General features: G+C 43.3%; 41 protein-coding genes and 1 pseudogene. 23 read left to right on the top strand and 19 right to left on the bottom strand.

Going from position 1 to position 49,680, the window contains the following annotated elements; all coding sequences use genetic code 11:
• A partial coding sequence (locus tag WC615_RS04760; RefSeq protein ID WP_372976989.1) for a uracil-DNA glycosylase family protein occupies positions 1-560 on the top strand: 560 nt, incomplete at its 5' end.
• 10 nt (positions 561-570) lie between these two features.
• On the opposite strand, the gene WC615_RS04755 is transcribed toward WC615_RS04760, so the two are convergent.
• A complete protein-coding gene (locus WC615_RS04755; RefSeq protein ID WP_372976988.1) occupies positions 571-1,236 on the bottom strand; it encodes a hypothetical protein in 666 nt (221 codons plus the stop codon).
• A gap of 207 nt (positions 1,237-1,443) precedes the next feature.
• Between WC615_RS04755 and WC615_RS04750 the strand changes: the two genes are divergently transcribed.
• Both WC615_RS04750 and WC615_RS04745 read left to right on the top strand, forming a co-directional pair.
• Positions 1,444-2,016 carry an RNA polymerase sigma factor gene (locus WC615_RS04750; protein ID WP_372976987.1) on the top strand — a complete coding sequence of 191 codons (573 nt, stop codon included), beginning with the start codon at positions 1,444-1,446 and terminating at the stop codon, positions 2,014-2,016.
• A complete protein-coding gene (locus WC615_RS04745; RefSeq protein WP_372976986.1) occupies positions 2,006-3,310 on the top strand; it encodes a TonB family protein in 1,305 nt (434 codons plus the stop codon). Before WC615_RS04750 ends, WC615_RS04745 begins: the two co-directional genes overlap by 11 nt.
• A gap of 180 nt (positions 3,311-3,490) precedes the next feature.
• Here WC615_RS04745 and WC615_RS04740 read toward each other — a convergent pair whose 3' ends face one another.
• The 10 genes from WC615_RS04740 to WC615_RS04695 form a co-directional block, all read right to left on the bottom strand.
• The gene (locus WC615_RS04740; protein ID WP_372976985.1) at positions 3,491-4,213 is read right to left on the bottom strand and encodes a DUF4197 domain-containing protein; all 723 of its coding nucleotides are present in this window, start codon (positions 4,211-4,213) and stop codon (positions 3,491-3,493) included.
• Positions 4,214-4,252: 39 nt separating this feature from the next.
• A complete protein-coding gene (locus WC615_RS04735) occupies positions 4,253-5,260 on the bottom strand; it encodes an anion permease (RefSeq protein ID WP_372976984.1) in 1,008 nt (335 codons plus the stop codon).
• A gap of 20 nt (positions 5,261-5,280) precedes the next feature.
• Positions 5,281-5,931, bottom strand: a complete 651-nt coding sequence (locus WC615_RS04730) for a DUF47 domain-containing protein (RefSeq protein WP_067059170.1) — start codon at positions 5,929-5,931, stop codon at positions 5,281-5,283.
• A gap of 48 nt (positions 5,932-5,979) precedes the next feature.
• Positions 5,980-7,044: a cell wall metabolism sensor histidine kinase WalK gene (locus WC615_RS04725; protein ID WP_191176827.1), complete on the bottom strand. Its 1,065-nt coding sequence runs from the start codon at positions 7,042-7,044 to the stop codon at positions 5,980-5,982.
• A 97-nt stretch (positions 7,045-7,141) separates the two neighbouring features.
• On the bottom strand, positions 7,142-7,651 hold the full coding sequence (locus tag WC615_RS04720; protein WP_372976983.1) for a YceI family protein: 510 nt from the start codon (positions 7,649-7,651) through the stop codon (positions 7,142-7,144).
• 66 nt (positions 7,652-7,717) lie between these two features.
• Positions 7,718-9,028 carry a carbohydrate porin gene (locus tag WC615_RS04715; RefSeq protein ID WP_372976982.1) on the bottom strand — a complete coding sequence of 437 codons (1,311 nt, stop codon included), beginning with the start codon at positions 9,026-9,028 and terminating at the stop codon, positions 7,718-7,720.
• Positions 9,029-9,057: 29 nt separating this feature from the next.
• The gene (locus WC615_RS04710) at positions 9,058-9,702 is read right to left on the bottom strand and encodes an HD domain-containing protein (protein ID WP_372976981.1); all 645 of its coding nucleotides are present in this window, start codon (positions 9,700-9,702) and stop codon (positions 9,058-9,060) included.
• Positions 9,703-9,766: 64 nt separating this feature from the next.
• Positions 9,767-10,006, bottom strand: a complete 240-nt coding sequence (locus tag WC615_RS04705) for a helix-turn-helix domain-containing protein (protein ID WP_372976980.1) — start codon at positions 10,004-10,006, stop codon at positions 9,767-9,769.
• Between the two features lie 133 nt (positions 10,007-10,139).
• On the bottom strand, positions 10,140-10,631 hold the full coding sequence (locus tag WC615_RS04700; RefSeq protein WP_372976979.1) for a hypothetical protein: 492 nt from the start codon (positions 10,629-10,631) through the stop codon (positions 10,140-10,142).
• On the bottom strand, positions 10,628-11,803 hold the full coding sequence (locus WC615_RS04695) for a class I SAM-dependent RNA methyltransferase (RefSeq protein WP_372976978.1): 1,176 nt from the start codon (positions 11,801-11,803) through the stop codon (positions 10,628-10,630). Before WC615_RS04695 ends, WC615_RS04700 begins: the two co-directional genes overlap by 4 nt.
• An 84-nt stretch (positions 11,804-11,887) precedes the next feature.
• On the opposite strand from WC615_RS04695, the gene WC615_RS04690 reads away from it, so the two are divergent.
• Positions 11,888-12,250 carry a DUF3127 domain-containing protein gene (locus WC615_RS04690; RefSeq protein ID WP_067059154.1) on the top strand — a complete coding sequence of 121 codons (363 nt, stop codon included), beginning with the start codon at positions 11,888-11,890 and terminating at the stop codon, positions 12,248-12,250.
• A gap of 103 nt (positions 12,251-12,353) precedes the next feature.
• On the opposite strand, the gene WC615_RS04685 is transcribed toward WC615_RS04690, so the two are convergent.
• Positions 12,354-12,890: a hypothetical protein gene (locus WC615_RS04685; RefSeq protein ID WP_372976977.1), complete on the bottom strand. Its 537-nt coding sequence runs from the start codon at positions 12,888-12,890 to the stop codon at positions 12,354-12,356.
• A gap of 135 nt (positions 12,891-13,025) precedes the next feature.
• On the opposite strand from WC615_RS04685, the gene WC615_RS04680 reads away from it, so the two are divergent.
• Positions 13,026-14,852, top strand: a complete 1,827-nt coding sequence (locus WC615_RS04680) for a sensor histidine kinase (protein WP_372976976.1) — start codon at positions 13,026-13,028, stop codon at positions 14,850-14,852.
• A gap of 100 nt (positions 14,853-14,952) precedes the next feature.
• Positions 14,953-15,645 carry a response regulator transcription factor gene (locus WC615_RS04675; protein WP_372976975.1) on the top strand — a complete coding sequence of 231 codons (693 nt, stop codon included), beginning with the start codon at positions 14,953-14,955 and terminating at the stop codon, positions 15,643-15,645.
• Here the strand turns inward: WC615_RS04675 and WC615_RS04670 are convergent.
• From WC615_RS04670 to WC615_RS04660, 3 genes are read right to left on the bottom strand one after another with little or no spacing between them, the layout of a single operon-like run.
• A complete protein-coding gene (locus WC615_RS04670) occupies positions 15,642-16,001 on the bottom strand; it encodes a bleomycin resistance protein (RefSeq protein ID WP_372976974.1) in 360 nt (119 codons plus the stop codon). The genes WC615_RS04675 and WC615_RS04670 overlap by 4 nt on opposite strands.
• Positions 16,002-16,003: 2 nt before the next feature.
• Positions 16,004-16,459 carry a hypothetical protein gene (locus WC615_RS04665; protein ID WP_372976973.1) on the bottom strand — a complete coding sequence of 152 codons (456 nt, stop codon included), beginning with the start codon at positions 16,457-16,459 and terminating at the stop codon, positions 16,004-16,006.
• Complete coding sequence (locus WC615_RS04660; RefSeq protein WP_372976972.1) at positions 16,452-16,664, bottom strand: hypothetical protein; 213 nt, start codon at positions 16,662-16,664, stop codon at positions 16,452-16,454. The genes WC615_RS04665 and WC615_RS04660 overlap by 8 nt, the downstream gene beginning before the upstream one ends.
• Before the next feature lie 111 nt (positions 16,665-16,775).
• On the opposite strand from WC615_RS04660, the gene WC615_RS04655 reads away from it, so the two are divergent.
• Positions 16,776-18,347 carry a M20/M25/M40 family metallo-hydrolase gene (locus WC615_RS04655; RefSeq protein ID WP_372976971.1) on the top strand — a complete coding sequence of 524 codons (1,572 nt, stop codon included), beginning with the start codon at positions 16,776-16,778 and terminating at the stop codon, positions 18,345-18,347.
• Positions 18,348-18,446: 99 nt separating this feature from the next.
• Here the strand turns inward: WC615_RS04655 and dxs are convergent, their stop codons facing one another.
• A complete protein-coding gene (gene dxs, locus WC615_RS04650; RefSeq protein WP_372976970.1) occupies positions 18,447-20,378 on the bottom strand; it encodes a 1-deoxy-D-xylulose-5-phosphate synthase in 1,932 nt (643 codons plus the stop codon).
• A 136-nt stretch (positions 20,379-20,514) separates the two neighbouring features.
• On the opposite strand from dxs, the gene WC615_RS04645 reads away from it, so the two are divergent.
• From WC615_RS04645 to WC615_RS04635, 3 genes are all read left to right on the top strand, one after another.
• Positions 20,515-21,264 (top strand): ScpA family protein, encoded by a 750-nt coding sequence (locus WC615_RS04645; protein ID WP_372976969.1) that lies wholly within the window; start codon positions 20,515-20,517, stop codon positions 21,262-21,264.
• A 203-nt stretch (positions 21,265-21,467) separates the two neighbouring features.
• On the top strand, positions 21,468-22,748 hold the full coding sequence (glyA, locus tag WC615_RS04640; protein ID WP_372976968.1) for a serine hydroxymethyltransferase: 1,281 nt from the start codon (positions 21,468-21,470) through the stop codon (positions 22,746-22,748).
• Between the two features lie 8 nt (positions 22,749-22,756).
• Positions 22,757-25,885 (top strand): PAS domain S-box protein, encoded by a 3,129-nt coding sequence (locus tag WC615_RS04635; RefSeq protein ID WP_372976967.1) that lies wholly within the window; start codon positions 22,757-22,759, stop codon positions 25,883-25,885.
• A 127-nt stretch (positions 25,886-26,012) separates the two neighbouring features.
• Here the strand turns inward: WC615_RS04635 and WC615_RS04630 are convergent, their stop codons facing one another.
• Positions 26,013-26,711, bottom strand: coding sequence for a ComF family protein (locus tag WC615_RS04630; RefSeq protein ID WP_372976966.1), 699 nt, complete (start codon positions 26,709-26,711; stop codon positions 26,013-26,015).
• A 178-nt stretch (positions 26,712-26,889) separates the two neighbouring features.
• Positions 26,890-27,966 (bottom strand): 23S rRNA (adenine(2503)-C(2))-methyltransferase RlmN, encoded by a 1,077-nt coding sequence (rlmN, locus tag WC615_RS04625; RefSeq protein WP_372976965.1) that lies wholly within the window; start codon positions 27,964-27,966, stop codon positions 26,890-26,892.
• Between the two features lie 143 nt (positions 27,967-28,109).
• Here rlmN and WC615_RS04620 point away from each other — a divergent pair, with 143 nt between their 5' ends.
• The 13 genes from WC615_RS04620 to sprA all read left to right on the top strand — a co-directional run bounded on the left by WC615_RS04620 (position 28,110) and on the right by sprA (position 48,864).
• A complete protein-coding gene (locus WC615_RS04620) occupies positions 28,110-29,279 on the top strand; it encodes an amidohydrolase family protein (RefSeq protein WP_372976964.1) in 1,170 nt (389 codons plus the stop codon).
• Positions 29,280-29,395: 116 nt separating this feature from the next.
• Positions 29,396-29,674, top strand: a complete 279-nt coding sequence (locus tag WC615_RS04615) for an acylphosphatase (protein ID WP_372976963.1) — start codon at positions 29,396-29,398, stop codon at positions 29,672-29,674.
• Between the two features lie 21 nt (positions 29,675-29,695).
• Positions 29,696-31,198, top strand: a complete 1,503-nt coding sequence (locus WC615_RS04610; protein ID WP_372976962.1) for an oligosaccharide flippase family protein — start codon at positions 29,696-29,698, stop codon at positions 31,196-31,198.
• A 16-nt stretch (positions 31,199-31,214) separates the two neighbouring features.
• A complete protein-coding gene (locus WC615_RS04605; protein ID WP_372976961.1) occupies positions 31,215-32,948 on the top strand; it encodes a tetratricopeptide repeat protein in 1,734 nt (577 codons plus the stop codon).
• Positions 32,926-33,726, top strand: coding sequence for a DUF4292 domain-containing protein (locus tag WC615_RS04600; RefSeq protein ID WP_372976960.1), 801 nt, complete (start codon positions 32,926-32,928; stop codon positions 33,724-33,726). Before WC615_RS04605 ends, WC615_RS04600 begins: the two co-directional genes overlap by 23 nt.
• 16 nt (positions 33,727-33,742) lie before the next feature.
• Positions 33,743-35,035 carry a murein hydrolase activator EnvC gene (locus tag WC615_RS04595; protein WP_372976959.1) on the top strand — a complete coding sequence of 431 codons (1,293 nt, stop codon included), beginning with the start codon at positions 33,743-33,745 and terminating at the stop codon, positions 35,033-35,035.
• Between the two features lie 53 nt (positions 35,036-35,088).
• Positions 35,089-35,571 (top strand): twin-arginine translocase TatA/TatE family subunit, encoded by a 483-nt coding sequence (locus WC615_RS04590; protein ID WP_372976958.1) that lies wholly within the window; start codon positions 35,089-35,091, stop codon positions 35,569-35,571.
• A gap of 38 nt (positions 35,572-35,609) precedes the next feature.
• Positions 35,610-35,795: a twin-arginine translocase TatA/TatE family subunit gene (locus WC615_RS04585; protein ID WP_191176852.1), complete on the top strand. Its 186-nt coding sequence runs from the start codon at positions 35,610-35,612 to the stop codon at positions 35,793-35,795.
• Between the two features lie 104 nt (positions 35,796-35,899).
• The gene (gene gatA / locus WC615_RS04580) at positions 35,900-37,324 is read left to right on the top strand and encodes an Asp-tRNA(Asn)/Glu-tRNA(Gln) amidotransferase subunit GatA (protein WP_372976957.1); all 1,425 of its coding nucleotides are present in this window, start codon (positions 35,900-35,902) and stop codon (positions 37,322-37,324) included.
• Positions 37,325-37,384: 60 nt separating this feature from the next.
• Positions 37,385-38,632 (top strand): transglycosylase SLT domain-containing protein, encoded by a 1,248-nt coding sequence (locus tag WC615_RS04575; protein ID WP_372976956.1) that lies wholly within the window; start codon positions 37,385-37,387, stop codon positions 38,630-38,632.
• Between the two features lie 107 nt (positions 38,633-38,739).
• Positions 38,740-41,040, top strand: a complete 2,301-nt coding sequence (locus WC615_RS04570) for an NADP-dependent malic enzyme (RefSeq protein ID WP_372976955.1) — start codon at positions 38,740-38,742, stop codon at positions 41,038-41,040.
• Between the two features lie 7 nt (positions 41,041-41,047).
• A complete protein-coding gene (gene ruvA / locus WC615_RS04565) occupies positions 41,048-41,632 on the top strand; it encodes a Holliday junction branch migration protein RuvA (protein WP_372976954.1) in 585 nt (194 codons plus the stop codon).
• A gap of 23 nt (positions 41,633-41,655) precedes the next feature.
• Positions 41,656-48,864 (top strand): cell surface protein SprA, encoded by a 7,209-nt coding sequence (gene sprA / locus WC615_RS04560; protein ID WP_372976953.1) that lies wholly within the window; start codon positions 41,656-41,658, stop codon positions 48,862-48,864.
• Between the two features lie 128 nt (positions 48,865-48,992).
• On the opposite strand, the pseudogene WC615_RS04555 reads toward sprA, so the two are convergent.
• Positions 48,993-49,680 (bottom strand): annotated as a pseudogene (locus WC615_RS04555) (hypothetical protein); the annotation flags it as partial.

Raw genomic sequence — 49,680 nt, 5'->3', positions numbered from 1 at the left:
ATAAAAAATATTACAATGACGATAATAAGCGCCACCTTATCATGGGTATTAACCCCGGCAGGTTTGGCAGCGGTTTAACGGGTGTGCCATTTACCGATCCTAAACGCCTGAAATCGGAGTGTAATATTAATTATGTGGGAAAAATCACCCACGAGCCATCATCGGTTTACGTTTACGAAATGATTAACGCCTACGGTGGGGTTGAGTCATTTTACAATAAGTTTTATATTAGTTCGGTTTGCCCGCTGGGCTTTACCACTATACACAATAATGGGAAAGAAAAGAACTATAACTACTACGATAGTAAGGAACTTTGTACAGCAGTAACCCCATTTAGCATCGATAACATCAAAAAGCAAATTGCCTTGGGCTGCTATACCGATACATGTTTCTGTTTTGGTACAGGGCAAAACGAAAAATTTTTGAAGAAGCTGAACAATGAGTATGGTTTTTTTAATAAGATAGTAGCGCTGGAGCACCCTCGCTTCATTATGCAGTATAAAGCCAAAACAAAGCAGGTTTATATCGATAAGTATTTGGAAGCGTTTAGCAGTATTTAAATTAGCGCGCTTAGTTATAAACCTCAGATTCTTTGTATTCGCTACGGATCATACTAAGTTTGCCATTTTTAAATAAAAGCCTTACGTAATATTGCCCGCTTATACCCGGTTTAGGATATTGGGTAATATAGAAGGCCCATTCGTTATAATTGGCCATATCCGGATCAAAAGGTTTACTTAATGATTTATAAGCTAAAATAATTTGATAGTTGGCATAGTCAGGTAGTTTATAAATAGCTAAAAGCTTATTGTAAATATCATCAACGGCATCATTTTCATGAAAGGCGGTTTCATCAGTTGCATCCCGGGGCCATTTGGTAATTAAAGCAGCTCCGGTAGCCGTAATAGAGGTTATTTTACTCCCATCATAAATTATACTTGTCCCCCCTAACTCTGCGGTATTTTTCTGCAGCATGATCATACTGTAAAATTTGAATTTTTGTTGTATCTCTTCCGGTTTATTAAAAACCTGCTTTTGGTTAATAATATCCACCTCAGTGAATTTATTTTGCTGCCCCGATTTTTGAACCTGCGCATAAACATCCGCGTACGAGCTTCCAATTTTAATATCCCATTTGCTTCCGGAAGTAGTAGTTTCAACTCTTGGTGAACCATTTTCTTTTTTACAAGCGAAGAGTAATAATACAGGGATAAAGAGTAGGAATATTTTTTTCATATAAGGCCCGGTTTAATCATACATAATACGCACATATCATTGAAAATGCTACAACTGCGTGAAATAAACCGCTCACTAATATTACAATAGGAATTAGTAAAGTAGTGTGAATGGCCAGCTGCTTTATTAAACGACAACGGCATGCCTAATGCAATGCAGATACAATTTCCATAAGCCATTAAAAAAAATTATTTTGCAGCCCTCTTGATGAAGTTTTTTACCAAACCAGTTAAACCAGAAGATACCGCAGACGATGCTTTACTGAACAGCTACCGGGAAAACCGCGACCTGAAAGTTTTAGGCCGGCTGTATGAGCGTTATATGCTGCTGGTTTATGGTGTTGGTTTAAAGTATTTAAAAGATGAAGAGCAGGCACAGGATGTTGTAATGGCCATATTTGAAGAGCTTGCACAGAAGGTTCACCAACACGATGTAAAACAGTTCAGGAGCTGGTTATACGTACTTAGCCGTAACTATTGCCTGATGCAGCTGCGTGCGGGTAAAAAATTAGAAACCGTAACTTTAGATGAGTTTGTGGAATTTACCCCGGTTTTGCATCCTGATACCGAGGGCCGGGAAGAAGCTATGCAGGCTTTGGAACGATGTATGGATAAGTTAATACCTGCGCAAAAGCAAAGTGTTAAATTATTTTACCTTGATGAGAAGTGTTATAAAGAAGTTGCCGACGAAACCGGCTTTACCATGAACGAGGTAAAGAGTTATATACAGAACGGTAAACGCAACCTTAAAATTTGTTTGGAGAAGAATAGTGGACAATAAAAGGGCCGACATACAGCAAATACAGAAGTACCTTAACGGGGAGCTTGATGCAAAAGCTATGCACCGCTTAGAGCGCGAGGCGCAGGGCGACCCGTTTTTGATGGACGCGCTGGAAGGGTATGGCCGTATAAAAAATCCTCAGCAGGATAATCTGGCAGCCTTGCAGGAGCGTTTACAAGCCCGCACAACCACTAAAACCCGCCGAATGATACCATGGGGGGTTATATCAGTTGCCGCCAGTGTAATAGGCTTTGCTATAGTAATTGGGTTGTTGTATAAGGAGAATCAACCTGTTAAGGTTGAAAAAGTGGCTATGAATCAGGTTAAAAGTGTAGTGCCAGATTCCACAGCTACTATAACAGATAATAAAGCAGGGCATTCAATTTTAGATACACCGCAGCAACTTATAGCAGATAATAAAGCCAGGCCTGTAAAAAAAGATGTGCCTGTTTTTGCGAACGTTGAGCGATATAAAGCACCGGTTACAGTTGCCGAAACAAATGCAGCGCCAATGGAGGCTTTGAAAAGTTTGCCCGATAGTTCTGCAATGGAAGATAAGATAATGGGCTATATGGCTGCCAAAAGGCAGGATACCGTATTGGGGGGCGATAAAGTAATAACAACTAATAATGCGGCCGCATTAACCATGCTAAACAGTAAGGCAAAAGGTGCTGATATGACAGTAAGACCAGGCAAACCTGGCGATAACAACGCTTATGCTTTGAGCCAGGCTGGCCTGCCTGCTAATTTATTAACAGGTGTGGTATTAGACCGCACGAATGGCGCACCGTTACCGGGAGCGTCTGTAAAAGTTGTTGGCAGATCGGCGGGTACGCAAACCGATGCGAACGGCAAATTTACCCTTCCAAATGTTAAAAAAGACGAATCTCTATCCATTGGGTATATTGGCTACAACAGTAAAACACTTGATGTCAAAAACAAGGATAGTTTGAAGGTTGAACTGGATGAAAACAGAAGTTCGCTGAATGAGGTAGTATTAGCCGGGCGTGCTAAAAAGGTTAAAAACGAACGGGCCCGCCCACATGCAGGCTGGGACGCGTTTAAAAAATATCTGAAAGAAAATGCCGTTACTGCTGATGGCAAAGAGGGCATGGTTGACCTGTCCTTTACTGTTAATGCTAACGGTTCTGTCTCCAACATAATTGTAACCAAAAGCCTAAGTGCAACTGCCGATGCCAAAGCCATCGACCTGATAAAGAATGGGCCAACCTGGAGCGGAAACACCAGCGGTAAAGCCGAAGATGTTAAGGTTAAGGTGGCGTTTCATCAGTAGGGGCTTTCATAAAGCGATTGGCTTATATTTTATGGTGAGCTTGTCGAACCATAGCCGACTACCCAATCTGTCAATCCTTCGACAAGCTTAGAATGACACCAATTTGCTCAGAATGATATGAACGCAAAAAGGCGACAGGTTCCAAAACCTATCGCCTTTTACATATCAAAGCTCTATGTATTATTTCTTGTTCCTATCGTAATAACCAAATACCTTTTGCAGTAGTGGTGTGGTACGCGCGCCAAGGTTTTGGCGAATGTTCAGTTCCTCCTGTGCTATTTCTACAAACAAACCGTCAATTGCTTTTTGGGTAACGTAGTCGCTAATATCCGGGTTTATTTTGCTTACAAATGGCACTTTGTTATAAGCCGACGCTGCATCGGTATAATATTTTGTAGCGCCTACTTTATTTAAACTGGTTTGTACCACAGGTTTAAATTTGGCCGATAGCTGCAGTGTGGTAGTGCGTTTAAAGTATTCTGTAGCGGCGTTCTGTTTGCCCAATAAAATATTGGTTACATCAGTTAAGGTCATTTGCTTAATGGCGCTTACAAAAATGGGTTTGGCCTGTACGGCGGCATCCTCGGCAGCGCGGTTAAGGGATAATATTACATTATCGGCCAGTTTGCCAAGGCCAATGCTGCGTAATGTTTTTTCGGCTTTCTGTGCTTCGGGCGGGAAAAGTATCTTAACGGCAGCATTGCCAAAAAAACCATTCACAGCCGATAGCTGGTCGGAACTTTTGCCGGTAGCCAGCTCCAGTGCTTGTTTTAAGCCGTTATTAATATCAAGTGTTGTTGGGTTACCGGTTTGCTGTACGGTGCTCTGTGCAACCTGGTTAAGGGTATCGCAACTGCAAAACAAAACCAAAAGGACCGGAATAAGTAAAAGTGTTTTTTTCATGTAATAAGGTAAGCAAATTTACTGCCAGTATCCACCTAATTACCAGTGCCTAACCAGCATAAAAACCAAACCTGCAATAAGGGCCGAAATAGGGATGGTGATTATCCATGCCCAAACCAGGTTAATGGTTACCCCCCAGCGCACAGCCGATACACGTTTTGTTAAACCAACACCGATGATAGAACCCGTAATAGTATGCGTAGTTGAAACAGGGATAGCAAAATGCTCGGTGATAAACAGGGTTACCGCGCCCGCAGTTTCTGCAGCTACACCCTCTAAAGGTGTTATCTTGGTGATCTTTGAACCCATGGTCTTCACGATCTTCCAACCGCCGGACATAGTGCCTAATGCGATGGCCGAATAACAGGCCAACGGGATCCATTCGGGCATTGGAGAGCCGCTGACGATAATTTTTGCAGCAACCAAACTTACATATAAAATACCCATAACCTTTTGGGCATCGTTAGTACCATGCGCAAAGCTTAATGCAGCTGCTGATATCAATTGAAGGCGTTTAAACCAACGTTCGGCAACGGCAGGCTTAGCCCGTTTACAAATATGGAGTATAAGAATGGTTATAAAGTAAGCAATGATTAAGCCGATAAATGGCGCCAGTACAATATAAGCGATAATTTTAATGATAGAAGCTGAATCGATTGCGTCAAACCCATGCTGCCCCATAAATAATGCATTGGTTATGCCTGCGCCTGCAAAGCCGCCAATAAGTGTATGTGATGAACTGGATGGGATACCAAACCACCAGGTGGTTAAATTCCAGGTAATGGCGGCAATAAGGCCGGCCAGCACTACATGCAAGGTGATAAACTGTTCGTGAACGGTTTTAGCTACCGTGTTAGCTACTTTATGGTCGGGTATAAAAAAGTAAGCGGCAAAGTTAAATACAGCGGCAAGCAATACTGCCTGGAAAGGCGTTAGTACCTTTGTTGAAACAATGGTAGCTATAGAGTTGGCGGCATCATGAAACCCATTGGTGTAATCAAAAATAAGCGCCAGGGCAACTACAGCAACTAGTAAAGTGGTAACCATTTAAATGATTTAAGTTATGCTTAGGCGTTTTTAATTAAAATTGATTCCATTACGTTTGCTGCATCCTCGCACATATCGGTAGCGGTTTCAAGCGCAGCTAATATCTCTTTGTATTTTATAAGGCGGATGGCATCTGTTTCGTATAGGAAAAGATCGGCAACGGCACGGTCAAAAACATAATCGGCCTGGTTTTCTACGCTGTTTATGCGGATACATGAATCGGCAATGGCGCGTACGTTTCTTAGATCTTTTAGTTCGCGCACGGCTTTTTCCAGATCGGTACCGGCCTGTAGTATCAGTTCAGATAACTTGCGGATGTGCTCGTTAAAATCGTCTATTCTGTAAAGCAGCATGCGGTTGGCAGCGCCGTGTATGTAATCGGCAATATCATCAATAGCAGTGGCTAAAGCGTGTATATCCTCACGGTCAAATGGTGTGATAAAGTTTTTGCCCAGTTCAAGATATATCTGGTGGGTAAGTTCATCGCCTTTGTTTTCAAGCTTATCAATCTGCCTGAAAAGTTCTTCGCGGGTGGCCGGGTTAACCGAGTTTACCGCTTCAACCAAAATGGTTGCCATACTTACAACGTTACTTGCAGCCTGCTCAAACAACGGGAAGAAGGTCTTCTTATCTTTAGGAACAAAATACTGAAATATACTGTTTAGTGACATCTGCTATTTAATTTGGCGTAAAGGTAAGCTTGCAATGTTAAGTTAATGTTAACTTTTTAATACAGGAATGTTTGGAAATGGTAAAGTTTGTTTGGCTATTTGTAAGGTGAAACCAAACGTCGACCCCATACCTTCGGTACTGCGTACGTTAATGGTTTGCTGGTGCGCTTCAATAATGTGTTTAACAATGGCCAACCCTAAACCCGAGCCGCCAATTTGCCTTGAACGGCTCGTATCTGTACGGTAAAAGCGCTCAAATAAGCGTGGAAGGAACTTTTCTTCAATACCTATACCATCGTCGGTAACCTCAATAAGCACCTGCTCGTGCAGCACAAAAATGCTTACAGCGGTGTTGCCGCCATCCTTGCCATATTTAAAGGAGTTGTCAATAAGGTTTACCAGCACCTGGCGTATTTTTTCCCGGTCGGCGTTAACAAATATGCCGTCGTCGTATTTTTGTTTAAACGTTAATTTAATATTGTGCTGCTTGCTTTTTAGCTCAAGCGATTCAAAAACCTCTTTGATCAGGTCATTGATCTTAAACTTGGTGTAATTGATAGGGATCTCGCCCGATTCCAGCTTAGAGATCTCATCCAGATCATGGATCAGGTAGCTTAGGCGGTCAACATTCTTTGATGCTTTTTCCAGAAATTGTACGGCTAGCTCCTTGTCCTCCAGTCCATCATCCTGCAGGGCTTCTATGTAACCCTGTATGGCAAAAAGAGGTGTTTTAAACTCGTGCGAGATGTTCGATAAAAAATCCCTGCGGAATTTTTCCTGTTTTTTCAACTCGTCTATCTCGCTCTTTTTTTGTTTTGCCCATTCCTGTACCTCGTGTTCCACATCGTTTATAGGGTCGGCGCTTACGTGTTCGCCAAGGGCATCGCGCAGGTCGCGGCCAAGTTTAAGGTTATGGATAAGCTTGTAAATAAGCTTAATTTTTGAGTAGATGTATTTTTCTATCAGGTAATAAAAAACAATATAGCTGGTGATGAAGGTAACCAGGAAGGTTATCATCATATCGTACCATTTATGCTGAAAGTAGTAGTTTACTGCCGATAAGGTGATGGCAACCGCGGCAGCGTTTATCAATATCAATACGCGCAATTTCATAGCATAAAGTTACTATTTGTAAACGGTTATAATTAACACAGAAGCAAGCCCCTGTGTTAATTAATTGTTATCATTTAATTGCGGTGTATTATTGGGCTTATTTTGCTTCGAAGTTGATGGTTACTTCGTCGCCCATGGTCATGCTGTTACCGCCAATGGAAAAATCCCTGCGGTTAATTTTAAAGCTGCCTTTAAAAGAGTTATCGGCATAAGTAAATGGTACTTCAACCATTTTGGTTTTTCCTTTTAGGGTAAGGTTAAACTGGCCTGTAAAGTTGTTACCATTTGCTTTTTTAAATGAAACAGACGACAGGCCGATCTTTGGATATTTTTGCACGTCGAAATAATCGTCCTTTTTCAGGTGCTCATCGCGCATATCATTATCCGTGTTAATTGTATTAACATCGGCAGTAGCTTCAATTTTGCTTGTTGCCAAAGCAGCGGGGTCAAAGGCGATGGTACCCTGTACCCCACCAATGGTGCCACCGGTTTTAATACCCAGGTTTTTTATCTCGAAGGATACCTTAGCGTTGCTGATGCTTTTTGTTTGAGCGAAAGCCGTGGTGCTTACAATAAGTAATGTTATAGCTGCGAGAATATTTTTCATGTTGCGAATATGACGGGTTTTACCCAGCCAGGTTTAATTTGAGATACAATTTACTTTAGGCCAGTGTTAAAACTCCACATGTGCCCTTAACGAGAATACGTTTACGGGACCCCTATCCTTGTTATAAGCCGGGTTATCAATAAACTGGTAATCGGGCGATAGCCATAACTTGTGCTGGTAGGCATTCAATTTATAATACACCTCAGCTACCAGTTCGGGCGAGTAGTTTAACCGCCCATCTCCAATAATAAAACCGTAACCGCCAGCAGCCAGGTAATCTTTATGATCCTTCGAAATGCCGTTACCTACAAATGCCAGGCCCAGCTCGTCATCCTTACGTTTCCATGAGCTGCCTTTTAAAACAGCGCCTAAACTTAATGATCGGTCAATTTCGGTAAATGCCCAGGTTTCGGTTTTACCGTCGTTATAACTTGCTTTTGCAAAAACACCAAAGTCATTGGTTAGGTACTGGTCGGCACTTATGCCGAAGCCATATTTGTGCCTCCCGTATGCCTGGGTTGCATCCACATCGGGCGCGTTTGGGCTTTGGTTAATGGCATCGCGATATACGCCCATTTTGCCGTTGTTACGGAAAGCCAGTAACCTTAATGTGCCTTTTTGCCCGCCAAGGGCATAGCGTTTCTCATATTCTAAGGTCTGTGTATTGGCGCGGCTTACCCTTTCATCCCAAATAGCACCATTTGCCGTGGTAGTAGTCATGGTGAATCCAAAACGTAGTGCCCAGGTTGGCTGGCCCAGTTCTGCAATGCCCCCTAAAACGTAACCACGGGTATTGGCAGGGTAGTCCCAGGCTGCGTTATCCATCAGGCTCCAGTTCATGAACTGCGAGCGGGCATCGTGGCTAAACTCGTTGCCGTCAAAAAAATCGGCCATGCCAAATTTACCAACGGTAACTTTAAGGTAGCGCTTGCTTTTCAAGCCGGCCAGTTGGTTTACATCATCATTAATGTATTCTTTATCATTACCCCATTCAAAGTTTTGGGTAAAATACAGGCGGGCTATATAAATTTTAGGTTCGGCACTACCAACACGGAAGGTTTCGCCATTTGGGAAACCGGCAATGCCCAGAGTTTTGCTCAGGCCGGCTCCGCCACTCATTTCGGGGTTAAAGTATGCCTCCATGCCTTTCCATAAACGCGCGCCACCAAAAAGGGTTGTGGTTAATGATGTTTGTGTTTCCTCGCCGGTAAGCAAACTGTTGTTGCCGGTATAGGGCGCACTAAAGCCGGGTTTGTATTGTGTAATAATGGTTTGCTGGAAGTGTAAATTAAAGCGTTGGTTTTTTAGCGTATCCTGCGCGGTAGCAAATTGGGTTAGGTTAAATAGTATAATTAATGATAGTAAAAGGTTTTTCATGCTGATGAAACGAATGTTAGGGGTTTAGTTTATTGTACTTCGCTGTAAAATTGCTGCAGGTAGCTTTCCATAAAATTATGGCGTTGCTGTGCAAGTTGTTTACCTGTAGGGGTGTTCATCTTGTCTTTAAGCAGCAGCAGTTTTTCGTAAAAGTGGTTTATGGTAGGGGCGGTTGTATTTTTATACTCCTCCTTGCTCATGTTTAGGTTAGGCTTAATATTAGGGTTGTATATCTCCCTCGCCTTAAAGCCACCATAAGTAAATGCACGGGCAATACCTATTGCGCCAATTGCATCCAGGCGGTCGGCATCCTGCACAATAGCTAACTCGTTAGAGTAAAATGTGGCTTTATCAAAGCTTGCCTTAAAGCTCATGTGCCGGATGATCTGCTGCACATGGTTTACGGTACCGGCATCAGCCTGAAGGCTGTTTAGGAATTTACCTGCTGTGGCAGGGCCTATTTCCTCATCACCGTTGTGGAATTTGCTGTCGGCAATATCATGCAGCAGGGCGGCAAGTTCAACTGTAAGTAAGTCGCAATCTTCTGTTTGGGCTATCAGTTTGGCGTTGGTCCAAACGCGGTGTATGTGCCACCAATCATGGCCCCCTTCAGCGTTCTTTAGCGTGTCTTGTACAAAACTTACAGTTTTTTCAACAATATCAGGGGTATTCATTATTTGCAGTATTTGGGTGCAAATATAATAGGTACAGGCACTACTTTCCTGATTTTTTAGTTAGTTATGCCGCCTCGGCGTTTTCCGTTTTTATAAGCTCTGTAAGTTCTGTTTCCAAAATATCAGCTATCTGAAAAAGGCGTTCAACGGTTATTTTGGTGTACCCTAATTCAATTTTGCTGTAAGCGTTTTGAGAGATGCTGAGCTTGGCAGCAAGATATTCTTGTGTGTAATTTAATGATTCGCGTTTGTTGCGGATGTTGCTTGCAACTGCTTTAACCTTGTAAGTGAGCATATCTGTCATTCTTTGCAATTGAATATTTATATATAAACGAGATTGCTGCGAACGCGGATTTAAGAAGTGTGTTTTTTGGTTAATTTTTTTTCGTGACCGGGGTAGTAAAACAATAAAGCCGGCATTTGCCGGCTTTATTGTTTTACTGTATATCGTATTTCACTACTACGGTTGGCAGCAAAGTAGCTGCATTTAGCGGGATCTGATCGTGCGCTACAATAGGCCGGCGTTTTTTGTAAAAATCGTACGCTGCTTTTTGTACATCGGCTACACTGGTAGTTGGGTCGTTAAAGTTGATGGAAAACGGGATAATAAAATCGTGAAATTTCTCTTTGTTAGGGATGATCCATTTTTTAGTCGATTTTTTTAGTGCCTCAATGGCCGGAATAGTAAGCAGGTAATCGTCGGCGTAATAAATAACCAGTTTTGACAAATTTCCATTAACGTCTGCTGTAAACTTAATTACAGCTACGCCGGCTGCTTTTTTTGCTATTATTTCCGGGCTTACTACCAGGTTATCTCTAAAAAAAGTATTCATAACCGGGGCGCCTCCCTGAAATGGGAACGCCAGGTCCTCCTGCGCGTTTGCGCAAAACGATGATAATAATAAGGCAAATATGATCAGTTTCTTCATTCTGTTTCTTTTGGTTCGCGTTTGCTGCCTTCATACAGCTCATATTCAAATAAGCGGCAATCAAGCTTGCCGTTGTAAAATTCAATTTTTCGGGCAGCCCTTAACCCTATCTTTTTGGCCAGGTCGGGGTTGCCGGTAAATACATAACCACGGTAGCCCAGGCATTTCTTTTTCAGGTAATCGCCAATGCGTTTGTAGGTTATCTCCAGTTTGGTGTGTACGCCTAAGCGCTCGCCATACTCGGGGTTAAACATTACAATGCCTGCATCCTCCGGCACTTCAGTATCTTCAAAATCACAAACGTAAAATTCTATCAAATGTTCTACACCCGCAGTATTTGCGTTTTTGCGGGCAATATCTACTGCATCCTCTGATATATCCGTGGCGATGATCTTAAAGTCGACGGTCTTTTTAGCCTTATCCTTTAATTTACGGCGTTCTACAAAAAACTCCTGCTCGTCGTACCCCATAATGTGCATAAAGCCATAGTTCATACGGAACAGGCCGGGATGTTTATCGGTAGCCAGCAGCGCGGCCTCAATAGCCAGCGTGCCCGAACCACACATGGGGTTAATGAACGTACTGTTCCTGTCCCAGTTGGTGGCCATAATGGTTGATGTGGCCAAAGCCTCAAGCATAGGGGCTTTGCCCGGTATTTTACGGTAGCTATGTTTGGCCAGGGTTTCGCCTGATGTATCTATAAATATATCGGCTTTATCGTCCTGCCAGTAAAGGTGTATAACCGTTTTGTTGGCATCGGCACCCGAGTTTGGGCGGATGCCTTTTTTATCTTTTATCCTGTCAACAATAGCATCTTTTACCTTAACGTTGGCAAACAGCGGCGTAAGTATGTGCTCGTTGTTAACGTTTGATGTTACCGAAAAGTAGCCCGAAAAATCGATATACTCTTCCCATTCAATCTGTACCAGTTCGTCGTACAGCGCTTTCGGGTCGGCAGCATCAAAGCTTTTTAGCAGATATAACACCTGGCTTGCACAGCGCAGGTTTAGGTTAAGCGCTATGGTATCGGTAACGGTACCCAGCAACTCAACACCGGTTTGAAAAACGCGTGTGGGTTTAAAGCCTAATGCTTCAACCTCTTGCTGCAAATATGGCGATAGCCTTTTGTTGCAGGTGATAATGATCTTACTCTCAGTGTGGAAAACTTGCATAATTATTTTGCGAATTTATGAATTAAATACGCCGCTATTTAATTTCATACTATTAACTTTACATTTTAAACATTTTCTGAAATTATGGAAGTTAAAGGTAAGGTATATGAAGTATCGGCAACCCAACAGGTTACCGAGTCGTTAAAGAAGAGAGAATTGATACTTGAGTACATCGAGAACCCACAATATCCCGAGTATTTAAAGTTTGAAGCTATACAGGATCGTTGCAATTTATTGGATAACGTTAAGGTAGGCGATGATATAGAAGTGTTTTTTAACCTGCGCGGCCGCCCATGGACGGACAAAACAGGTAAAAAAACTTACTTTAACTCTTTACAATTATGGAAAGTTAACGCTTTAGGTGGCGCAGGCAGCAGCTCTGCCCCAGAATACGCGGCACCTGCGGATATCAGCTCAGCCCCTGAAGACGACGATCTGCCGTTTTAAGACCTTGTATACAGTTGCGAAACTGAGTGCATTTATTTAGACATAAAATGAAAGGCCCTTCTAAATTTTTAGAAAGGCCTTTTTTGTTTAGTTGGTTACCTGGCTATTTAGTTGCCGGTTGTATTATTTCGCGAATGGTTGCCCAGCCTGTTGGGCTTTCTTTATAACGGATATAAATGATCATTGCGCGGCCTTCAAATACAAAAGGCTCACCACCGCTTTTGGGCGTGCCTTTTATTGTAAATAGTGTTTGCTCTACAGCAGTATCCCCGTTTATTAAAAGGCTTTCGACCTTGTTTTTTGAAAATTCCAGGTTGTATATGTTGAGTGTTTTGAGCAGATCGGCCTTTACTGCTTCGCGCCCGTTCGAATAAGATGTGTAGTTAAGTGCTTTAACTACATCAGGGTGATGGTAACTCATTATAGCTGTAATATCGCCGTGGGCAAAACCAGCTCTGATGGCTTCGCTGGTTTGTTTTAACATATCCTGATCTTTTTTTAGATCGACAGGGGGTATTATAGCAGATCTTGAATCAATATTTTTATATGCCTTTGCCATTACCAAAGGTGGCAGGCCTAATATGGCTATCAAAGCAACCGAGAATATAAACTCGAAGTTGGGCTTTATAATTTTTTTCATTTTATATGCTGATTTAAGGTGGTGACGCAAATTTAAAAACTCTTGCTAATCAGTAGCTTAATCTAACGAAGGTAAATTGTTAAAAATTGTTAAAAGCCATTATTCTCGTATAATTTAAAATATTTTTGTTGTTGCATGAAAAAAAGAAGCATAGGGCTTATTATTGGTTTAATGGGTTTTGCCCTTTTGGGGGTGGTTGTTATGCAATTATATTTTTTGCGGCAATCATACCAAATGCAATCCGAGCTTTTTAACCGGTCGGTTAACGAGGCATTAAACAATGTGGCGTCAAAAATCATGAAGCAGGATGCCCTTAACTTTTTGAATGCGAAGTCGCAGGAGTCGCATATCTATAAGTTAAGATCAACTGACCTTGATGATAAGAAAACCGAAATAAGCATCAACGGAAATAAAAGTATTATTGACGGCCCTGCCGTTGTTAAGAAAAAGCAAACCCGCCGCGAGCGCAAGCTGGCCATGCTGCGTGATAGCCTGAAGCGCATGATCATGCATAAAAAAATGGATGATGAGCTGGCCTCTTTAGTGCAGCAAGGCTCGGTTAACCTGCGCATACGTATTGAAGAATACACCGATGAATTTGGCGAAGTACATGGCCGCTTTATCCCCGAGATAGTAAAGTCGGCACCGCGGCCGTTTAAGCAAAAGCTGCATAAATATGATACCCTGCGTTACACGTATATGGATCCGCAGTTTGGCAGGCAGATCATATCTGTAGCAAACCTAAACCCGTTATGGGTACAGGAGCAGGAGCGTTTGCAAAAAGAAAGGCAATTTAAACAGGTTAAAAAAATGCTGGAGGCCGATTCGTTGGAGAATGCACCGCAGAATGCTAAAAAACCAAATGTAATTGAGAACCTTGCCGAAGAGTACCGAAAATCTGACGAGCCGCTGGTGAAACGTTTAAATGGATTTTGGATTGATTCGTTATTGCGTTTTGAATTGCACAACCGTGGCATATTCCTGCCGGTTAGCTATGAGGTGAGCACTGCCAACAGCGATTCGCTGATCTTCTCGAGCGCGCTGGATACCAAGGGTACCAAGCCCGAATTTATACCGGCAAACACATACCAGAAGGTTATTTTTAGTAATGAATTGATAAACGACCCCGGTAAGATAAAAATAACCTTTCCGCAAAAAAGCTCATTCATATTGGGCAACATGACGGCTACCATTGGTACTACAGGCGGCTTGTTGTTTGTACTGATATTTTGTTTCGGTTATACCATCTTCTCTATACTAAGGCAAAAGAAGATCTCTGAAATGAAAATAGACTTCATTAACAACATGACACATGAGTTTAAAACCCCGGTATCAACCATTATGATAGCCAGCGAGGCGTTAAAGGATGATGAGATAGCCCAGGATAAAACGCGCGTTGCACGCCTGGCCAGTGTTATTTATGAAGAGAACGTACGCCTGGGCAGCCATATAGAACGCGTACTGAATATTGCCCGTATAGAAAAGAACGACTTTAAGCTGGATAAAAAGCCGCTTGATGTAAATGAAATGATTACCATTGTGCTGGATAGCATGGCACTTAAAATGCAAAAATGCCAGGCTGTTGTTACGCTGAATTTAGATGCCGAAAATGCAGTTATCATGGCAGACGAGTTACATTTTAGCAATGTAATGTTCAATTTGATAGATAATGCTATAAAATACAGCACCAATACACCAGAGATTGCTATTAGCACGTTAAATAAAAACGGGCATATCGTAATACGCGTGGCAGATAAAGGAATAGGTATGGGCCGCGACCAGCAAACAAAAATATTTGAACAGTTTTACCGCATACCAACAGGTAACCTGCACGATGTGAAAGGCTTTGGCCTTGGCTTAAGCTATGTAAACACCATAGTAAAGAGGCTGGAAGGTGCTATAGGTGTAAGATCTGAAAAGGATAAGGGCTCAGAGTTTGAGCTGAAATTCCCTGTCGCATAATATAAGTCCGGAGGTCCGAAGGTCGGGAAAGTCCGGAAGTGAATACAAAGTATAAAATAACCGTACGGACTATCGGCGTTCCCGACATCCGGTCACAATTATGAAAAAAATATTACTTGTTGAGGACGATCCAAACCTTGGCCTGCTATTGCAGGATTACCTACAGCTAAAAGGGAAATTTGATGTTACGCTGTGTAAAGATGGCGATGAAGGGTTGCGCGCTTATACCAAACAACAATATGACCTGCTGATACTTGATGTAATGATGCCCAAAAAGGATGGCTTTACGTTAGGGAAAGAGATCAGGAAGATAAATGCTACAGTGCCCATTATTTTTGCAACTGCAAAAGCCATGATAGAAGACAAGACCATGGCCTTTAACCTTGGCGGCGATGATTACATTACCAAACCTTTTCGCATTGAAGAGCTTTTGCTCAGGATAAATGCCCTGTTAAAAAGATCAGACACCACCGAGAAAAAAGGGGATGATAAACCATCGCAATTTAAACTGGGTATTTACAATTTTGATTATACCTCGCAACTGATAACCCACGGCGATACTATCCAAAAGCTATCAACCAAAGAAGCCGAACTGTTGCGCTTGCTTTGCATCAAAAAAAATGAGGTGCTAACCCGCGAGGAAGCCCTACTCAATATATGGCACGATGATAACTACTTTAACGGCCGTAGTATGGATGTTTTCCTGAGCAAGATCCGTAAGTATTTAAAGGACGACCCATCGGTAGAGATCATTAATGTACATGGCAGGGGGTATAAGCTGCTGATTAATTAATCTTCCCCGCCAGATGTATCTTCCCCAAAATGGATGATGTTGCCATCGTTATCCAATATACTGAACTGGCGCATTTCCCAGGGCATATCCCGTAGTTCGCCGTTTGGATGTATCACGCCCTGTGCTTTAAATTCGGCGAATAGCTTATCTACTTCCGTTACATTTACATAGCAGCCCGTGGCCTTAGGTATCTCCGGGTTTTTACAAGGCCACATGTGGATATTTACCCCATCGCGGCTAAATATCAGGTATCCATCCCAACTGTTGTGAAATGTAAATCCCAGTTTTTCGGTATAAAATTTTATGCTTGCTTCCTCGTTTAACGAAGCTAAAATGGGTATGGCATATTGAAACATCGTTATGGGTTTAAATGCTCTAGATCATCTAAATCTTTGTGTCGCCCGGAGGCCTTTTTTGCGCTAATAAGATCGTTAATATGAATTGTTCTTATTTGTAATTCATCTTGTTCAAAGTAAACAGATTTTTCAAAACATTCATTGAAATCCAGCCCTAATACGTTTAACATAATATCTATTGCAACAGGCGGCCTGCCAAAAGTAAATACATCGGTGTTTGAATCATTCAGAAACTTTTCTTCAGTCATATCAAAAACAGACATGCCAAAGTGCAAAAAAGCAAGATAGATTCTTTTGTAGTTTTCCCGGGTTCGATCTACCCAAATATCCATGTCCCCTGTAGTTCGGTTTCTGCCATGTAGTATTACAGAATATCCACCAACAAGTATGTAGCGAACATTGTTAATGTTAAAGGCATTAATAAAATCTCTGAAATCCTGATTGAAAATATTACCCATTATTAATATGGCTTCTCATACTGAAAGCAGTACGATCCATTCTTGGCGGTTCGTTTACAGGATAATTATAGGCTACGCTATTTAAATAATTAACTACACTCAGTCTTTCTTTTAAAGATAGCTTATCGTAATACACATCATGGTCGGCGGCTTCTTTGGCTGTTTGAGCTTTAAAAGCATTTCTATCTAAACGGTAATCACTCATAATTCAAATATAACCCAAACTTAATTATTACTTGTAACAACTTTGTTAAAACATACTTAAGAAATTTACAATTCTAATTAGATAAGTTTGTGCTAAACTAACTGACTCATTATGAAATTAAAATTACTCTACACTTGTATGGCTCTCACAGGTTTAGCAGGTACTGCCTTTGCGCAGGAAACTGTAGACCAGGCTGCTGTTCAAAAAATCCGCGAAGAGGGCTTAAACCACTCGCAGGTAATGAAAACCGCTTTTTATTTAACCGATGTTTCCGGACCGCGTTTGGCAGGTTCGCCGGGTTTAAAACGTGCGCAGGATTGGGCTGTTAACCAGCTTAAAACCTGGGGAATGGTAAACTCTAAACTGGAGCCATGGGGCAAGTTTGGTAAAGGCTGGGAAGTTCAAAAAAACTATGCAGCTATTACCGTACCTTATTACCACGCTATCATCGCTATCCCTAAAGCATGGACACCCGGCACCAACGGCGCTATAAAAGGCGAAGTGATTTTGGTAAAAGCTGATAGCGTTGCTGAACTGGATAAATACAAAGGCAAACTTGCCGGTAAAATTGTAATTTTTGATACCCAAAATACTTTAAAACGTTCGGCTAAGCCCGATCTTGAGCGTTACACCGACGAGCAGTTAGCCGAAATGGCAGCTGCCAAGCCACAGCCAGCCGGCCAGCGCAGGGCGTTTGACCAAAATTCGCCGCAATTTGTTGCAATGCGTAAAGCAAGGGCAATGCGCACAGCTATCAGCCAGTTTTTAATTGATGAAAAAGTTGGCCTGATATTAAGCCAGGGCCGCGGTACCGATGGTACTACCTTTACAACTAATGGTGCATCATACGCCGATACAGCAAAAGCTGTAGCGCCTGAGTTGGAAACCAGCGGCGAAGACTTTTTACGCATCTTACGTTTAGTAAAAGCGGGGCAGAAAGTGGAGTTGGAAGCTGATATCAAAACCCAGTTCTTTACTTCAGATTTGCAAGGTTATAACGTTATTGCCGAAATACCGGGCACCGATAAAAAACTAAAAGAGCAGGTTATTATGATTGGCGGCCACCTTGACTCATGGCATGCTGCAACCGGTGCAACAGATAATGCTGCCGGCAGCGCGGTGATGATGGAGGCTATGCGTATTTTAAAAGCAATTGGGTATAAACCGAAACGTACTATCCGCATTGCATTATGGAGCAGCGAAGAGCAGGGCTTATTTGGCTCGCGCGGTTATGTGGCCGCTCACTTCGGCGATCCTAAAACCATGCAGTTAAAACCCGAGCAAAAAACATTGGATGCTTACTATAACCTTGATAACGGTACCGGTAAAATTCGTGGTATATACTTGCAGGGCGATAGCGCGGCAGGGCCAATATTCCAGGCCTGGTTAGCTCCGTTCAAAGACCTTGGCGCTACAACTGTTACCGTAAGCAATACAGGCGGTACCGATCACCAGTCGTTTGATGCAGTTGGCCTTCCGGGCTTCCAGTTCATACAGGATGCTATGGATTATGGTACACGTACCCACCACAGTAACCAGGATACTTATGACCGTTTAAGCGAAGATGATCTTAAACAAGCTGCCACCATTGTAGCATCGTTTGTTTACAACACTTCCGAAAGACAAGACATGATCCCGCGCAAGGCGTTGCCAACCCCTCCGCCAGCTGCACCTGGCAGGTAATATTAGATTTGGCAATTTTTTAAAGTTGCCAGATCCCTAAAAACAAAAGCGCCATCTGAAAATCAGGTGGCGCTTTTGTTTTATAAAAATATTGAAGATTTACGACGCTATAATATGCGTGTTATCTCTTTTTATCGCGTATTTTTTGATCTCGGCGGCAATGCCTGCAGCATCGTAACCACACTCGGCCCAAAGTTCGGGCTGGTCGCCGTGTTCAATAAATTTATCAGGGATGCCTAAACGTACAACATCCGCTTTATATTTATTATCGGCCATAAATTCTAATACCGCGCTGCCCATACCGCCTTCAAGGCAACCATCTTCAACCGTAATAATGTGGTTGAATTTTTTGAAAACCTCGTGCAGTAAAGCCTCATCAAGCGGTTTTACAAAACGCAGGTCATAGTGGGCGGGGTAATAGCCCTGTGCATTTAGCCGGGCAATAGCCGTTACAGCCTCGTTGCCGATAGTGCCGATAGAAAGAACAGCAACTTCCTCACCATCACATACTATGCGGCCTTTGCCAACCGGGATGGATTTTAGAGGGCGTTGCCAATCAACCATAACACCGTTGCCGCGTGGGTAACGGATCACAAACGGCCCCATATTATCCAGTTGTGCCGTATACATTAGGTTACGCAGTTCTTCCTCGTTCATGGGGGCAGATACCGTCATGTTAGGGATGCAGCGCATATAAGCCAAATCATAAGCGCCATGGTGTGTTGCGCCATCGGCACCGGCAAAACCGGCACGGTCAAGGCAAAAAACAACATTTAGCTTTTGTATGGCTACATCATGTATTACCTGATCGTACGCCCGTTGCATAAAGCTGGAGTATATATTACAAAAAGGTACTAAGCCCTGTGTAGCCAGCCCTGCGCTGAATGTTACGGCATGCTGCTCGGCAATACCCACATCAAAAGCACGGTTAGGCATAGCCTTCATCATCAGGTTTAATGAACAACCCGATGGCATAGCCGGGGTAACGCCCATTATTTTTGAATTTTGTTCGGCAAGTTCAATAATGGTATGGCCAAAAACATCCTGGTACTTAGGAGGCTGTGGCTTATCATGTTTTGTCTTCTTTATCTCGCCGGTTATTTTATCAAACAAGCCGGGGGCGTGCCATTTGGTCTGGTCTTTTTCGGCCAGGGCATAACCTTTACCTTTTACGGTAACGCAGTGTAATAATTTGGGTCCGGGGATATCACGCAGATCCTGTAGTAGCTTAACCAGGTGTTTAACATCGTGGCCGTCAACCGGGCCAAAATACCTGAATTTAAGCGCCTCAAAAAAGTTGCTGCGTTTAAGCAGGGTGCCTTTTATGCTTTTCTCTATCTTTTTAGCAAATTTAAAAGCATCAGGCCCCATTGATGATATTTTGGTAAGAACGGTCGCAATATCATCGCGGAAACGGTTGTATGGTTTTGAGGTGGTAATGTCTGTTAAATACTCTTTCAGCGCCCCTACATTTGGGTCTATCGACATATTGTTGTCGTTTAGGATCACCAAAATATTCGAGTTTTCTATTCCCGCGTGGTTCAATGCTTCAAAAGCAAGACCCGCTGTCATGGCGCCATCGCCAATAACGGCTACGTGCTGGCGGTCGGTTTCGCCTTTGTATTGCGATGCAACAGCCATACCCAAAGCTGCGGATATAGAGGTAGAAGAGTGCCCTACGCCAAAAGTATCAAAGATGCTCTCGCTGCGTTTCGGGAAACCGCTTAAACCTTTGTAAACACGGTTGGTGTGGAAATTTTCCCGGCGGCCCGTAAGTATTTTGTGGCCGTAAGCCTGGTGGCCAACGTCCCAAACCAATTGGTCGTAAGGGGTGTTTAATACGTATTGAAGGGCAACGGTAAGTTCTACAGTGCCCAGGCTGGCCGCAAAGTGCCCTCCGTTTACCGATACTACATCAATAATGTACTGGCGTAGCTCGTTGCAAATTTGCTCAAGATCGTCTTCTTTAAATTGCTTTAAATCAGAAGGATAGTTGATGCGTTTTAATAAATCACCGGCGGTTACCTGCATGTATGATATTCACTCTGTTATAACCTACAAAGTAAGCTATTTAATTACTAATAATTGGAATATATTAAAGGTAATTATTGTTTTGATTTTATTAGTTTATAATTTTTTAAATCGTAAATAGCTGTATTTTTGACACATGACCGAAGATGGGTTCTCCATAAAGTTATCGCAGTTTGAAGGCCCCTTTGACCTTTTGCTATTTTTTATCGAGCGGGATGAACTGGATATCCATGATATCCCCATTGCCAAAATAACCGACGATTTCCTGCATTATATTCACCAGATGACGGTGCTTAACATGGAACTGGCCAGCGAGTTTATTTTTGTTGCAGCCACACTAATGCGCATTAAGGCCAAAATGCTGCTGCCCCGCCACAATACCGGCGAAGAGGAGAATGAGATGGATACCAAAGAGGGCCTGATCCGTAAACTCATCGAGTACAAGAAATTTAAAGTGCTTTGCGACGAACTGCGGCCTTATGAGGACGAACGCTTTAAACAGGAGAAACGAGGCAACATTAAGGCCGACCTGGAGCAGGTGGAAAAAGTGACCGTGCCCGGCGAGGAGCTATCTGAACTGAACCTGTATAAGCTAATGATGGTGTATAACCGCATGATGCGCCAGTACATGACCCGCACTGAAGAGGTGCACCATACCGTTGTGCAATACCCATACACCATCGAAAAGCAGAAGGAAGCCATAAACAACCTGCTGCGTATCAATAAAAAAATGGATTTTAAGAACATTGCCGGCAACAGCGAGAACAAGGTGCACTTTGTATACAATTTTTTAGCCGTTCTGGAGATGCTTCAACAGGAAATGATAGATATAACTATAGGATTGGGATATAATAACTTTTGGATAGCACCGAGGGGAGAGCTATAAGAATTTGCAAATTCGCGTTAGGGATAGGAGTGGATACCGGCCAGTGGCTAAGGCCTGTGCAGTATGAACGGATAGCCCGGCCGCAGGCAACGCCAAAACAATTATGTATGCATAATAACTAAGCACCGCTCATTAAATAAGTGGTTTTTTTAAGCCAATTTATTATATCTAATATCTAAATTAGCACCGTTTTACACACAACAATGAAAAGAGACAAATTAATATTCAAGCTGTTAGACGAAGAGCAGCAACGCCAGGAAGAAGGAATTGAGCTTATTGCATCAGAAAACTTTGTAAGCAAGCAGGTAATGGAAGCAGCAGGCTCTGTTGCAACCAATAAATACGCCGAAGGCTTACCAGGCAAGCGCTACTATGGTGGTTGCGAGGTTGTTGATGAAATTGAGACTATTGCTATTGAGCGTGCCAAACAACTGTTTAATGCCGAATGGGCAAACGTGCAGCCACACAGCGGTGCGCAGGCTAACGCGGCGGTTATGCTTGCCGTATTAACCCCCGGCGATAAAATATTAGGGTTTGATCTTTCGCATGGAGGCCACTTAACACATGGCTCGCCCGTTAACTTCTCTGGTAAACTTTACGAACCGCATTTTTACGGTGTTGTAAAAGAAACCGGTCTTATCGACTACAAACAGCTTGAAAAAGTTGCCCTGGCCGAAAAACCAAAACTGATTATCTGTGGTGCTTCGGCTTACTCGCGCGATTGGGATTACGCTTTTATCCGTAAGGTGGCCGATAAAGTTGGCGCTTTGGTATTGGCAGATATAAGCCACCCGGCAGGTTTAATTGCCCGTGGTTTATTAACCGACCCACTGCCGCATTGCCACATTGTTACCACTACTACACATAAAACATTACGCGGCCCGCGTGGCGGCCTTATCCTTTTAGGGAAAGATTTTGCAAACCCATGGGGTTTAAAAACACCAAAAGGCGAGGTTAAAATGATGTCAGCCTTGTTAGATATGGCCGTGTTCCCGGGTACACAGGGTGGCCCATTAGAGCATATCATCGCTGCTAAAGCAATTGCCTTTGGCGAAGCTTTAACCGATGGCTACATGAAATATATTGCCCAGGTAAAACTAAATGCTGCTGCCATGGCAAAAGCATTTGTTGCCAGGGGGTATGACATTATATCGGGCGGTACCGATAACCATTTGATGCTTATTGACCTGCGTAACAAAAATATAACCGGTAAAGCTGCCGAGAATGTGTTGGTTACTGCTGATATTACCGTAAACAAAAACATGGTGCCTTATGATGATAAATCGCCATTTGTAACATCGGGCATACGTGTTGGTACAGCGGCTATTACAACGCGCGGTTTAAAAGAGAAACATATGGAAACTATTGTTGATCTGATAGATGCTGTATTAATCGATCCGGAAAATGAAACTTCTATCAAGAAAATCCGTAAAAAGGTTCATAAATTGATGGAAGATTTCCCGTTGTATAGGGATAAAGACTAATATAGTAGATGGGGATAAGGCAGGAAAACTCTTTGGATGTTGAAAGTAGGCGCCTCCAGGCACTAAATTCATACGACGTACTTGACACGTTGCCCGAGAAAGAGTATGATGCCATAACCCGCCTGGCATCCTATATATGCCAGGCACCCATTGCTTTGATAACCTTAATTGATAATGATAAGCAATGGATTAAATCAAAAGTAGGGCTTGATATTACCGAAACGCCCCGTAACGAGGCGTTTTGTAATTATACCATACAAGGCGACCAGGTTTTTGAGGTGCCTGACGCTTTGTTGAACGAACAGTTAAAAAACAACCCTTTTGTTGATACAGCAGATGGCGTAAGGTTTTACGCCGGTGCGCCGTTGATAGACCCTGAAGGGTACCGCCTGGGATCGCTTTGCGTAATTGACCTGATGCCACGCAAGCTTACCAATGAGCAGCGCGACGCATTGCGTACACTGGCTGATGAGGTGATGTCGCACCTTACGCTGCGTAAGCAAAAAAAGGAACTGGAGAAAAGCCTGGATATTCATAAAGAGTTTTCTAACCTGTTCAACAGCTCTTCCGAAATCCACTTTATAGCAGGCGCCGACTCAAACATAGAAACCATTAATAATGCTGTTGAACCTATTTTGGGGTATACGCCGGAGCAGGCTATAGGTAAATCGTTGTGGGGTTTTGTTGCCGGCCGCAATCGCGAACAATTTGTGCCGCTTATTGAAGAGGCCATAAGGTCGCAAAAGCCCTTTGATTTGGAGACAGAAACGGTAACCCGCACAGGCGAGGTAAAACACATCAGTTGGACTGCCATTAACCGTGCAGGCAAGTGGTATGCCAGCGGTCGCGATACCACCTTTCAACAAAAATTGATAAACGAAACCAAGCAGCTGTCGCTGGTAGCCAGCAAAATAAAAAACGGAGTTGTTATCAGCAATGCCAACGATGAGGTAGTGTGGATAAATGATGCATTTGTAAACATTACCGGGTATACACTGGAGGATGTAGCAGGCAAATTTTTGGGCGAGGTTTTAAAGGGGAAACCCAAAGATGCCGAGGCAGAGCAGATGCTGATAGATGCCCGTAAGAACAACCAATCGTACGAGGTTGAGCTTTCTATGATAAGTAAAGATGGCCGCCCTTTATGGATCTCGGTAACAAACTCCATTACTTACACCGCTGATGGAGCCATAGAAAAATCTATCCGCATTATTATTGATATCACAAAGCGTAAGCAGGCCGAGCAGGATGTAGAGATACTCTCATTTGCCGCCCGCAAATCGCCAAGCGGTATCATGATACGCGACAGTAAGGGTGGCATTATTTGGATGAATGAATCCATGGAGCACATCATAGGCTATTCTTTTGAGGAGCTAAAAGGCCAAACTGTAGGCAATAAACTAATTGGCGAAGAAACAGACATGGCGGTTTTTGAAAGTGCTGTACAGGCTGTTAAGGCAAACAAACCTTATGAGATTGAGATAAAGATATATAAGAAAGATGGTTCTACCGCATGGGTATTTATATCAAACAGCCCGCTGTTTAACGAGGTAGGTAACGTTGAGCGCCAGATAGGTGTAATGGTTGATATTACCGGGCGTAAAAAAACGGAAGAAGAACTGACTATGCTATCCCTTGTAGCCAGTAAAACAACCAGCGGTGTTGTAATAAATAATAGCGATGGTAAGGTTGAATGGGTGAATAATGCATTTGAGCATATAACCGGCTACACTTTAAATGATGTAAAAGATAAGCACCTGGGCGATTCGCTGAAGGGCGAACTTACTGACGTAGCTATTATACAAAAAGCGCGTGAGTTATCAGAGAAAAAGCAATCGTTCGAGGTTGACCTGCTGATATACCGCAAGGATGGGCAGCCGCTATGGATCTCGGTGATCAACTCGGTAATTATAGGCGATAGCGGCAAGGTTGATAAATACATTGAAACCATTATTGATATCACTGCTAAGAAGAAAGCCGAGCTTGAATTGATATCAGCCAAAGAGGAAGCATTGCAGTTAAGCCGCGCCAAAGATATGTTTATCAGCGTGATGAGCCATGAAATACGCACGCCGTTAAATGCAGTTATTGGCATGTCGCACCTGTTGCTTGACGGTAATCCGTTAGAATCGCAAAAAGAGAACCTGAGTATACTTAAATTCTCGGCCGAGAATTTAATGACCCTGATAAACGATGTGCTGGATTTTACGAAAATTGAAACAGGAAACATCGAACTGGAAAAAGCCCGGATAGATATCCGTGAGATGATACAGAGCATTATAGGCTCCATGAAATATAAGGCACAGGAGAAAAATATCTATCTTACACAGAGTGTTGATACGGATATCCCGGCCCTTGTTATTGGTGACAGGGCCAGGCTTGTTCAAATTTTATTGAATTTGGTAAGTAATTCTGTTAAATTTACCAGCCAGGGCGGTGTAAACATAGATTTAAAGGTAATTGAACAAAATGATGACTCCGTACGTATACGTTTTGGTGTATCAGATACCGGAATTGGCATTGCCGAGAACAAATTAAACACCATATTTGAATCGTTTAAGCAAGCAGAGGCTGATACTACCCGTAATTACGGCGGCACAGGTTTAGGTTTGGCCATTAGCAAACGTTTAATAGAGCTGCACGACTCGCGTATAAATGTTGACAGTGTGCTCGGCGAAGGTTCAATATTTTGGTTCACAATTACCTTTAATAAGGTGGTTGGCCATGCAATTAATAACAATAACAAAGTGGATACAGGATTAAATATTAATGTGTTGGTAGTTGATGATAACCAAATAAACAGGCTCCTTATTAATAAGGTGCTAAAAAAATGGGGCGCTACTGCTGATTTTGCCGAGAATGGACAGGAAGCCATTGATAAGCTTGAAGCGCATCAAAACTTTGATGTTGTATTGATGGATATCCATATGCCTGTTATGGGCGGGCTTGAAGCCGCCGGTATAATCCGTTCAAAAACCAATGCTTATTTCCAAAAACTACCTATTATTGCCTTAACTGCATCTATGCTGAGCAACCAAATGGGCCAGATAGAAGATGCCGGCATGAACGATTACATCCTAAAACCATTCGACCCTACAACCCTTTTCGAAAAACTGAGCCGGTATCAGAAACAATAGGCTGGTGAATGGCTGATGGGGGGCCTAATATATACCTGTCATGCTGAACGATAGTGAAGCATCTAACCCCCGACATGCAAAGTTCACTAATAGATCCTTCGCTCTCGCTCAGGATGACAAATTAAACTTACTCTGCATACGCTATCGTAGCAATACTCAACTTTAGGCCCGGTACTTTAAGTAATTCTATCCCGCAGGCTTCAAGCGTCGATCCGGTAGTGATGATATCATCAACCAATAAAACATGCTTATTCTCTAAAACTTTTGGGCGGGCAACAGCAAATACCTCCTGCATGTTTTGAAACCTGGCAAAGCGCGATTTATGCGTTTGTGTTTTGGTAGCTACGGTACGTATCAGGTTGTTTAATTCAACAATACCGCTTAGCGAAGTTGCCAGGCCTTCGGCAAAGCAGGCGCTTTGGTTATACCCCCGTGTTTTTAAACGTTTTTGATGAAGAGGCACCGGGATAATGTAATCAACTGTTGTAAACACCGGGTTTTGTATTAGCTGTTTCCCTGCCATATTACCCAACAAATTTCCAATATGCTGCATACCGTTGTACTTAAATTCATGTACCATATTCTGCACCTTGCCGCCCTTGTTAAAATAATACAAAGCATAAGCACCTTCAATATTTAATTTACCCCAAAACTGACGGGCAACAATATTATCGGGCTTTTGATGAAAATTGGTAAATGGCAGGTTGTACAGGCAATCGGTACACAAAATATCCTCATTAGCCATCAGGCTGGCGCGGCAGGCCGGGCAAAGCTGAGGGAATATCAGCGAAACAAAATCGGCCAGATAAGTGCGGAAGGCTTGCATGGGTTTAAGGTAGTGAGAAATTATTGAATAGTCCAATAACTTTACTTGCCCTTACTACCGTTTACTGGTCGACTTTTTCTGCGTAAAGAGAGGGTAAAGAAAATAAAAAAAGCCCCCTCTTGCGCTGCAGAGAGGGGGGGAGGGGTGAGTCAACTCACCAATATGTTCAATAAAGCTTCTACTCCGTAATGCCTTCTTTTTCTTTTTCCTTCTCGTTTATAGCTAACTGTCCGCAAGCGGCATCAATATCTTTACCGCGGCTGCGGCGCAGGTTGGTGTTTATGCCATGGCTGCGCAAATAATCGGCGAAAGCCTCTACCTTATCCTCACCGGCATTGATAAAGCTCGCCATTGATATTGGGTTGTACTCAATAATATTAACCTTGCAGGGCAGGTGCTTGCAAAATTTTGCCAGTTCCATAGCGTCCTGTATATTATCGTTTACACCGTCAAAAATAATGTACTCGTAGGTTACAGCATTTTTGGTTTTGGCGTAGTAGTATTTTAAAGCATCGGCTAAAGCCTTTAACGAGTTTTGCTCGTTTATAGGCATTATTGTGTTGCGCTTTTCGTCGTTAGCGGCGTGCAGGGAAAGTGCCAGGTTAAATTTCACCTGGTCGTCGCCCAGTTTGCGGATCATTTTGGCAATACCTGCGGTTGATACTGTAATACGTTTGGGCGACATGTTAAGTCCATCTTCTGCCGTAATGCGCTCTATCGATTTCATTACGTTAGCGTAATTCAGCAAAGGCTCGCCCATACCCATGTACACAATATTTGATAGCGGGATGCCGTAGTTCTCACGAGCCTGTTTGTCTATAAGCACCACCTGGTCGTAAATTTCATCGGGGTTAAGGTTGCGTTTGCGGTCCATGTATCCCGTAGCGCAAAACTTACAAGTAAGGCTGCAACCCACTTGAGACGACACACAGGCTGTCATTCTGTCGGTTGTTGGAATTAAAACACCCTCAATTAAGTGAGTATCATGTAATATAAAAGAATTTTTTATAGTTTTATCAGCACTAACCTGTGAAGTATTTATTTTAACGTTGTTGATTACGAATTTTTCATCAAGTTTAGTACGAAGTTCTTTTGAAATATTGCTCATTTCATCAAAAGAGACGCATGATTTTTCCCAAAGCCATTCGTACACCTGCTTAGCTCTAAAGCCCTTTTCATCCATGCTGATGAAATGCTGCTGTATAGCTTCGAGGCTTAAGCTGCGGATATCAATTTTATCTTTTTTGTTGTTCACGTTGCAAAAGTACTTAAATTTAAAAATTCTGTTCTTTTTTTAAAGTCATTCTTTTCTAACATTAAAAACAATAACTAAAGGTTAATTGTATTTAATGAGGGATTGGATTTAAAAAAAACATTGCTGATGCTAAGTTATATTTAATGAAAAGTTTTAAAGCCGATTACGTTTACCCTATTTGTGCCGATCCTGTAAAGAATGGAATTGTTACTGTAGATGACTCTGGGAAGATCATATCAGTTACTGACGACAGTGCCCCCCCAACACAAACCCCCATCGAAACCGTAAGCGGTATAATTGTTCCCGGCTTTATAAATACACACTGCCATACCGAGCTTTCGCACATGAAAGATAAAATAAGTGCCGGTGGTGGGCTAATCAATTTTATAAAAGACATCCTCTCTTTCAGAAGCGCCGAGCCGGGCGAAATACTGGCGGCAGCGCAAGCAGCCGATCAGCAGATGTATGATAATGGGATAGTGGCCGTTGGCGATATTTCTAACAACAGTATCACTGCATCCATCAAAGCAAAAAGCAAGTTATATTATCATACGTTTATTGAAATATTGGGGTTTTTGCCCGCAAATGCCGAAGAGCTTTTTAATAAAGCCCTTGCTACGGCCGAAGAGTTTAAACCGCAATCAACATCAATAACCGCGCACGCGCCCTATTCGGTATCTAAAGAATTATTTAAGCTGATCAAACAGCATTGCGAAACCGGCACTAACCTCCTAAGTATCCATAACCAGGAGTGCGAAGACGAGAATAAATTTTACCGCTATAAATTAGGCGGGTTTATTGATCTGTATAAGCATTTAGGGGTTGATATTGGTTACTTCAGGCCGCAGGCGCGTAATTCCCTGCAATCAATTATCCCGTTGTTAACCAACCGGCAAAAGGTATTGCTGGTACATAATACCTGCACCAACTTAAAGGATATTTATTTTATCAAACGGTTTGATCGTAAGGTGAACTGGTGCTTTTGCCCTAATGCCAACATCTATATTGAAAAACGTTTACCCAAAATAGAGCTTTTTATAAACCAGGGACTCAACATTACCCTGGGCACCGATAGCCTTGCCTCTAACAATAAGCTGTGCATTTTAAGCGAAATGCGAACTATACAGCAGCACTTCCCGTCTATCGATATTGATACCCTGTTAAAATGGGGTACCATTAACGGTGCGCAATTTTTAGGTATTGATGATGAAAAAGGGACTATTGAGGCTGGTAAAACGCCCGGACTTAACCTTATTACCGGCATGGATGGCTTTAAACTAACCGCCGACACAAAGGTTAAAAAGCTGGTTTAATAATTGATTAGGTTGATTGCGTTGGATTACCTTATTTTTGTATCCAATAAAATATAAGGTGTGTGCGTTTTTACAATGTATTCACCGGTAAACATAATCAACCACTTTCCAGTTAAATGAAACATCTTGATATTACGGTAAAGGGCAAAGTACAGGGCGTATATTTCAGGGCCGGTGCAAAAGCCGTTGCCGACCAGCTAGGCGTAAAAGGTATTGTAGCAAACCAGCCCAACGGCGATGTATTTATTGAAGCCGAAGCTGACGATTTAATGATGGAAATGTTTTTGGAGTATTGCCACGAAGGTGCCGAACATGCCGTTATAGCCAGTGTTGAAACCCGCGAGGGCGAATTGAAAAACTATCGTAATTTTGAGATAGTAAAAAAGAGTTCATAAACCATTTTATCCTCTCTCTGATTGTCAACTGCTAAAAAATTTGCCGGGCAAACCGCACTGTATGGTGTAAGTACCATAGCCGGTAGGGTACTTGGTTTTTTTCTGACCCCGATATACACCCGCACTTACGCCACCAAAACCTACGGGATTTTTGGCAATATGTTTAGTTATGCTTCTATGCTTAATGCCTTGCTGGCATTTGGTATGGAAACAACTTATTTCAGGTATTTGAATAAACATGCTGATAACAAACAGGCGGTTTACAATAATACATTCGGGGCAATATTAAGTATAGCGGTATTGTTTTTCCTGCTTACCTTCCCTTTTGCGGGCAGCATAACCAATTGGATCCGCGTTGATAATACCACGCCAGTAGATCAGTACATATTATACACCAAATATTTTATTGGTATTTTAATTTTTGATGCCCTGTGCGTGATACCTTTTGCGAAGGTACGTGCCGATGGCCGTCCGGGGCGTTATGGTCTTATAAAACTGGCTAACGTAGTAATATTTGTTGGGTTAAACCTGTTTTTTATATACGCTGTCCCGTTTATCATAAAGCATAACTTACCGGGTGTTAATCTTATTACCCCATGGTTCATAAAGGGGTGGCTGGGCTACGTTTTCTTGTCAAATTTAATTGCCAGTATTGCTACCTTTTTAATGCTGATGCCCGAGTTGTTACAGCTGAGGCCGAAATTTAACCGCGCACTTTTTGCCGAAATGCTGATATATAGCTGGCCGGTTCTGATAGCCAACTTCTCATACCTGGTAAATGAAAATCTTGATAAAATTTTATTAGGTAAACTATTACCCGAAGATGTAAGCGCTACACAGGTTGGTATATATTCAGCCTGCGCTAAAATATCTATCTTCCTTAGCATTTTTGTAAATGCATTTAGGCTTGGAGCCGAACCTTTCTTTTTTAGCCATGCTAAAAATAAAAATGCAACGCAAACCTACGCACGTATCATGACATACTTTATAATTGCCGTATGCCTGATATTCGTGGCACTGGTAGCAAATATTCAACTGCTGAAATATTTTATAAAGGGTAAGGATGCAGAGCAAACTAATTTATATTGGTCAGGCATACAAGTGGTTCCTGTATTGTTGTTTGGTTATGTAAGTCTGGGTATTTATATGAACTTATCTGTTTGGTATAAACTTACCGATCAAACCAAATATGGGTTATACATATCTGGCATAGGGGCTTTGCTTACCATAGTGCTTAACATTATTTTTATCCCTTATTATGGGTACATAGCTTCGGCTTGGATCTCATTAACCGCGTATGCCAGTATGATGATGTTATCATACATCTGGGGGCAAAAAAATTATCCTATACCTTATAATATTAAAAAGAACCTTGCTTATATAATTATCTCAGCCGTACTCGTTTATTTATCGTTCAGCGTGTTTAAGCGCAATATATTTATAGGTAACGGCTTGTTAATTCTGTTTGGATTGGGAGCATTGTATACCGAACGCAAAGAACTAAAAGCTATCTTTAACAGATAAAAACATCGGGGACATAATGAAATTAGCGGCGGCCATCTTACTTACAGGGCTATCATTTACCTGCCTGGCGCAAAACAAGCCGGGGAAGGCTAATAGTGCCATAGTAATTGCCGCAAAACCCATGACAGCCGCCGATAGCGGTATGGTAAAACAACTCTTCTTTTCGGCCCTGCGCGAAAAAACGGTCGAGAACACCAAACTGGCTGCCGAGCTTTTTAACCGCATTTTGCAGATAGACCCTACCAATGATGCCACTATGTTTGAGCTGGCTAACCTGGAGAAAGCGCAGAACAACTACCCGGTTATGCAAAACCTGCTGGAGCGGGCAGTTACCGTAAACCCAAATAACGAGTGGTACTGGATAGCCCTTGCCGGCAGCTACGAAAAAAGCAACGACCTGGATAAGCTGGAGAATGTTTTTAACGAACTTATCCGCCTTGACCCAAGTAAGCCCGACTACTATTACGATAAGGCCAACGCCCTGTTCATCCAAAAAAGGTATGACGAGGCCCTGGTCATGTATGATAAGGTAGAAGAACTTGCCGGCCCAAGCGAAGACCTGCTGCTTAACCGCCAAAAGATCTACATCAGGCAGGGGAATATCAAGAAAGCTATTTCGGCGCTTGATGAATTAATAATGGTTAACCCATTACAGGTAAAATATTACCTGATGCAGGCCGAGATATACAACACCAATAATTTAAATGATAAAGCACTTGCGGTATTGCAAAAAGCAAAAGCGCTCGATCCGAAAAACGGGTTGATACATTTAGCACTGTCAGATATCTACCGCGAAAAAAACAACATTGAGGCAAGTTATGACGAATTGATAGCAGCCTTTGCCATTCCCGATCTGGACATCGATCAAAAAATCAGGATAATTTTGGGCTATGTGCCCAAATTTCCAGATGCAAACGCAAAGGCCAGCGCGCTTGAACTAAGCCGCATCCTCACCGTTGCGCATCCGGCCGAAAGCAAGGCATTTGCCATATATGGCGATATGCTGCTGCAAAGCGAAAAAATAAGTGATGCCAAAACAGCCTATAAAAAAGCCATTAGTTTAGATAACCAGGCCTATAGCGTGCAGGAGCAACTGGTACGGATAGACCTTGGCGAAAACGACCTGGACGCAGCCATTAAGGATGGAGAAAACTCACTCTCGTTTTTCCCTAACCAGGCATGGATGAACTATATGGTGGGCTTGGCCTGGCAGCAAAAACGCGATTATAACAAAGCTATATCCTATTTACGCACGGCAACCGTCTTAGAAACGCAGGACAAAGACCTGCTTTCGCAAAGTTTTTCGGCCCTGGGAGATTGTTACCACTCGCTTGGCGATAATAAAAACTCGGATAGTGCATACGAAAAAGCCATCGCCATAAACCCCGATAATGCTTTTACGCTGAACAATTATGCCTACTATTTGTCGTTAAGGAATGAACGCTTAGAAAACGCGGCGCAAATGTCAAAGCATAGCACCGACCTGCAGCCCAACACGGCATCGTTTGAAGATACGTACGCCTGGATCCTGTTTAAGCAGAAAAAATATACCGAAGCTAAACTTTGGATAGAAAAATCGCTCCAACATGATAAAGGGGCCAGCGCCACAAAAACAGAACATTATGGCGACATCCTGTTTTTTTTAGGAGATACCGAAGGTGCCCTGCAAAACTGGACAAAAGCAAAAACGCAGGGTGGCAAGTCGCCGGTTTTAGAACGAAAGATAAATGAAAAGAAATATTCTGAATAAAATAGCCGTTGTTTTTTGCCTCATGGCACTGGTTGCCTGTAAGTCGAAAAAGCTGGTTGTTGTAAACCGCCCTACCACCGCAGTAGATTCTGCCGCTATTAATAAAGAGAACAGCATTCGTGCAAGGTTGGCAGCTATCCAGTCAAAACAGGTTTCGTTTAATACCTTCTCGGGCAAAGCAAAAACCAAATTAGATATCAACGGCAACAGTAATGATGTTACGCTAAACATCCGCGTAGCGCGCGACCAAAAGATCTGGATCTCGGTAACCGCTATTATAGGTATTGAAGTTGCCCGCGCGCAAATCACGCCCGATAGTATTATTGTGGTGAACCGGTTGCAAAGTGTTTATCTTAAGAAACCGTTTAGTTATGTGTACACCTATGCAAGCAGGCAAATTACCTTTAAAACGCTGCAGGCTTTACTGGTTGGCAATGCCATCCCCGAGGTGCTTAACAGCAAGCCTGATTTTGACGCAGATGGTAATAATACTGTGCTAAGCGGCACTTTACAGGATCTGGTATACAAGCTTTTATTGGGCCCGGATATGAAAGTTACGCAAACCAACCTGTCAAACCAGTTTGGTGGCAAATCATTACAAGTGGCCAATAATGTTTTTATACAGGCCGATAACCGGGTTATGCCCTCGCAGATAGATATTTCATCAACAGCGGGCGATAAAAAGATCCGGTTAAACCTGCGTTATACACAGGCCGAGTTTGATAAGCAACTCGATTATCCTTTTAGTATCCCAAAAAGTTACGAACCTGCTAATTAAATTATATTTTTGGTGAATGAAATTTTTTAGAGCCGCATTATTTCTTGTTTGCGTATTTGCAGCTACCGGTGTTTTTGCACAAAGCAGTGCCGAGCTTAAACGCAGGCGCGATAAGTTAACCGATGAGTTAGAACAACTTAACCGCGAGTACCAGGAAACAGCAAGCAATAAAAAAGTATCATTAAAACAGCTTAACATACTTAAAGCGCAGATAAACCTGCGCGAAGAAAAGATAACCAATATCAATTCAGAAGTAAGAAACTTAGATAATCAAATCTCTGAGAGCAATAATACCGTACGTAGTTTACAAAGCCAGTTAGACCAGCTTAAAAAAGAATACGCAGGCATGGTGCTTTTTGCTTATCGTAACCAAAGTGCCTACAATAAACTGATGTTTATTTTTGCATCAAAAGACTTTAACCAGGCATACAGGCGTTTAAAGTATTTACAGCAATTTGGCACTTATCGCGAGCGGCAGGCCGGTTATATACAGGGCACACAAAAAGACCTGCATGTTAAGATAGTTGAGCTGGATAAGAACAAAAAAGAGAAAAGCGACCTGCTGCAAAGCCAGGAAAAAGAGAAAGAAGAGTTAGGAAAAGCTAAAAATAACCAGGTAAAAGTAATTACCGACCTGTCTAAACATCAGGGAGAGTTAAAGCAGCAGCAAAAAGACGTACGTAAAAGGATAGCAGCGGCCAACCGCGCGATACAGAATACGATAAGGCGAGAAATTGAAGAGTTAAGGCGCAAGGCCGAAGCAGAGGAGAAGGAAAGGGCCCGCATAGCCGCCGCGAAAGCGAAGGCCGAAAACCGTGAGGTGGTTGCCCCAACCAAAAAAGCGATAACCAAAAACTCGACAACAAGCGAGATATTGAACTCGACACCTGAAGCGGCTAAACTGTCTAACGACTTTTTAGGCAACAGGGGGCGTTTGCCATGGCCGGTAGCAACAGGCCAGTTAATTCATGGATTTGGTAGCTATAAAGAAGATGGTATAAGCATTGATAATACCGGGTACGAGATAAGGACCAATAATGGAGCACCGGTAAGGGCCGTATTTGACGGAACAGTGAAAACCATTGTTGATTTAGGCGGTAGTTATTTGGTGATCATTATACATGGGGAGTACTTTACATCTTACCAGAATTTAAGAACGGTTAACGTTACTAAAGGGCAAAAAGTAAGTACCAAACAAACTATTGGTACTGCAGCGCTTGATCAGTTATCCGGCGATGCAACTATCATATTCTCTATCAACAAGGGCAGGGATTCGGTGGATCCTAAAATGTGGCTTGCACCAAATTGATTTTAAACCTTATAGTACTAATTGTTTATATTTGTAACCTTAATTTATAAGAGATGTTAAGTTCAGTGCTTTTATTTTTAAACATAGGTAGCGGCGAGATGATTTTGATCTTGTTTGCTGCACTAATGCTTTTTGGTGGCAATAAGCTGCCTGAGCTTGCGCGTGGATTGGGAAAAGGTATCCGCGATTTTAAGGATGCATCAGAGGATGTTAAACGCGAAATAAATAACCAGATAAACAATTACGAAGAAAAGAAACCCGAAAAAAAGGAAGAAGTTGAGGCTGAAATACCAGCAACTACCGAGCCGGAGCATACTTATGAACCGGTAGAAGGTACCATAGCTGCGTATAAGGGGTATGTTGCAGGTACTGATGCTATTGAAGAACCGGAAGCTGCTAAAACTGCAGAAGATGCTACTTATGAGCATAATGCAGAAGTAAAGCATGTAGAGGAAGAAAAGGCTCACAGCCCTATCAACTTAACCAAAACGGAAGAGGCACCGGTTAAAAAAACTAATGAAGAAGAATATAAATAACAACAAAAATATTTAACATAACATAAAACTTAAAAATCATGGGTGGATTAGGCGCACCAGAAATCATTCTGATCATCGTTGCAATATTAATTATGTTCGGCGGTAAAAAAATTCCTGAACTAATGAAAGGATTAGGCAGGGGCGTTAAAGAATTTAAAGACGCGCAGAACGGTGAAAGCAATACTGCAAATACTACTACTACAGAAGATAAAACCAAGGTTTAATTTTCTGCCCTTTTATTGTACAGCTAAGCTTTAGCTGTTTAAACGTATAAACTTATCTGTTGAAATAGTTATGCTTCAACGGATAAGTTTTTTATTTTAGGCCCATGGCTAAAAACTATACCTCTTATATAGAAATTAAGAGCGGGTTGAAAAGTGGGGAGATCACGGCTGAAAGCTTGGTAAAAGGTTACCTTCAGCAGATAAAAACGAACACACATTTAAACGTTTTTAACGAGGTTTTTGAAGATGAGGCACTTGCCTCTGCAAAACAAATTGATGCACGCATTAGCAACGGCACTGCCGGTAAGCTTGCCGGGATGGTTATCGCTATTAAAGATAACATCTGCTATAAAGGGCACAAGGTTTCCGCATCATCCAAAATTTTAGAAAATTTTACATCTATATATTCAGCAACCGTTGTTGAGCGCTTGCTTGCGCAGGATGCCATTATTATTGGCCGTTGTAACTGTGATGAATTTGCTATGGGTGCCGCTAACGAAAATTCGTTTTTTGGCCCGGTAAAAAACTATGCTGATGTAACCCGTGTTTCGGGTGGTTCATCGGGAGGCTCGGCAGTGGCGGTGCAAGCCGGCATGTGCCATGCCGCTCTCGGTACAGATACAGGTGGTTCGGTAAGGCAACCCGCATCGTTTTGTGGAGTTATTGGCCTAAAGCCAACTTATGGCCGTATCTCGCGCCATGGTGTAATCAGCTACGCCTCGTCATTTGACCAGGTAGGGCCGGTAACAAAATCGGTATCCGACGCGGCATTACTGCTGGAAGTTTTAGCCGGTGTAGATGAATACGACAGCACCCTGTCGCAACATGCTGTACCTGCATCTGCCGATCTCAAGAAAGAAACAGGCAAAAAGAATATTGCGTATTTGCAGGAAGCTTTATCAAGCCCGGGCGTTGACGCGGATGTAAAAGCCACCCTTACAACTTACATAGAAAAACTGCGTGCCGATGGCCACACGGTAAAGCCTATAACATTTGAGTACCTGGAATATCTTGTTCCAACCTATTATATATTGGCCATGGCCGAGGCTTCGTCAAACCTTGCCCGGTACGATGGTGTACACTACGGGTACCGCAGCCCCAATGCTACCGATCTGCAATCGACGTATAAACTGAGCCGGTCCGAAGGATTTGGTAAAGAAGTAAAACGCCGCATAATGCTGGGTACGTTTGTACTAAGCGCCGGGTATTACGATGCGTATTATGCCAAAGCCCAAAAAGTACGCAGGCTTATCCAGAACAAAACCAACGAGATTTTAAAAGACTTTGATTTTATATTGACACCCACGGCGCCAGAACCTGCCTTTGCACTTGGTGTAAAAGAAAAAGACCCTGTGGTTACCTACCTGCACGATATTTTTACAGTGCAGGCCTCGTTGGTGGGGATGCCTGCCATTTCGCTTCCGGCAGGCAATAACAGTAAAGGTTTGCCGTTAGGGTTACAATTATTAACTAAAAGTTTCGACGAGCAGGCGCTGCTTAATTTTTCCGAATATTTCATGCAGCTATAATTATTTAATATATTAGTAAATAATTGTCAGAAAACTTTTTTTGAGAGTTTACCCTAAAGTATGAAGAAACTGTTTCCTTTTATTATTTGTGCATTATTTATACAAATAGTTAAAGCAGATACCAAAGCCGTGTTTAATATGGCACCGGCAGAGATAGTGCAGCAAGATACCAACGTGCTTTTGCCTGTTATACAGGCACCGGTATCTATTTACCAGAACAACATTTTTAAACGCAGGCTCGATTCTATACAGCACGAAGTGCCTTTAGATTATAATGGCTATGTACAGGCTTATATAGACAATTATATGCGCCGCCGCGATGAAATGGGCCGTATGCTGGGCTTATCAAGATATTACTTCCCTATTTATGAGAAGGCGTTTCACGATGCAGGCATCCCCGATGAGATCAAATACCTGTCGATAGTAGAGTCTGCACTTAACCCGAATGCGATTTCGAGGGTAGGGGCAGCAGGGCCATGGCAGTTCATGTCAGAAACAGCCAAGATCTATGGCCTTAGCATGACCGATTATGTTGACGACCGCCGCGACCCTATCCAGGCAAGCGCCGCCGCCGCCGCATATCTAAAGGATGCCTACCTGCAATTTGGCGATTGGCTGCTGGCCATAGCATCATACAACTGCGGTAAAAGCAACGTATTGCACGCGCTTGAGCAAACCGGCACGCACGATTACTGGTCTATCCGCGAACTGCTGCCTGCCGAAACACGTGGTTATGTGCCTGCATTTATCGCCATAAACTATGTGATGAAGTATCACAAATACCATTACATAGTGCCGCAAACGGGCAATTTAGCTATTGTTACCGATACCATTATGGTGAACAAGTTTGTATCGCTAAACCGGGTAGCGCAGGCACTGGGCATGCCGTTAAAGGATGTTTGTACGTTGAACCCATCATACAGGCAACAATTGGTAAACGGTACAGCCGCCATTCCGCGCCGCATAGTTATTCCTAAAATTGATAAAGAGCGCGATAATATTTTGCGCAATGCCATAGCCGATTTAAATGCGCCTATACCGGTGCTTAGGCCAATACAATATGTGTCAATTGTGCCGCCACCGCCGCCAATACCAATTAAACCGCCGGTAATGGCCGTGCAGGCTGTTGTTGATGGCAAAGTGGTTGCCCCAACTATCCATACTACAAAAAAGGGCGAAACACTTACCAGTATTGCTACTATGTATGGCGTAAAGGTTGAGCAGTTGATGCAATGGAACAGGGCCCTGGGTAATAATGCAACACTGCCGCTATTGCCAGGTTTAGCTGTTAATATAGGCAGGGGATAAAGATATTTTTGTGAAGCCCGGTTTTGATGTATTTCGAAACCGGGCTTTTTTTATTAGCCACTTCAGGAAAACTAATTGTAATTTTGGGGGCTTGAATTATTGAGACCATGAACAAACCCAATCGTAAACAGGACGCTTTAAACTATCACTCAAAAGGCCGTCCCGGTAAAATACAGGTAGTACCAACAAAGCCTACCAATTCTCAACGCGACTTAACTTTAGCTTATTCGCCGGGTGTTGCCGAGCCATGCCTGCGTATTGCTGAAAATGTTGAAGATGTATATAAATACACGGCAAAGGGCAACCTGGTAGCTGTTATCAGTAACGGTACCGCGGTGCTTGGCCTGGGTAATATTGGCCCTGAAGCCAGTAAGCCTGTTATGGAGGGTAAAGGCCTTCTGTTTAAGATCTATGCGGATATTGATGTGTTCGACCTGGAGATAAACGCCAAAACGGTTGATGAATTTGTAAATATTGTAAAAGCGCTTGAGCCAACATTCGGGGGTATCAACCTCGAAGATATATCTGCCCCAACCTGCTTTGAAATTGAGCGCAGGCTAAAGGCCGAAATGAAGATTCCGGTGATGCACGATGACCAGCACGGTACGGCCATCATATCGGGCGCGGCATTGATGAATGCCTGCGAGATACAGGGTAAAAAACTTGATAAAATAAAGCTGGTTGTGAACGGCGCCGGCGCGGCAGCTGTTTCATGTACAAAAATGTACCTTTCGCTTGGGGTTAAAAAAGAGAACCTGGTAATGTTTGACATTAACGGGTTATTGACGCCCGAGCGTACCGACCTGGATGAAATGCGCCTGCAATTCGCCACAAACCGTAAAGATATTACCACCCTTGCCGATGCAATGAAAAATGCCGACGTATTTGTTGGCCTGTCGGCAGGTAATGTGGTTACACCGGCAATGCTGGTAAGCATGGCTAAAAACCCAATTGTTTTTGCTATGGCCAACCCCGAGCCAGAAATAACCTACGATTTGGCTACAGCCGCACGTAAGGATATTATTATGGCTACCGGCCGTTCCGATTACCCTAACCAGGTGAACAACGTATTGGGTTTCCCGTACATTTTCCGTGGGGCGCTTGATGTAAGGGCTACTGCGATAAACGAAGAAATGAAGATAGCGGCAGTAAAAGCAATTGCCGAGATGGCTAAAAAGCCGGTACCCGAAGCTGTTAACTTAGCATATAATATTACCAACTTAAAGTTTGGCCGCGATTACATTATCCCCAAACCTATGGATCAGCGCCTCATCACAGAGGTGTCTTCGGCGGTTGCAAAAGCGGCTATCGATTCGGGCGTTGCCCGCAAAACCATCACCGATTGGGATGCTTATAACGAGGAGTTGTTGTCACGCTTAGGCACCAACAACAAGTTGCTGCGCGATATTACAAACAAGGCTAAACAGAACCCTAAACGTGTAGTATTTGCAGAGGCGGATACTTATAAAATACTGCGTGCCGCACAAATTGTGAAGGACGAGGGTATTGCAACCCCAATTTTATTGGGTAATGCCGAAAGAATAAGGAGCATTATGCGCGAGAACGAGCTTGATTTGGGCGATGTACAGATCATCGATCCAAGAATTGAGACCGAGCGCACGCTTGAGTTTGCACAATTCCTGTTCAAAAAACGCCAGCGTAAAGGGGTAACCTTGTTCGAAGCCAAAAAACTAATGATGGTTGACCGTAACTATTACGGCGCTTGCATGATCCACTTTGGCGAAGCAGATGCCTTAATATCGGGTTTAACCAAAGATTATGCAACCACCATTAAACCGGCTTTGCAGATAATAGGTACCGAAGCCGGTGTAAACCGTGTGGCTGGTATGTACCTGATGATAACCGAAAAAGGCCCTGTGTTTTTTGGTGACACCACCGTAAATGTAAACCCATCGGCGCAGGAACTGGTAGATATTACTGTGTTGATGGATCGTTCTATAAAACAGTTGAACATACAGCCGCGTATAGCCGTATTGTCTTATTCTAACTTTGGCTCAAACAACGGCGATATACCCGAAAAAACCAGGGAAACGGTACGTATCCTTCATGAAAAATACCCGGATATGGTTGTAGATGGCGAAATGCAGGCTAACTTTGCATTAAACTCATCATTGTTAGCTGATAACTTCCCGTTCTCTACCCTAAATGGCAAACCTGCAAATACATTAATATTCCCGGGGCTGGCATCAGGTAATATTGCCTATAAATTATTACAGGAAATTGGCGGCGCCGAGGCTGTAGGTCCTATTTTGCTGGGTATGAAAAAACCGGTGCACGTATTACAATTAGGCAGTTCTGTTCGCGAGATAGTGAACATGGTTACCATTGCGGTAATAGATGCGCAGGTAAAGTGCGCTGAAGCCAAACCATCAAAAGCTAAAAAATAAACAACTGATGTACGATTATATTGATGGTAAACTTGCCTTTAAAGGCGCGGCGCATGTAATAATAGATGCCGGCGGCGTTGGCTATCATATTAATATATCATTAAACACCTACTCGCAATTACCCGAGGGCGAGCGGTGCAAACTTTTTGTTTGGCTGCACGTAAAAGAGGATGCACACACCCTATATGGCTTTGCCAGCGAGGGCGAGCGCAGACTTTTTATGCACCTGATCTCTATATCAGGCATAGGGCCAAATACCGGGCGTATGATGTTGTCGTCTATAACCCCTGCCGAGATACAGGCGGCTATTGTGCAGGGAAATGTGGCAGCCATACAAAGAATAAAAGGGATAGGCCCAAAGTCGGCCCAGCGTGTGATTTTAGAACTGCAAGACAAGCTTAAAAAAGAAGGCCCTGATACGCTTACTGTAATGCCAGGGTTAAAAACGGCAAAAGATGAAGCTCTTTCTGCCCTTGTAATGCTTGGATTTGTTCGTAACGTTGCAGAGAAAGTATTGGAGCTGGAAATAGCTAAAAATACAGGGGTTTTAACTGTAGAACAATTGATTAAATCTGCATTAAAAACCTTATAATTACTTTGCAATAAATAACACGCTTGATTAAAAATTTTACTACCAGGCTTTTTGTAGTTATACTCTTTGTATCTGCTTTAAGCGGGGTGGGAAAGTTATACGCGCAACAAACACCGGCTCAGCCTACGCAACCCGGTCAGCAGTTCCCTACACAGCAACAATCACAGTTCCCCAATCAGCAACGTACAGGGCAACAACCGCAGCAAACAACTAATCAGCAACAGCAAACCCAGTTTCAACAACCCGGCCAGCGCCCGGCTACAACAAAGCCACAGCAAACAGTACCTGTTACAGCAAAGGCAGATACCGGTAAAAAACTTGGCCCCATTAGTTTAACTGAGCCAATGAGCAAAAGGCAGCGCGAGGGGATTTTCTTTATCGACCCTCCGGGATTGGTACGCACAGTTGAATATGATGCCGCTATAAATAAATATGTTTTATATGAACGGTTAGGTAATCTGCTTTACCGCGCGCCACAATATTTAACCTTTGGCGAATATTTAATGCTGATGCAAAGGGGCGTAAAGCGCGAATATTTTAAACAACTGGCAGATAACTATGCTTATGAATCACAACAGCCGGGGTTTATACCGCAGATGAAGATAAGGAGCAAAACATTTGAGCAGATCTTCGGCAGCTCAAATATCAACATTCGCCCGCAGGGGTCGGCAGAGGTAATACTGGCCGGGCAGATCAATAAAAACGAGAACCCGCTGTTTAATACCCGCCAGCGCAACCAGTTCAACTTCAACTTTGATCAGCGGATCCAACTGAATGTTACCGGTGATATTGGCGATAAGTTAAAGATCACCACAAATTATAATACCGAGGCACAGTTCCAGTTTGAGAATCAGATAAAGCTTGATTACACCGGTCACCCCGACGAGATCATCCAAAAGATAGAGGCCGGTACGGTAAGTATGCCATTAAATACCACGCTTATATCGGGCAGCCAGGCCTTGTTTGGTGTTAAAACAAAACTGAAGTTTGGCAAGCTTGATGTAACCAGTATCTTCTCGCAACAGCGGTCGCAGGCAAAAAATATCACCATAAAAAATGGCTCACAGGAGCAAAGCATCAACATCACAGCTGCCGACTACGAAAGCAATAAACACTTTTTTTTATCGCAATACTTCCGTAATAATTATAACAGGGCGCTGGCTAATATCCCTATTATCAGCTCTAATATCAACATTACAAAAATCGAGGTTTGGACAACCAACCGTACCAACGTTACAACCGACTCGCGCGATATACTGGCATTTTTAGATTTGGGCGAAAATAAACCCTTCAATACCTCGGTTGTAACAGGCGGTACAAGTGCCTACCCGGCGGGCTTTAAAGGGCCGGGCTTTTCGCAGCAGTCAAACAATTTGTTAAATATTTTGCCTGCTACCGCACGTAACACCAATTCAAATGATGTGGCCAATCTTTTCAGGACCACGCGTGCTACAGATAACTACGCCAAGCTTACCTATGCCCGTAAATTAACCGATAAAGAGTTTACGCTGCACCCGCAATTGGGTTATATATCATTAAACTACCCTTTAAATAACGATGAGGTTTTGGCCGTTGCCTACCAGTATACCGTAAATGGTGTGCAATACCAGGTGGGTGAGTTCTCGAGCGATAGGGCGGTTGACCCGGGCACCCCAACGGTTTTATTCACCAAGTTATTAAAGAACGAACTGCTTAAAACCGACCTGCCAACCTGGGACCTGATGATGAAAAACATCTATTCGTTAGGCGCATATCAAATCAGTTCAACAAACTTTAAGCTGAACATATCCCGTTTGGATGATAAATCGGGCATCGAGAAAACCATTATGGACGAGGGGCAGAACACTAAAAGTAAACGCTGGATGCAGCTTACCGGTGTAGATAACCTGGATCAGCAAAATGATAAACGCCCGGATGGGTATTTCGATTTTTTGGAAGGTATCACCATCGATTCGCAAAACGGTCGCATTATGTTCCCGGTACTTGAGCCTTTTGGTAGCGACCTTGCTAAACAGTTTATCCCATCTGAGACCGACCTGGTGGCCCGATATGTTTACCAGCCGCTTTATGATTCTACCAAAACTATCGCGCAGCAGTTTTTTCCTAAGCTTAACAGGTATTTAATAAAGGGTACCTACACCTCGCAAAGCGGATCGGAGTACCAGTTGAATGCGGTTAACATCCCGCAAGGCTCTGTTGTGGTTACGGCCGGTTCGGTAAAATTACAGGAGGGTAACGATTATACTATTGATTACAGTGCGGGCCGTATCCGTATCTTAAACCAGGCTTTGCTGGCATCAGGCCAAACCATTAATGTTAAGTTGGAGAATAACGAGCTTTTTGGCGTACAGCAAAAATCGTTGTTCGGCACCAGGCTTGATTATCATTTAAATGATAAATGGGCGTTGGGTGCAACCATGATGCACCTTACAGAGCAGCCCATCACGCAAAATGAAATTGCCGGCGAGGAATCCATCTCAAACACCATTTGGGGTTTTGATGCCAACTACAGTTCGCAATCAAGGTTTTTAACCCGTTTGGTTGATAAGCTGCCGTTTATACATACCAAGGCGCCATCAACCATCAACTTTAGCGGCGAGTTTGCCCAGTTGCTTCCCGGCAGCCCCGGCGCATTGAACTTTGCCGGCTCAAAAAATGGTACTTCTTACCTGGACGACTTTGAGAACAGCCGCTCTGTTATTGATATAAAAAGCGCCATTAGCTGGCAAATCTCCGGCACGCCACAAATGTTTGGCGAGTCGGCCAATTTTGATGACCTGAGCTACGGTTATAACCGCGCCCGCCTGGCCTTTTATAACATCGACCCCATATTTTACACCAATTCGGGCTCTGTTAATGTATCGCGTAATGAGCTTTCTAACCATTACGTAAGGCAGGTTATTGAGCAGGAGGTGTTTCCATATAAACAATCAACCACCGGCCAGCCGTTAAGCTTATCAACCCTTAACCTTGCTTTTTACCCAACCGTGCGCGGGCCTTATAACTTTACCACTACAGGCCTTAATAATGATGGCACATTGCAGAACCCCAGGAACCGCTGGGGAGGGATGTTCCGCAAGTTGGAAACCAACGATTTTGAATCGTTAAACGTAGGATATATAGAGTTTTGGATGTTAGATCCGTTTATTTATAAACCAAACTCAACAGGGGGCGATCTGTATTTTAACCTGGGGAGTGTATCTGAAGATATATTAAAGGATGGCAGGAAAAGCCTGGAGAATGCTTTACCGGTTGATGGTGTAACCGCCGATAAGGTGGACGAGACCAACTGGGGGCGCGTATCAAAACTACAACCGGTTATTAATGCTTTTGACAACGACCCAAACTCGCGCAGGCTGCAGGATGTTGGTTTGGACGGACTGAATGACGACGGCGAAAAAGTGAAATTTGCGCCTGTTATACAACAAGTGCAAGGCCAGCTAAACCAACAAGCAGCCGCCGTTTTTGCCGCCGATCCATCATCGGATGATTACCGTTATTACCAGGGCAGGGAACTTGACCAGGCCGGTGCCGGGATATTAGAGCGCTATAGCCGCTATAATGGTACAGAGGGTAACTCTAAAACTGCCGAACAATCGCAGGCAGAACTGGGCATCCAAACATCGGCGTCAACATCATTGCCGGATGGGGAAGATATTAACCGGGATAATAACATGAGCCAAACGGATGAGTATTTTCAATACAAAGTATCCGTAAGGCCGCAGGATATGGTGATAGGGCAAAATTATATTAATGATAAAATTACCACTGCTGTAAAGTTGCCAAACGGAACCACCGAGGCGGTTACCTGGTACCAGTTCAGGATCCCGATAACCGATTACCAAAGCAAAGTAGGGAACATACAGGATTTCAAAGCCATCAGGTTTATGCGGATGTTCATGACCAATTTTGCCGATACATCTGTTTTGCGTTTTGCCACCCTGCAACTGGCCCGCAGCGAATGGCGTACTTTTAACATTGAGAATAACCCGCTTAACGTAATTGCCGACCCCGCCATCACCAACCCTGTAATAGACGGATCTACCCTGGACGTGCAGGCCGTTAATATTGAAGAGAACGGTAACCGCACACCTATACCTTATGTAGTGCCACCGGGTATTAACCGCCAGCGTAATTACAATAACCTGCAAACAGATACCAAGCTTAACGAGCAATCGCTATCGTTAAATGTGGCCAACCTGCGCGATGGTTACTCACGGGCTGCGTTCCGTACCTTCTTTAATGACCTGCGTGCATATAAGCGCATCCAGATGTTTATACATGCTGAAGGCGAAAATTTAAAAGATAAAGACCTGAATGGTTTTATACGCCTGGGGGTTGATTACCAGGATAACTATTACGAATACGAGGTGCCTTTAGCTATAACACAACCCGGCACACGCGACCCCGGCGCTATATGGCCTGCCAGTAACGAACTTGACCTGCAACTTTCATTGTTGGTTGATGCCAAACTTGCACGTAACAACGCTAAACTAAACGGGCAACCGTGGCCGTTCACCATTCCTTTTGTATATACAGACGGGCTTAATAAAGTAACCATTAAAGGGCAGCCCGATCTGAGCCGCCTGCGTACCATTATGCTGGGTGTGCGCAACCCGCTAAAAGGCACAGGTGCAAGCAACGACGATGGACTGAATAAAACAGGTACGGTTTGGTTTGATGAACTGCGCTTAACTGATTTTGACCAGCGGGGAGGCTGGGCCGCAACAGCAAGGGTAGATGCCGCCCTGGCCGATTTTGCCAACATAACCGTAGCGGGTAGTAAAAGCACCATTGGTTTTGGTACGCTGGATTCAAGGGTGGGCGATCGTAATCGAAGCGATAACCAGTCTATCGATGCATCGGCCAGTGTGGAGCTGGGTAAGTTTTTCCCGGAGAAAAGCGGTATCCGCATCCCTGCTTATGTAAACATATCAACCCAGATAAGTACGCCGCAGTATGACCCCGGGTCGCCAGATGTGGAGCTGAAAAAATCACTTGCCAACGCGCCAACCAGCCAGGCACGCGACTCGATAAAAAATGTAACAAAGGATTTTACCACGCGTAAAAGCATCAACTTTACCAATGTGCATAAAGAGCGTATTAATCAATCGGCACCGGTGCATGTGTGGGATATTGAAAACTTTGCGGCTACTTATGCCTATACCGAATATCAGCACCACGATTTTAATGTGGAGAACGATTTTTCTAAAACATACAGAGTAGCATTAAGCTATAATTATAATAAGGAGCCAAAATATTATACGCCTTTTGCCAAGATCATTAAAAGTAACCTGCTGGCCCTGGCACGCGATTTTAACTTCAGCATCCTGCCGTCGCGGTTAAACTTCAGTATTAGTTTCGATCGTTTCTACTCGGAGAACACCCTGCGTAATAACGATCCGAATAACTTTATCCCGATACCTACATCGTTCAATAAAAACTTTAATATAACCCGGGTTTACGGGATAGGATGGAACCTGTCGAAAGGGTTAACGCTGGATATCGACGCGACTAACCTATCGGTTGTGGACGAGCCTGCGGGGCGTTTAAACGGCCTAAAGCGCGATACCCTTTGGGAAAACCTTTGGAAACTGGGGCGTACCACAAACTATAACCATACCATTAACCTGAACTATACCGCGCCGATAAACAAAATACCGGGGTTGGACTGGACCGCCCTTACCGTGCGTTACAGCACCAACTTTAACTGGCAAACCCAACCCGAATTTGCCATTAACGATCCAACTTATGATGTAGGTAACAGTATACAGAACGCGCGTACCATACAGCTAAATCCTAACCTTAACTTCGCTAACTTTTATAATAAGTTTGCTGCACTGCGTAAAGGAAAGAATGAAAAAACAGGCGCTGCTAAATTCTTTTTGGGGATATTAACCGGGATAAAAAATATAAGCGGCACGTACACCCGTACCGAGGGAACTTTCCTGCCGGGTTACCTGCCGGAATCAAACTTTTTTGGGCAGGATGTTAATTACAATGCGCCGGGTATCGGCTTTCTGCTGGGCAGCCAGGCAGATTTGCGCGCCAAAGCGGTAGCAAACGGATGGATCACTAAAGATACCCTGCAGAATCAGCTGTATATAAAATCGTTTAATGAGGATATCCGCCTGCGGAGTATTATAGAGCCAATAGCCGACCTGCGGATAGAACTGATAGCCTTTAAAACGCAGGATCGTAACTATCAAACCAATTTTAAATACCTGGCCAGCACCAATAGCATTGAAAACCTTAGCCCGGTAACAACAGGTACTTATAGTATCTCATACATGTCGCTTGCTACTGCGTTCTCAAAATCAGGTGGGATAAATAATACCTCGGCTACGTACCAGAAGTTTTTAGATAATCGTTCTGTTATTTCCCAAAGGCTGGGGCCAACAAACCCTAATTCGGCTGGTACAACCGGCGGCTTTGCCGATGGTTATGGCCCTAATGCGCAAAACGTATTGGTGCCGGCTTTCCTGGCGGCTTATGCAGGTAAGGATGCAGGCTCGGTAAGTACAAACCAGTTCCCTAAAATACCCATACCAAACTGGCAAATATCATACGGTGGTTTAGGCAAGCTGCCATTCTTCACAGATCTTTTCGATTCATTCGATCTGAAGCATGGCTACAGGTCATCATATACTGTGGGTAGTTTTACTACTTTGTTGCAATACCAGGAAGCCAACGGTGCGGCAATTTCGAGGGATGCCAATAATGATTTCCTGCCTTTCTACCAGTTTTCGCAGGTGGCCATATTTGAGCAGTTTGTGCCCTTGCTGGGTGCCGATGTGCGTTTCAAAAACAGCATGACGGCCAACTTTGAATACCGCAAAACCCGTTCATTAAACCTGAGTTTATTAAATAGCCAACTGGCACAGCAGGAAGAAAACATTTTGGTTTTTGGATTTGGCTATCGCCCTAAAAATTTCAGGATGCCGTGGGGATTGTTTGGCACCGGTAACCGTACCGATAATGATATAAACTTTAAACTTGATGTAGCTGTGCGTGATAACAAAACACTTATTTACCGTGCCGATGTAGCAGCGGCCGAAGTGTCATCGGGCGCAAAAAATATCACCATGCGTCCCTCTATTGATTACGTGATAAATCAGCGTTTCAATCTTAACCTGTTTTACGATAGTAACATTACCAAGCCTTATACTTCGCAGTCGTTTAATACATCGTTTACCAACTTTGGTATTAATTTAAAGCTGTTATTGCAGTAAGATAATACGCGAACCTATACCACGCGTCATTGCGAGGAGCGTAGCGACGTGGCAATCTTCGATAGAAAAGTAGGCGAGATGCATATCGAAGATTGCCACGCTATCGCTCGCAATGACGCGCGCTACAATTATCCCTTCTTCCCTTCCTTTTTCTTCTCTACAGCTTCTTTAAACTTCTTGTCCTCTTTCTCTTTTTCTTTTACGGCTTTCTTGATGATTTTTTCCTGCTCCTTTTTATCATCGGTGTCGGCTTGCTGGCTAAGTTTTTTCTCCTGGGCAGGGCCCACGCCAGCGCAGTTTTTGATGCCGTTAAGCAGCACATGCCAAACCGTTTTAAAGAACGGGAAATTAGCCGGGCGGATGTAAACCACATTGGCCAGCCGGGGTTTATTGTTGCCATCATCAGGGTTGTCGTGTTTTATAATCACGGCGTTAGCTAGGGTGCTGATGAGGGTTTTCCTGGTGTAATCCGGGCGCAACACATCAACCTTTAGCCCCTTATATAAAAAAGATACCGTTCCTTTTGATAGCTTTTGCGTGCTATGTATATCAAAATCAAAGCTGGTTAACCTGCCCTCGGTTATTTTAACCATTGAGAGGGGCATCAGCACCGGGTTAACATCGCTCATGTTCATGGGCGCAAGGTGCCCCTTGTAAGCGTAGTTATAAGTAGCATCGTTAAGGTTAAATACAAAGTGCAGATCGAGTTTGGCCTTTCCCATAAAATAGCTGGTAAGGTTGGCTGTAGCGATATTATTCTTTTTTAGCTTATCCGCACGGTTGGTAAGGTTGAGGAACCGGCCGGAAATGTTGTTA

Source organism: Mucilaginibacter sp. (assembly GCF_041663085.1).
GTDB lineage: Bacteria > Bacteroidota > Bacteroidia > Sphingobacteriales > Sphingobacteriaceae > Mucilaginibacter.
The sequence above is the reverse complement of the archived record's forward strand: the minus strand, read 5'-3'. Positions and strand labels throughout refer to the sequence as shown.

What these genes read in the sequence shown, in the direction of transcription:
- WC615_RS04595 (WP_372976959.1), top strand. Translation starts at nt 33,743, where the DNA reads ATGAAATTTTTTAGAGCCGCATTATTTCTTGTTTGCGTATTTGCAGCT.
- WC615_RS04735 (WP_372976984.1), bottom strand. Translation starts at nt 5,260, where the DNA reads ATGGTTACCACTTTACTAGTTGCTGTAGTTGCCCTGGCGCTTATTTTT.
- WC615_RS04715 (WP_372976982.1), bottom strand. Translation starts at nt 9,028, where the DNA reads ATGAAAAACCTTTTACTATCATTAATTATACTATTTAACCTAACCCAA.
- WC615_RS04665 (WP_372976973.1), bottom strand. Translation starts at nt 16,459, where the DNA reads ATGGGTAATATTTTCAATCAGGATTTCAGAGATTTTATTAATGCCTTT.
- WC615_RS04670 (WP_372976974.1), bottom strand. Translation starts at nt 16,001, where the DNA reads ATGTTTCAATATGCCATACCCATTTTAGCTTCGTTAAACGAGGAAGCA.
- WC615_RS04575 (WP_372976956.1), top strand. Translation starts at nt 37,385, where the DNA reads ATGAAGAAACTGTTTCCTTTTATTATTTGTGCATTATTTATACAAATA.
- WC615_RS04615 (WP_372976963.1), top strand. Translation starts at nt 29,396, where the DNA reads ATGAAACATCTTGATATTACGGTAAAGGGCAAAGTACAGGGCGTATAT.
- WC615_RS04585 (WP_191176852.1), top strand. Translation starts at nt 35,610, where the DNA reads ATGGGTGGATTAGGCGCACCAGAAATCATTCTGATCATCGTTGCAATA.
- WC615_RS04705 (WP_372976980.1), bottom strand. Translation starts at nt 10,006, where the DNA reads ATGACAGATATGCTCACTTACAAGGTTAAAGCAGTTGCAAGCAACATC.
- WC615_RS04620 (WP_372976964.1), top strand. Translation starts at nt 28,110, where the DNA reads ATGAAAAGTTTTAAAGCCGATTACGTTTACCCTATTTGTGCCGATCCT.
- WC615_RS04685 (WP_372976977.1), bottom strand. Translation starts at nt 12,890, where the DNA reads ATGAAAAAAATTATAAAGCCCAACTTCGAGTTTATATTCTCGGTTGCT.
- WC615_RS04730 (WP_067059170.1), bottom strand. Translation starts at nt 5,931, where the DNA reads ATGTCACTAAACAGTATATTTCAGTATTTTGTTCCTAAAGATAAGAAG.
- WC615_RS04660 (WP_372976972.1), bottom strand. Translation starts at nt 16,664, where the DNA reads ATGAGTGATTACCGTTTAGATAGAAATGCTTTTAAAGCTCAAACAGCC.
- WC615_RS04720 (WP_372976983.1), bottom strand. Translation starts at nt 7,651, where the DNA reads ATGAAAAATATTCTCGCAGCTATAACATTACTTATTGTAAGCACCACG.
- WC615_RS04645 (WP_372976969.1), top strand. Translation starts at nt 20,515, where the DNA reads ATGACCGAAGATGGGTTCTCCATAAAGTTATCGCAGTTTGAAGGCCCC.
- WC615_RS04710 (WP_372976981.1), bottom strand. Translation starts at nt 9,702, where the DNA reads ATGAATACCCCTGATATTGTTGAAAAAACTGTAAGTTTTGTACAAGAC.
- WC615_RS04695 (WP_372976978.1), bottom strand. Translation starts at nt 11,803, where the DNA reads ATGCAAGTTTTCCACACTGAGAGTAAGATCATTATCACCTGCAACAAA.
- WC615_RS04635 (WP_372976967.1), top strand. Translation starts at nt 22,757, where the DNA reads ATGGGGATAAGGCAGGAAAACTCTTTGGATGTTGAAAGTAGGCGCCTC.
- WC615_RS04725 (WP_191176827.1), bottom strand. Translation starts at nt 7,044, where the DNA reads ATGAAATTGCGCGTATTGATATTGATAAACGCTGCCGCGGTTGCCATC.
- WC615_RS04590 (WP_372976958.1), top strand. Translation starts at nt 35,089, where the DNA reads ATGTTAAGTTCAGTGCTTTTATTTTTAAACATAGGTAGCGGCGAGATG.
- WC615_RS04680 (WP_372976976.1), top strand. Translation starts at nt 13,026, where the DNA reads ATGAAAAAAAGAAGCATAGGGCTTATTATTGGTTTAATGGGTTTTGCC.
- WC615_RS04675 (WP_372976975.1), top strand. Translation starts at nt 14,953, where the DNA reads ATGAAAAAAATATTACTTGTTGAGGACGATCCAAACCTTGGCCTGCTA.
- WC615_RS04630 (WP_372976966.1), bottom strand. Translation starts at nt 26,711, where the DNA reads ATGCAAGCCTTCCGCACTTATCTGGCCGATTTTGTTTCGCTGATATTC.
- WC615_RS04740 (WP_372976985.1), bottom strand. Translation starts at nt 4,213, where the DNA reads ATGAAAAAAACACTTTTACTTATTCCGGTCCTTTTGGTTTTGTTTTGC.
- gatA (WP_372976957.1), top strand. Translation starts at nt 35,900, where the DNA reads ATGGCTAAAAACTATACCTCTTATATAGAAATTAAGAGCGGGTTGAAA.
- WC615_RS04600 (WP_372976960.1), top strand. Translation starts at nt 32,926, where the DNA reads ATGAAAAGAAATATTCTGAATAAAATAGCCGTTGTTTTTTGCCTCATG.
- ruvA (WP_372976954.1), top strand. Translation starts at nt 41,048, where the DNA reads ATGTACGATTATATTGATGGTAAACTTGCCTTTAAAGGCGCGGCGCAT.
- WC615_RS04750 (WP_372976987.1), top strand. Translation starts at nt 1,444, where the DNA reads ATGAAGTTTTTTACCAAACCAGTTAAACCAGAAGATACCGCAGACGAT.
- WC615_RS04570 (WP_372976955.1), top strand. Translation starts at nt 38,740, where the DNA reads ATGAACAAACCCAATCGTAAACAGGACGCTTTAAACTATCACTCAAAA.
- WC615_RS04755 (WP_372976988.1), bottom strand. Translation starts at nt 1,236, where the DNA reads ATGAAAAAAATATTCCTACTCTTTATCCCTGTATTATTACTCTTCGCT.
- WC615_RS04655 (WP_372976971.1), top strand. Translation starts at nt 16,776, where the DNA reads ATGAAATTAAAATTACTCTACACTTGTATGGCTCTCACAGGTTTAGCA.
- dxs (WP_372976970.1), bottom strand. Translation starts at nt 20,378, where the DNA reads ATGCAGGTAACCGCCGGTGATTTATTAAAACGCATCAACTATCCTTCT.
- WC615_RS04605 (WP_372976961.1), top strand. Translation starts at nt 31,215, where the DNA reads ATGAAATTAGCGGCGGCCATCTTACTTACAGGGCTATCATTTACCTGC.
- glyA (WP_372976968.1), top strand. Translation starts at nt 21,468, where the DNA reads ATGAAAAGAGACAAATTAATATTCAAGCTGTTAGACGAAGAGCAGCAA.
- WC615_RS04690 (WP_067059154.1), top strand. Translation starts at nt 11,888, where the DNA reads ATGGAAGTTAAAGGTAAGGTATATGAAGTATCGGCAACCCAACAGGTT.
- WC615_RS04700 (WP_372976979.1), bottom strand. Translation starts at nt 10,631, where the DNA reads ATGAAGAAACTGATCATATTTGCCTTATTATTATCATCGTTTTGCGCA.